The sequence below is a fragment of the Mycobacterium sp. 29Ha genome (assembly GCF_032883055.1).
Taxonomy (GTDB): Bacteria; Actinomycetota; Actinomycetes; order Mycobacteriales; family Mycobacteriaceae; genus Mycobacterium; species Mycobacterium gallinarum.
In genome coordinates this window covers 1-50,090 of the sequence record NZ_JAMQTI010000037.1, presented here as the reverse complement: position 1 = coordinate 50,090, position 50,090 = coordinate 1, and the positions used below count along the sequence as shown (strand labels likewise).

General features: G+C 63.2%; 39 protein-coding genes and 2 pseudogenes. 17 read left to right on the top strand and 24 right to left on the bottom strand.

The features are described from left to right. Window positions 1-695: pseudogene (locus M1248_RS30940) on the bottom strand (NAD(P)/FAD-dependent oxidoreductase); the annotation flags it as partial. Between the two features lie 639 nt (window positions 696-1,334). Then, window positions 1,335-2,858, bottom strand: coding sequence for a helix-turn-helix domain-containing protein (locus M1248_RS30935; protein WP_317150677.1), 1,524 nt, complete (start codon window positions 2,856-2,858; stop codon window positions 1,335-1,337). 729 nt (window positions 2,859-3,587) lie between these two features. Between M1248_RS30935 and M1248_RS30930 the strand changes: the two genes are divergently transcribed. From M1248_RS30930 to M1248_RS30900, 7 genes are all read left to right on the top strand, one after another. Then, window positions 3,588-3,803 carry a hypothetical protein gene (locus tag M1248_RS30930; protein ID WP_317150676.1) on the top strand — a complete coding sequence of 72 codons (216 nt, stop codon included), beginning with the start codon at window positions 3,588-3,590 and terminating at the stop codon, window positions 3,801-3,803. Between the two features lie 62 nt (window positions 3,804-3,865). After that, window positions 3,866-4,414 (top strand): DUF5994 family protein, encoded by a 549-nt coding sequence (locus M1248_RS30925; protein WP_317150675.1) that lies wholly within the window; start codon window positions 3,866-3,868, stop codon window positions 4,412-4,414. Window positions 4,415-4,887: 473 nt separating this feature from the next. Further along, entirely contained in the window at window positions 4,888-6,153 is a 1,266-nt protein-coding gene (locus tag M1248_RS30920; RefSeq protein WP_317150674.1) for an FAD-dependent oxidoreductase, read from the top strand. 131 nt (window positions 6,154-6,284) lie between these two features. Further along, a complete protein-coding gene (locus M1248_RS30915; protein ID WP_317150673.1) occupies window positions 6,285-6,836 on the top strand; it encodes a GreA/GreB family elongation factor in 552 nt (183 codons plus the stop codon). 29 nt (window positions 6,837-6,865) lie between these two features. Further along, window positions 6,866-7,387, top strand: coding sequence for a GreA/GreB family elongation factor (locus M1248_RS30910; protein WP_317150672.1), 522 nt, complete (start codon window positions 6,866-6,868; stop codon window positions 7,385-7,387). A 59-nt stretch (window positions 7,388-7,446) separates the two neighbouring features. Next, window positions 7,447-7,932, top strand: coding sequence for a DUF5994 family protein (locus tag M1248_RS30905; protein ID WP_317150671.1), 486 nt, complete (start codon window positions 7,447-7,449; stop codon window positions 7,930-7,932). Between the two features lie 668 nt (window positions 7,933-8,600). Beyond that, entirely contained in the window at window positions 8,601-9,134 is a 534-nt protein-coding gene (locus tag M1248_RS30900) for an acyl-CoA dehydrogenase family protein (protein WP_317150670.1), read from the top strand. Between the two features lie 156 nt (window positions 9,135-9,290). Here M1248_RS30900 and M1248_RS30895 read toward each other — a convergent pair whose 3' ends face one another. From M1248_RS30895 to M1248_RS30875, 5 genes are all read right to left on the bottom strand, one after another. Beyond that, window positions 9,291-10,166 (bottom strand): hypothetical protein, encoded by an 876-nt coding sequence (locus M1248_RS30895; protein WP_317150669.1) that lies wholly within the window; start codon window positions 10,164-10,166, stop codon window positions 9,291-9,293. A 37-nt stretch (window positions 10,167-10,203) separates the two neighbouring features. Next, window positions 10,204-10,800 carry a hypothetical protein gene (locus M1248_RS30890; RefSeq protein WP_317150668.1) on the bottom strand — a complete coding sequence of 199 codons (597 nt, stop codon included), beginning with the start codon at window positions 10,798-10,800 and terminating at the stop codon, window positions 10,204-10,206. A gap of 48 nt (window positions 10,801-10,848) precedes the next feature. Then, window positions 10,849-11,085 (bottom strand): hypothetical protein, encoded by a 237-nt coding sequence (locus tag M1248_RS30885; protein WP_317150667.1) that lies wholly within the window; start codon window positions 11,083-11,085, stop codon window positions 10,849-10,851. 93 nt (window positions 11,086-11,178) lie between these two features. After that, window positions 11,179-11,505 (bottom strand): hypothetical protein, encoded by a 327-nt coding sequence (locus tag M1248_RS33480; protein ID WP_410506767.1) that lies wholly within the window; start codon window positions 11,503-11,505, stop codon window positions 11,179-11,181. 852 nt (window positions 11,506-12,357) lie between these two features. Continuing rightward, window positions 12,358-12,618: a helix-turn-helix domain-containing protein gene (locus M1248_RS30875; protein WP_317150666.1), complete on the bottom strand. Its 261-nt coding sequence runs from the start codon at window positions 12,616-12,618 to the stop codon at window positions 12,358-12,360. 385 nt (window positions 12,619-13,003) lie between these two features. On the opposite strand from M1248_RS30875, the pseudogene M1248_RS33475 reads away from it, so the two are divergent. Both M1248_RS33475 and M1248_RS30870 read left to right on the top strand, forming a co-directional pair. Further along, window positions 13,004-13,414: pseudogene (locus tag M1248_RS33475) on the top strand (TniQ family protein); the annotation flags it as partial. A 144-nt stretch (window positions 13,415-13,558) separates the two neighbouring features. Then, window positions 13,559-14,899 carry a hypothetical protein gene (locus M1248_RS30870; protein WP_317150665.1) on the top strand — a complete coding sequence of 447 codons (1,341 nt, stop codon included), beginning with the start codon at window positions 13,559-13,561 and terminating at the stop codon, window positions 14,897-14,899. 58 nt (window positions 14,900-14,957) lie between these two features. Here M1248_RS30870 and M1248_RS30865 read toward each other — a convergent pair whose 3' ends face one another. The 6 genes from M1248_RS30865 to M1248_RS30840 all read right to left on the bottom strand — a co-directional run bounded on the left by M1248_RS30865 (window position 14,958) and on the right by M1248_RS30840 (window position 24,162). Then, on the bottom strand, window positions 14,958-17,381 hold the full coding sequence (locus tag M1248_RS30865; RefSeq protein ID WP_317150664.1) for a TniQ family protein: 2,424 nt from the start codon (window positions 17,379-17,381) through the stop codon (window positions 14,958-14,960). A 139-nt stretch (window positions 17,382-17,520) separates the two neighbouring features. Then, a complete protein-coding gene (locus M1248_RS30860) occupies window positions 17,521-18,657 on the bottom strand; it encodes a TniB family NTP-binding protein (RefSeq protein ID WP_317150663.1) in 1,137 nt (378 codons plus the stop codon). Beyond that, complete coding sequence (locus tag M1248_RS30855; protein WP_317150662.1) at window positions 18,654-20,780, bottom strand: helix-turn-helix domain-containing protein; 2,127 nt, start codon at window positions 20,778-20,780, stop codon at window positions 18,654-18,656. Before M1248_RS30855 ends, M1248_RS30860 begins: the two co-directional genes overlap by 4 nt. A gap of 51 nt (window positions 20,781-20,831) precedes the next feature. Beyond that, window positions 20,832-21,488: a TnsA-like heteromeric transposase endonuclease subunit gene (locus M1248_RS30850; protein ID WP_410506768.1), complete on the bottom strand. Its 657-nt coding sequence runs from the start codon at window positions 21,486-21,488 to the stop codon at window positions 20,832-20,834. 1,008 nt (window positions 21,489-22,496) lie between these two features. Continuing rightward, a complete protein-coding gene (locus M1248_RS30845; RefSeq protein ID WP_317150660.1) occupies window positions 22,497-23,042 on the bottom strand; it encodes a hypothetical protein in 546 nt (181 codons plus the stop codon). A 157-nt stretch (window positions 23,043-23,199) separates the two neighbouring features. Further along, on the bottom strand, window positions 23,200-24,162 hold the full coding sequence (locus M1248_RS30840; protein WP_317150659.1) for a hypothetical protein: 963 nt from the start codon (window positions 24,160-24,162) through the stop codon (window positions 23,200-23,202). Window positions 24,163-24,529: 367 nt separating this feature from the next. On the opposite strand from M1248_RS30840, the gene M1248_RS30835 reads away from it, so the two are divergent. The 3 genes from M1248_RS30835 (at window position 24,530) to M1248_RS30825 (ending at window position 27,616) form a co-directional block, all read left to right on the top strand. Next, window positions 24,530-25,549: a hypothetical protein gene (locus tag M1248_RS30835; protein ID WP_317150658.1), complete on the top strand. Its 1,020-nt coding sequence runs from the start codon at window positions 24,530-24,532 to the stop codon at window positions 25,547-25,549. Between the two features lie 61 nt (window positions 25,550-25,610). After that, window positions 25,611-26,579 carry a hypothetical protein gene (locus M1248_RS30830; RefSeq protein WP_317150657.1) on the top strand — a complete coding sequence of 323 codons (969 nt, stop codon included), beginning with the start codon at window positions 25,611-25,613 and terminating at the stop codon, window positions 26,577-26,579. Between the two features lie 2 nt (window positions 26,580-26,581). Further along, on the top strand, window positions 26,582-27,616 hold the full coding sequence (locus tag M1248_RS30825; protein ID WP_317150656.1) for an ImmA/IrrE family metallo-endopeptidase: 1,035 nt from the start codon (window positions 26,582-26,584) through the stop codon (window positions 27,614-27,616). Between the two features lie 179 nt (window positions 27,617-27,795). Here the strand turns inward: M1248_RS30825 and M1248_RS30820 are convergent, their stop codons facing one another. The 8 genes from M1248_RS30820 to M1248_RS30785 all read right to left on the bottom strand — a co-directional run bounded on the left by M1248_RS30820 (window position 27,796) and on the right by M1248_RS30785 (window position 39,951). Continuing rightward, window positions 27,796-29,583: a ThiF family adenylyltransferase gene (locus tag M1248_RS30820; RefSeq protein WP_317150655.1), complete on the bottom strand. Its 1,788-nt coding sequence runs from the start codon at window positions 29,581-29,583 to the stop codon at window positions 27,796-27,798. Further along, on the bottom strand, window positions 29,580-30,587 hold the full coding sequence (locus M1248_RS30815; RefSeq protein ID WP_317150654.1) for an SMODS domain-containing nucleotidyltransferase: 1,008 nt from the start codon (window positions 30,585-30,587) through the stop codon (window positions 29,580-29,582). Before M1248_RS30815 ends, M1248_RS30820 begins: the two co-directional genes overlap by 4 nt. Window positions 30,588-30,590: 3 nt before the next feature. After that, window positions 30,591-31,667, bottom strand: coding sequence for a CBASS cGAMP-activated phospholipase (locus tag M1248_RS30810; RefSeq protein WP_317150653.1), 1,077 nt, complete (start codon window positions 31,665-31,667; stop codon window positions 30,591-30,593). Window positions 31,668-31,826: 159 nt separating this feature from the next. After that, window positions 31,827-32,210: a hypothetical protein gene (locus tag M1248_RS30805; protein ID WP_317150652.1), complete on the bottom strand. Its 384-nt coding sequence runs from the start codon at window positions 32,208-32,210 to the stop codon at window positions 31,827-31,829. A gap of 143 nt (window positions 32,211-32,353) precedes the next feature. Further along, a complete protein-coding gene (locus M1248_RS30800; protein WP_317150651.1) occupies window positions 32,354-33,391 on the bottom strand; it encodes a Wadjet anti-phage system protein JetD domain-containing protein in 1,038 nt (345 codons plus the stop codon). Then, window positions 33,381-37,733, bottom strand: coding sequence for a hypothetical protein (locus M1248_RS30795; RefSeq protein ID WP_317150650.1), 4,353 nt, complete (start codon window positions 37,731-37,733; stop codon window positions 33,381-33,383). The genes M1248_RS30800 and M1248_RS30795 overlap by 11 nt, the downstream gene beginning before the upstream one ends. After that, entirely contained in the window at window positions 37,733-38,470 is a 738-nt protein-coding gene (locus tag M1248_RS30790; RefSeq protein ID WP_317150649.1) for a hypothetical protein, read from the bottom strand. Before M1248_RS30790 ends, M1248_RS30795 begins: the two co-directional genes overlap by 1 nt. Further along, window positions 38,467-39,951 (bottom strand): hypothetical protein, encoded by a 1,485-nt coding sequence (locus tag M1248_RS30785; RefSeq protein WP_317150648.1) that lies wholly within the window; start codon window positions 39,949-39,951, stop codon window positions 38,467-38,469. Before M1248_RS30785 ends, M1248_RS30790 begins: the two co-directional genes overlap by 4 nt. A gap of 130 nt (window positions 39,952-40,081) precedes the next feature. On the opposite strand from M1248_RS30785, the gene M1248_RS30780 reads away from it, so the two are divergent. From M1248_RS30780 to M1248_RS30770, 3 genes are all read left to right on the top strand, one after another. Further along, window positions 40,082-41,131 carry a hypothetical protein gene (locus M1248_RS30780; RefSeq protein WP_317150647.1) on the top strand — a complete coding sequence of 350 codons (1,050 nt, stop codon included), beginning with the start codon at window positions 40,082-40,084 and terminating at the stop codon, window positions 41,129-41,131. Between the two features lie 758 nt (window positions 41,132-41,889). Beyond that, window positions 41,890-42,753 carry a L,D-transpeptidase gene (locus tag M1248_RS30775; protein ID WP_317150646.1) on the top strand — a complete coding sequence of 288 codons (864 nt, stop codon included), beginning with the start codon at window positions 41,890-41,892 and terminating at the stop codon, window positions 42,751-42,753. A gap of 157 nt (window positions 42,754-42,910) precedes the next feature. Beyond that, complete coding sequence (locus M1248_RS30770; protein ID WP_410506766.1) at window positions 42,911-44,284, top strand: hypothetical protein; 1,374 nt, start codon at window positions 42,911-42,913, stop codon at window positions 44,282-44,284. 519 nt (window positions 44,285-44,803) lie between these two features. Here the strand turns inward: M1248_RS30770 and M1248_RS30765 are convergent. Both M1248_RS30765 and M1248_RS30760 read right to left on the bottom strand, forming a co-directional pair. Next, complete coding sequence (locus M1248_RS30765) at window positions 44,804-46,534, bottom strand: amidohydrolase (protein WP_317150645.1); 1,731 nt, start codon at window positions 46,532-46,534, stop codon at window positions 44,804-44,806. After that, window positions 46,531-47,439: a sterol desaturase family protein gene (locus tag M1248_RS30760; protein WP_317150644.1), complete on the bottom strand. Its 909-nt coding sequence runs from the start codon at window positions 47,437-47,439 to the stop codon at window positions 46,531-46,533. The genes M1248_RS30765 and M1248_RS30760 overlap by 4 nt, the downstream gene beginning before the upstream one ends. A gap of 119 nt (window positions 47,440-47,558) precedes the next feature. On the opposite strand from M1248_RS30760, the gene M1248_RS30755 reads away from it, so the two are divergent. Next, on the top strand, window positions 47,559-48,311 hold the full coding sequence (locus tag M1248_RS30755) for an AraC family transcriptional regulator (RefSeq protein ID WP_317150643.1): 753 nt from the start codon (window positions 47,559-47,561) through the stop codon (window positions 48,309-48,311). 90 nt (window positions 48,312-48,401) lie between these two features. On the opposite strand, the gene M1248_RS30750 is transcribed toward M1248_RS30755, so the two are convergent. Continuing rightward, a complete protein-coding gene (locus M1248_RS30750) occupies window positions 48,402-48,965 on the bottom strand; it encodes an MPT63 family protein (RefSeq protein ID WP_410506765.1) in 564 nt (187 codons plus the stop codon). A 474-nt stretch (window positions 48,966-49,439) separates the two neighbouring features. On the opposite strand from M1248_RS30750, the gene ripB reads away from it, so the two are divergent. Beyond that, on the top strand, window positions 49,440-50,075 hold the full coding sequence (ripB, locus tag M1248_RS30745) for an NlpC/P60 family peptidoglycan endopeptidase RipB (protein WP_317150641.1): 636 nt from the start codon (window positions 49,440-49,442) through the stop codon (window positions 50,073-50,075). Window positions 50,076-50,090 lie beyond the last annotated feature (15 nt).

Sequence of the window (50,090 nt, the reverse complement as noted above, 5' to 3'; positions counted from 1 at the left end):
CGGGAAGGTCCCGCCTATAACGCGGTTGACCAACCTGCCTGGGCAGTACACCTAGGGCGTGAACAAATCGGCCCGGATCGATGAATCGCTGACCGTTGATGTTGAGTCCGGCGGTGATGTCCGGTGACGCTAACGGCACCTGTTCACGCAGCGCCGCCCCCGATAGTGCCGTGACATACATTGACTGCCCGGCATTTGGAGCTGCCGCAGCTCCGCCATCATCTGTTCGGCGTCATCAATGGTGCGAAACACTGCGGTGATCGGGGCATCGGTGATGGGCGCATCGACACCGTTGGCGGTAAGCACGTCATAGGCTTCGATGGCCTCCTCGTTGAGTGGCACGTTGGCCTGCACCGTCTTATTCCACGACGATCTCCGACAGTTGACGGCGAACTGGATCAAGAAGACCGCGAGCTCTGAATCGGCGGTCAATGGGATGTGTAGCGGCGCGCTCCGGTTGCCGAGGGACCGCAGCGCATAGCGCAGCACTGCCGACGAGTTCAGCGGGATAGTCAAACTCGGCGCGATCCATCCAGCGTTCCCCCACGAGGCGCCGGCCGCCACGCCAGCGCGGTCCACCACGGTGACTTCGACACCACGTTCCTGCAAGACCACGCCGTGGATAGCCCGACGATGCCTGCACCGACGACGATCGCCGACCGTGGCCCCCCATCAATGCGTTCGACGCGCAGCATCACAAATCCTCCGTAGTTTCACCTGTTCTTGTCTAATTCGATGGTCGTGTGGATGACCGCCGCGACGCTTGCCCGAATTCGACAACCCCCCGAGGGGGCGTTGTCGCTAACCGACAATTCGAGCCGGGGGCTAAAGCCGTGCATACGACCGGGATTGGATGCCGAAAGGACCTGTTGCTGAGACCAGAAGCTCATCTGGCGCGAGAAACTTTCTGGCAGAGAGTGCAAATAACGAGGCGAGTGGCGTTTTATTTTTTCTCACGTATGGTGGATGGCAGTGGTTGCCACTTCGTATAAAGGAGCGACAATGGCTAATAAATCTGCGGGAAAAGACCTTCGAAAACCCGCACTATCCCTCAAGGAACGTCGGGCTATCAAGCGCGCCAGGGCGATAGAGGCGAGCCCGCCGCGTTCGCGTAAGCGCAAGGGTTGACGCTGACCCTGGAGTTTTTCGTGCGCCTTCGAGTGGCACGAAATCCCAGAAAATACATGACCACGTGGGTGATCGACCGCCGCTCGTATCGAGTCGATTTAATCCGACTCGTGGCGATGGGCGGATTCGCGATCGGCAGTCAACAACACGCCCGCTGATCGTAATTTGCATTTCGAAACCGCGGCTTTCACGAGCCGGGCCCAGCGCTATTCGGTGTCGGTAGCCGCCAGTTCGATCATCATGGCCAGCCGCTTTCTCGCATCGTCTAAGGGCAGACTAGTGATCTCCGCCATCTTGCGCAGACGGTAACGCACGGTGTTTTCGTGTACCCCCAATTGTTTACCGGCCTCGGCTGGGTCGCCTTGAGCCTCCAGCCAGGCCTGCAGAGTAAGCACGTAGTCGGATGCGTTGGCGCGGTCATGGCGGCGTAGATCGGCCACCGGTCCCCGGTCCGGAGACCGACCTGAGCGCGCCGCCGTGCGCAACCGCTGCAGAAGGATTTCATCCCAGGATTCGTCGTAGGCGGGCGGCGTGACTCGAGAAGACACCTCGTGAAGCGCCAAACATTCATCGGCCTCCAGACGGGCGGCGGCGAGGTCGCCCACCTCGGCCGTACCGCTGATACCGGCCAACACCGTCGCCCCTTCGGGCAATGCCGCCCGCAAACCGGTGATCCATTGGCGCGCCAGCGACGATTGCTCACCGGGCAGCAACGTGTAGACGGTGTTGCCGGCCAAGGCGCTGCGGCCCGGCCGTGACCAACCAAATCCGGTGGTGGCACGCTCGAAAGCCAACAGCAAGGCGGCATCACGGTCTGATCCGATGAACGCCTGCAGGGCAATCACCCGTAATCGGCCATGCGCCAAACCCAGCCTGCTGGCTAGCGTGTCGCCATCAGCGGCGCCCTCCAGCAACCGGATCACCAGCTCGGATTCGACCTGTCGTTCAAGGTCGGCACTGGCGCGAGACCGCAACATGTGCAGGGCCACCGTGTGCGCGCCATCAGTCAAGGCGGTGCGCGCGGCGACATCCAGTGGTGCCGGGCACGCTACCCAGACCGAGCCGATGAGTTCTCGGCCCGAGCGCACCGCCACCACCATGCGCCCGGTCGACCCGAGTCCGGCGTCCTCGCCGACAAACAACGGCTCATCAGAAACCGCCAGGTGCGCAAAGACGCCACGGTCCTCGAAGAATTCACGCAACGACTCTGGTGTCTGTCGTTCCAAGATCGTCGCCACCCGTGCCGAGTCAGCGTGCTGCTGCTGCCTCGAATACGCCAACACCCGCAACAGTCGATCATGGATAACGACCGCACCGCCGATGGCGTGCGCCAGGCTGTCAGCAAGTGCAAATAAATCGGTGGGGCCACGACCAGATTCTGTTTCGCGGCCCTCCAACACCAGCCCATAGACCACGGCGGCCAAATCACTCCACGACACAGCCTCGTCGACCACCATCACCGCGCCGGCTTCGACGTCATCGTCGAACTTGGTCGGCTTCTCAGCACCGCGCATCAGCACCACGACCGCGCGCGCCGACGCCGCCCACCGCACCGCTTCCCTGACCGATCCAGCACCAATGGCCAGCAATACATCGCCCACCACAGCGCGGTGCTCGGCCGGTTCGTGGATCACCACGCTACTCAGCTCAGTGGACCTGGGCACCGACGACCAACGCAGACGCACGCCATAACCACCGAGCACGTTCACCAAGCGGTCCAGAGTGATCACGACCCGCTCCCATCCCGAACTGATAATCGTAACCACGGATCGGCCCCGCCGAACGACGAACGCTTCGCGATCGATCCTGGTTGAAATGTATGCGGTGCCCGAGGTCACGACGCGCTCGACGGCTCCTGACAGGTGATAGCCGGATACCCAAATCCCCGGCTGATGGCTCAAGCAGTAGCCGATCGTTGTTTGAAATGCCCAGGACCGATCATGCGCATCGGTCGAATGACTCAGTGCCAAACGCGTCGATGAGCCAGCGAGCGTCGCCGTGGCCGTACACACATCGCCTCCGTCGCCGACCTTGTGGGCTGTTTGAAGCACCAGGGCGGACTGGGCCTCGGCCCGGATCAGCGTTGAGCGTGCCAAGACACCGTGCGGTACCGGTCCGGCACGATCACGAACGATCCGTCTCGGGTGACCATGGCCGCTGTCGAGATTCGACAAAGCACGGCGGCGTCGTTGTCTGGGCCGGGCAAGACCTGAGCCGCCAATCGCGACCACCATGAAAATGGACAAGCAATAGATGCGATTGGTGCAGGAGAGCTCATGGACAGCCATGATCGGCTACCGCGGTCAGCGGCCGCACCGGTACGCGCCGCGTTGGGGCCGTCGCCTATCGCCGAGAGCCGCGAACCCGCGTCTGCCACTGCGCCATCCCCACCTGTGTCCACGCGCCAACGGCTCACGCCCCATTCAAGCTCGAACTCGACTCGCCAACAGAATATTTCGATGCTCGTCCCCCGCCCGCACGATCAACCAATCAGCATCCGGGCGACACCCGAAGAGGTCCTGGAGACATCCGGGGTTCGTCTACCACACTGGTCCATCTTCGGGCTGGTGAGCCGTAATCCTTTGGTATGGCGCAGCGATCGGATTGAGGCACTGGTATTGGCGCTCGCCATCACGGTGTCGCTGCTGGCCATGCCGCTTGCCAGTGCGGTGTAAACCACCGTCGCTCCCTCATCGAGCGAATCGATTCACGACCAAAAACAAAGGGGAACTCACTTATGTCCGCACCCACCGTGTACTTCGCTCAACCACGCCGGTTGACGATCGCATATCCCCGCTTGCGATTGAAGCCCGCACACAGCTCTGCGGGTTTCGTACAGGGCGGGTGGTGGCCTCGAAGCGACCAACTGTACATCGAACTTCCGCTGCTGCTCGCAGCCTTACCGTCTCGGTCCGGTGTCATCGAGCGGGTGATCTACGACGAGAACAATTGGGCTCCCGCAGCATTGAGGCAGGAGTTTCAGGGACACAGCGTGATCCTTGAGCCCAGCACCACCTCGCCCAACTCACTGACCTTGAGCGGCAAGCGGTTCGGAACGCTCGTACTGCTGGTGGTGCCCCACGACGCCGACCAGGCCACGGCCACCACTGCCGTGACGATGGCGGCCGACCCCGACAACGTCTCGAGCGCCGAGGATTTACTGCAGATCGCGAAACCGACGAGACGGCGGCGCCGCCGCGCACTAGTGACACAGCCGCGCTGCGGGTCCGACGACGCAGCAGTACCCCGTCGAGGACATAACCGCAGCGAATCTGCCATCGCATGAGAAATTCGGTAGGTGCGACACGCTCAGTGACACTCATCGTCGGCGACCGCAGGCCGCGGATGCGTGCCAACAGTCCCTGCGTCACTCCGGTCAGACCAGCTATTCGGCCGCAGACATCGCCGGAACCGTCGTCACCGCACCCATGTCGCGTCGACGAGCTCGCTCACACACAGCACACCGCCGGCTGTCAGCGCGCCGACGGTTGCATCGTCGCAGTCAACGACGGGCAACGCCGCAAAACCTCCTCCGATTAGCCCGATTCGACGTCAAGAAATTTTCCACCTGGCTGGCCATTCGCGTGCACGCACTTGACGTCAACTCGCTGTCTGGGCGGTGCGGACGGCGCCAATAAGTGCGCTTGTTCGATCCCGACAACGGCGCACGATCGCGTTGTCAGGTTCCAGCAAACCGATCGCCCGCCGTCCGCTCCACCATGGAGACAACAACGAAAGTTCAGATGTGGAGGTTTGGTAATGAGCGGCGGCGAGCGCATGGACGGCGGCCCCCGGTCGGCGATCGTGATCGGCGCGGGCATCGTCGGGCTGTCGACGGCATGGTTCCTACAAGAGCGCGGCGTCGACGTCACCGTCGTGGACCGCACCGGCGTGGCAGCTGGCGCGTCTTGGGGCAACGCCGGCTGGATCTCACCGTCACTAGCCCTTCCGCTCAACGCGCCGGCGGGCTTGCGCGCTGGGCTGCGCTCGTTGGTCGATCCGTCCTCCCCGCTGCACATCCCGATGACCGCCGACACGGCGCTCGGGGCCTTCCTGATGCAGTTCGCCGCCAGTTGTCGCCATTCGTCGTGGAAACGCGCGGTGCGCGCCAACGTGCCGCTCAACGAGGAAGCCATTGAGGCCTTCGACGTGCTGGTCGCCAACGGCGTCGACGCACCGATGACCGACGCCCCCATCACCGCGCTGTTTCGCAACACCGAACATGCCGAACGCATGCTGCGCGACCTTCGCCAACTCGAAAATGCCGGGCAGACACTGTCTGTCACCGGACTGGCCGGCGAGGCGCTACGCGAGCAAGCGCCGCTGGCGTCCCCAAAAATCACCGCCGCGCTCAACATCAACGGTCAGCGCTTCATCGATCCCGGCCGGTTCGTGCAGGCGCTGGGGCGAGCGGTCGTCGACAGGGGCGCAACGATGCGCACGCTGGAAGTCAGCGACGTGCTGTCCGCAAGCACCGGCGTCCAGGTATACCCGCGCAGCGGTAAGTGGCTGACCGCCGACGCCGCGGTGATCGCTACCGGCGCATGGCTGCCCCAGCTGGCAGACAACCGGATACGCGTGCCCGTGCAGGCCGGTCGCGGCTACTCGTTCACCGTGCCCGTGGACCGTCCCATTCCCGGGCCGATCTACCTACCCGACGTGCGGGTGGCGTGTACGCCCTACCACGGGGCACTGCGTGTCTCGGGAGCGATGGAATTCCGCGACCCGCACGAACCGGCGGTACCCGAGAGGGTGGGCGCACTCGTCGCCTCCGCCAGCCCACTGCTGGAAGGAGTACGGTGGGCCGAACGCAGCGACATCTGGGTCGGCCCCCGACCAGTCACCCCCGACGGGCGGGCCTTGATCGGCGAGATCTCGCGAGACGTCTTTGTGGCCGGTGGCCACGGCATGTGGGGATTGGCACACGGGCCGATCACCGGTCGCCTGCTGGCCGAACAGATCACCACCGGCAAGCAACCCGAAGCCTTGCGCGCCTTCGACCCGCTGCGCAGAACCGGGCGCTAGACCTCCGCCACCCTCGTTGGTCCACACGCCCGTAAAACCCATCACGGGCGCCCGAGTCGTCAGGGGCGGAGCCCACGCCACCGCCCGCCCCTGACGACACCCCGACTTCAAAGAGAAGGACACCGTCGAAAATGACTACAACCGAACGTCTTTGGATGACACCCGAGGCTCACAGTGAGCTGCAGGCAGAACTTGCCGCCCTGCGTTCACGTCCCAACATCGAAGTTCCTGAAGACTTTATGGACTACGACGACAACCTCGTCGCGAAGTACGCTGCACGACAAGCCCGCATCCGTCGAATTCAAGACTTGCTGGCCAATGCCGTGGTCGGTGAAGACCCGCCCGATGACGGTATCGCCGAACCGGGAATGGTTTTGACCGTCCGCTACGACGACACCGGCGAGATCGAAACCTTTTTGCTCGGCGTGCGCGGCGTCGACGCCGGCGACATCGACGTGTACTCAGTCCAATCGCCACTGGGCAGCGCGATCGCTGGCGCACTAGTTGGTGAACAGCGCACCTACTCCATCCCTAGCGGGGTTAACCTGCCCGTCACGCTGCTCAAGGCGGTGCCCTATGGAATGCGTACGCCCAAATCGTCAGGGGCACAATCTGCCTCACCGCAACGCATCAGCGGCCCTGCCCGACCCACCCGGGTAACAGCACAGGTCAACACGAAGTAACTGCAACTACGAACTTTAAAGGAACCGACATGACCAGTACGACACGCGTGTGGATCTCAGCGCAAGCGCACGAGCGCCTCCACCGCGAACTGGACACCCTGCGTTTTCTGTTCTCCGCCGGAATCGCCGACGACGGCACCGACGAGAATGCCACCGTAGTGCGACGTGCGTGGGAGCGGCGAATTCAACAGATACATGACCTCCTGATAAACGCCGCCGTCGGGGACGACCCACCCGACGACGGTTTGGCCGAACCGGGCATGGTGGTTACGATTCGCCGTCACGCTACCGGCGACACCGAAACGTTCCTACTCGGCGTTCACGACGCCGAATACCTAGACATGCCCGTCTATTCCATCGAATCCCCGTTGGGCGCCGCCATCGCGGGAGCACGCGCCGGTGAACGCCGCACCTTCGAACTGCCCAGTGGCAGCCCCCTGGCCGTCACCCTTCTCAAAGCGGTGCCCTACGGCCTCCACATTGCCGACGTGGACCAGCCCGCACAAAACGTCGAAGTTAAGCGCACAACAACGAAAGGCAGCACATGTTGACGATTACCGAGAACATAAGCGACACATCGACGCGTCGGCCAGCAATAGCGAGCTTGCGAATGCAGCTGAAACCCGCACACCGGTCGTGCGGCTTCGTTCAGGGCGCCTGGTGGCCTCGATCGAGCGAACTCGGGAGCGAACTGCCTGCCCTGCTGGGGGCACTCTCGCTACGGTTCGGCGCGATCGACAGCGTGCTTTACCACGAAAATGACTGGTCACCAGCACCTTTGAGCACTACGCATCAAGGCGATCAAGTTATCCTCAGCGCCCACCAAGGCTGGCCGAACGTCATCTCGGTACTCGGACCCCGGTTCGGAAGGCTCGACCTGCTGGTCGTACCCCCGTACACCGAACCCACGCACGCCTACGACGTGGTGACCAAAGCGGTCAGCGTCAACGACACCTCGACACCCGACCAACTACTCGGTATCACACGCGGCAGTGATCATCGGCTGCTCTCTCCCACCGCGCTTGAAAGATGGGAAGCCGACGGAGGAGCAGTGCCACTTGCATCGCCAATACAACCTCAGATGCAGGACGCATGAGCACTTGACTACGCCCGAGGAACCTGTGGCGCGACGCCCCATCCGCAGGGCTCCTGGTCATGGACCATGACAAATTCTCGGAAGCGATGAGCGTGAACCCTCGACAGAGTTTGTCCGCCAACAACACTCGCTGTGGACCTGTGTTCCGACAATCACCGGAGGCATGACATGTCAGCAACCCGTCAGAGAATTTCCAGTACACGCCCCGTCGGCATGGCACGGCCAGCCGGCGGCGTCATTGATACGTCGGCTTTACGCCCCCTGCCCGCAACCAACAAGTACATCGCCAGCACTCACAGCCTCGCTCCTATCGCTATCCAGCGGTGGGAAGCCGAGGGAGGTGCGCTCGACCCTCCAGGCCACGCTTAGCACCACCAACACAACCGCCGAGCCACTCAGCTGTGACCTGGTCGCCCACAGCCGGCCCCGTCAGCCATATTTCAAACCACGCCGAAGGAACCACCCATGCCTAGTGCTGCTGCTTGCGCTACCCGGACCCGAGCGGTCGCAATACAATTAGCTTCTACCCTCGAAGGGGATTGCGACCAGGAGCTAACCCGGCTCGACCAGCGTGATGGCGGATTGATGACCGCGGGAGCTCCCGCCAAGTCCCACCAGATTTACCCGGAATGCGGATCGAGCGCCAGCAGACGCTTGACGTTACGCGAGTGTACTCCGACGTGACGCTCGACGACGTCATCGTCTCCGACGACGCACTGTTTGCATCAGGCGATGCGGCCCAGACTGAGATCGCACGGTCGTCTCACGTCAACGCAGTGTTGGCCTGCGCGGAACTTACCGGCGTCGGCAAGAAACTTCTAGAGATGACACTGGAGTATGCCGCCCAACGAGTGCAGTTCGGGCGACCCGTGGGCAGCTACCAGGCCGTTAAACACAAGTGCGCGGACATCCGCATGTGGGTGCAATCAGCCACCGCCGCAACGTATTACGCAGCGATGGCCATCGATGCACAGACATCCGATCATGCTCGGGCCGTCAGTGTTGCCAAGGTCTGTGCGTCCGACGCGATCACCCGTGTCGCTGGCGAGGCCCTGCAGCTACACGGCGGTGTCGGATTCACCTGGGAGCACGATCTACACCTCAATCTGCGCCGCGCACGTACCAACGCACTCCTCTATGGCGACGCCACACATCATCAGGAGTTGCTGTGCAAATCGTCGGAGACAGGCGTTCCGACCTAACCCCTCAGCGACGGCCGCCGCGCTGGCGACACCCCATCCCATGGATAACATTCGTTATCCATCAAAACCGGGCTGTGTTATTCGTCTGTCCGCAGCCCGCCGATAATGACCAACTACGTCAATACGTAACTTCTGACGCGCGACAAGATTCCCCGGCTAGTAAGTGGATAGGCGGGTACCGCAGGCTGGGCACCAGCGGACCTCGCAGCCGAGCAGCACTGCGATCGATGACAGATCCTGCACGTGGAGGTTGCATGCCCTGCGGGCGAGGTGCACCCGAATGGTGTCCACGATGAAATTCACCCGTCCGACCGGGTTAGTTCCGTATCCGTTGACATCGATGGTGCCCTGGGCGATCACCTCACCCTCGGACAGTTCACGGGTTTCGTAGCGGGGTTGGCCGTCGGCGCAGGTACCAACAAGGGCGCGGGCGAAGCGGCCGTTGGGCCGCAGATCGAGTTCGATGCGCCACTCGTCGTGGCGTTCGCGAAAGTAGAAGGTGTGGTCGTCGACTATCCCGCGCCACTGTTCCGGCGCGAGTCCGCCGTGGCTGTACACGGCGACTCTCGGCTGCGTCGCTAGCCAAGTTTCCAGTTCGGCTTCCGCAGCGCGCTCGGCGGCCCTGATCCGCTTGCCTTCAGGTGACTGCCAGAACGCGGTGGCTTCGTTGCGCCAGTTGTCCCAAGCGAGTCGACGTTCCTGTGCGGTCCGCGTGCAGCTGCAGCCGAATCCGTAGTCGTGGAAGTCGCTTTCGGGCAGCCGGGGGTGGCACGAACACGAACACGGCTCGCCGCTGTCGACATGGAGCCAAAGCGAAACTGCGTCGAGCGCAGCGTCGGCGAGCGCTCCGGGGTCATCGGAGCTGTGCAGGCCGAACATCGCCGCCAGGTAGTCGTGGTAGCGCCCGCGCGCAATGCTACGGGAGCGCTCCCGTCGTCGCCGATACTCTTCCGCGCCAGCGGCGTCGGAGAAATTGACCACGTACAACTCGGGGTCTTCACCCACGTCACCGGTTGGATCTTTATCAGTCACGGTGCTCTCTCAAACTGGGTCTCACCTACAGCACCCGTTACGTCGTGTCTTGCTGCACAGGCGTGTAGCCGAGGCTGTCGGCGCACGAAGCGCAAAGTGTTTTCACCAAATAGCGGGTCTCATGCAACACGCCGGGTTCGCTGCAGCGTTCGCAAGTGCTCGCCGAAGCACGTTCGGCTTCGCCGGTGATCGCCCTGAATGCATCGGACACCGCGGGGCTGTGTTCGTCTCCGCTGGGTGCGCAGTAGTAGCGCAGGGTGCCGAATTTCTCCTTGACCTGGTGCACCACGTATTCGGGGTCGATCGCAGACAGGCGCTCATCGACGCCGACCACTATCGGGTACCAGCCGGCGTCGTGGCTGATCCAGCGTCCCCAGCCATCGGGGATCCGGCGCAGGATTGTCTCCAGCGCCCGAGCGAACGGGCCAGCGTCGGCAGGGATGTGCAGCGCGTTGAGCATGGTGTCTCGGTCGACCTCGACAGACCTAATCCGAGCGACCCCGCCCGCTACGTCCTCTGGCGTGGCGGTTCCGGCGCGCAGCCCGGCAGACATTTCTGTCATGTCGGACACCATGGCCCGCACCCGAATCTTCTCCGCGTCGGTGAGCTCGGGAATGTGTTGGTCTTCGCTCATCTACAGGTACATCCCTTCCAGCGCGGAGGCGCGATAGCTGCGCTGACGTCAGGTTGAAGAGACCTCGACCAAACGGTCGCCGTCGACCACCCTCAGCAGAGGCTTGTCGAACGCCATCTGGATCATTTCCACGGAGCCCCTGAGGTCGCCGTAGTCATCCCAGCGCAGGAAGTCGAGCCCGCTGTCCACCCACCCCAGAGGGCCGTCGCCGTCGTAGTAGACCTCAGCGATGAAGTATTCGGTCTGGTCGAACGACTGCAGGACACGGTAGTTCCAGTAATTCACTGTCGGATTCCCCTTCGCCGTCGCCTGGGCTGGCTGCCTCCACGGTTGACTCGATGGCCCTCGTCTCGATCTGTTGTCGGGTCGTCGAGCATCTCACTCGCGTTCGGCTTTGGTGATCGGTGAACGATCCTCGAGTAGCGGCCATATTTCAGTCTTGAGAAAGGCGAGCAGATCGTCTGCCGCGTCGCCGGTGCCGGACTGGATCATTCCGCTTTGTACTTGCGTCCGATCGGTTTCGCCACGCGTTACAAGAGCGTCAGCGGTTCTCGTCCCGCTTTCGGCGATGTACCGCTCGACGGCAGGTGATCGGACAAAATCAGCCGGCACCTCACGGCCTTCGAGCCGTGCCGATGCCTTGGTGTTCTTTCTGGCCGCGGCTCGGATGGCAGCCGGCGTGACCGTGACCGTCTTACGTTTCACAGGACAACACCTCCTCAAGGAGCGAGCGGGCCGCCACCGCGTTGCTTCGTGCGGGCAAGGCAGACACCGCGCACACCGAGTGGCCTCGATCGTGTCTAGGTCGGCTACCAATGCCGAGTCGACTTCGTACATCAAGCGATCACCGTTTACGACAGACACACGTTAGGGAGGCCCGGCGCCAGCTTCGTCACGCAAATCGATTATCAGATAAGTGATTTCGTGATCTCCTTCGGGAGCCGACAGCGGCCAGTCATACATCGTCCGCCCGTCGGATCGGCAAGACCTAATCCATCCTGGCTCTGTTAGCAGGTTGTGGAGTTCAGCGTTCGCCACAGTAGCTCCAACATCACCGTTGACCTTGCCAGGAGTACGCCAAATCGTTTGGCCCGGCTGGACGAAACGGCGTCGGGCGCTCCTCTGATTACGACGGGCAATCTTCAATCTGACGATCCTCGCTCTAGCGATCATGCGCTCCGCTAGTTGCGAACACTTTCCAGATGCGGCCCGATGGCATCGAGGATCCAGGATTGAACACTGCGGTGCCCGGACTGCTTCGCTAGCGCGCGCAGTGCTCGCTGCTCTGACGGCAACAGCCGTAGGTTCAGTTTCTCGGTGCGTTGTCGCGTCTCGGTCCCGCTTCTCCGCTTTTCCACCTTGACTCTCCTACGGCATAGCCTGCTCTAGCTATCCGATAGTACTACTAGTAGGGCACGCGGCCATCCCCAAGCGCGTACATCACTTGAGTCGTGTTGAGCCCAACGTTGGCGACAAGCTCGCGTATTGACTGACATGCGCGCGACCAACGTCTCGGCTGTCGATCGCCGATTCAATCGTCTGGGACGCTGACCCTTCTCAACGAATGCCCTCCAGGAGTTCGGCAGCCGAGACACCGAGCGCCTTCGCGATGTCGAAGAGTCGCTCATGCAGGATTCCTCGGCGGCCATGTTCGACGTCCATCAACACGTTGCGAGACAGCCCGGACAGCAGGGCGAGCTGCTCCTGAGTGAGTCCGCGTTCAATGCGCAAACGCTGAATCCGAGTGCCCAATGACCGCCGCCGACGCTCCCACGCGGCGACGCGCTTGGGGTCGTTCTGACTGGGGCGTGTCGGCACGCATTCCAGTACTCCCGCCAGAAGGCGCAAAGTCTGCCCTACTAGTAGGGCATTCTTGAGATGTGCCGTTCAGATCGCACACTTCGTGGCGCTCGGAGTCGCAGGATCCGCCTGTTCGCACGCTGCCGATCCGGCTCGACCCTCTTCCCGAGGGAAGCCTGGACTCCTGGTTGGAAGCACTCGCTCGCCGGAGGGCTACCGCTTGGGGCGACACGTTGTCCGCGGTAGGGCTCACCGATCCGATCGGTGAGGCCACCAATGATCCCGCGCCGCCGTCCATGCTGGCTCGGGTTGACGTCGCGACATATCAACAGGCTCGGTCAGGCGACCGGCATCGCACCGGGTGTGTGGCGAACATTTTGGGTCTGATGGGGCTGCGAAGGTGATGCCCAGAATCCGCACGCTCCCGATACGAGTTGCACCGCTTCCGGAGGAGAGTTTGGAGTCCTGGCTGGAGGCCCTTGCGCGGCGAATGTCGGCGGCATGGGGCGACCTCACGGACGCCGTCGGACTAACCGATGCAAGCAACCGAGAGCTTCACGATCCGGATCGACATGCACACCATCTGACCCCCACCGAGCGTCAATGGTCGGCGCTCACCATTGCGACCGGAATCGAGCACTTGGCAGCCCGGCGGATGACCGTTGCGGCAATGATGTCCGTTCCCACCGGAGTCTCGCTTCCGCACTCGGTGTGCCTGCCCGGCTCGCGATTTTGTCCGCAGTGCCTGGCGGAGCGCGACGGGCGATGGCGGACCTGGTGGTGGCTGCGGTGGGCGTTTGCATGCCCCGACCATGAATGTCTTCTGCTGTCGGCATGCCCGGCGTGTGGACGAAGCCAACGGGTGCGTCCACGCGCTCGCGAACTGGTGCCGGACCCTGGCATGTGCACGCGGAGCGCGCCAGCCGGGGGGCGTACTCCCAAGCGTTGTGACCAGTCGTTGGCCGACGCGCCCGTGGTTGCGCTGGGCGCGGGCCACCCGGCCATCGCGGTTCAGCGCGACATCCTGTCAATCCTTGCTGCGGGCGCCATCTCGACTGGCGTGTACGCCGATTCCCCGTCATCGGTGCAAGAGTTCTTCCGGGACTTGGCGGCGCTCGGTCAGCGCGTGCTCCGCTACGCAGAACCGGCGGACTTGCGCGGCCGATTGCCCGGTGATCTGTGGGCCGACATCGAGCCGCTTACGGGACGGGATGCCCGCCGAGACACCTCGCCGGCATGGGCGGTCACGAACCACTCATCGGCGTCGGTCGCGGCGGCCGCAGCCTGCCTCGCGGTGCCGATTCTGCTCACCGATTCGCACGCCGCTGCTGGCGAGAAATTGCGGTGGCTTGTGGCGTCGATGCGTCGCCGCGGTCTTACGGTGTCGGCGTCGAATGTGGGATGGGGCCGTAATGTCAGCGACGCGCTCATTGGTGTTCAACTGGCGTCCCTGAAGCCCTTCCTCGGCCCCGTCGATCAGCTCCGACATCGGGGCTGCGTAGTGCGGCCAACTGGACGCGATTCGGCTGCTTCGGTGTCACGATCACTGCCCGCCCTCATATGGCCACGATGCGCGTTCCGGTTTGAAACTCAGGGTGTCGGGTTCGACCAACTGCGCGCCGCGTTGAGCGTCGCGATCCTGCTCGTCGGGTCGCGAACGCCGGTGCCAGCAGGATGCACCCTGCTGGGTTCAATCACGCACGGGCGGGCGGTGTCGCGGGTCCTTCAGCGACTGCGTGCCCAAGCCGACTGGGACCAGTCAATGGTGAGGCTGATCGCGATCCGGGACCAGCTCGATGCGGACATCCCCATCGACTACGCACGCCGGCGCGCACTCGGCTACTCGGACCTGCTCCCGCCCGAGTCGTGGCGCGACATCTGTGTCGATCTCGCGATCCCAGCGGGTCGATCGACACGGGCGCGTCTGCACCGCTACTGGCTATACGAGCGTCTCACCGGATCGCCCGCCGTCGCCCTCGCACCTGGACGCGGCGACCCGGCGTTTCGTGCACTGCTCGCCGACCTGCCGCGGACGTTATCGCCGGACCTGGTCGCCGTCCTTGACGACCTGGGTCGCGAGTTCCTCGAGCGTCACGACGTCTGCGACGAGCCCGTCACATGGTGTCCGAATCTCCTCGAGGCCGGTATCGAGAGTGCTGAGTATCGCCGCACTGAATACCGCGCCGACGCGATTCACCGACATGTGGCAGAGGAGTTGTCACTCGGCCACATCGCCAGACGCCTGGATACGACGATCAACGTCATTCGAGAAGTGCTCACAGAACATCCAACACCTTGAGGACCAGGCTTGCGGCTCCGTGCCGACCTCGGCCGGCATACGCGAGATACCCGCTTCCTCACTGCGATGTATCTGTTTTCGCGCGTCTAACATATCGTCGGTCCGTCGACGACGCGTCCTGTGGAACGCGCTCGACGGATCCTCGTCGCCGTGCCAAGGTGGCGCTGTGGCTTGGCGTGCCTCTACCCCGCAAGGGGATCTCGTATTTCTTGGCCCACCTAGCCATGTTCGCCGTACTCATGCCGGCTTCCTTCGCGAGATCAGGGAGCGCGCGGAGTTCGTTGACGTATTGGTCGTAGAGCCATTCTTGGTCGACGGTCGAACGCGCCTGAGCCCGAGCACGGCGCAGCGGAATGTCGTAGTCACGGGCAAGGTTGCCGATCACCTGGCGACTGACCCCTATCAGGACGGCGATGTCGCGCAACGACATCCGCTGACTGCAGTACAGATCGACGAACCGGTAGCGCGGGAGTGCGTCCGTCGCCTTCCCATACGCGTGGCTGTGCCTCGCGCACGTCGTTCCCGCAGGTGGATCTTCGCGGGGCGCTGGGTGTTGATCGAGGAGGTACCGGATGGTGTCGACATCGGTGCCCAGGTGGGCCGCTGCGGAGCCGAGTTTGATCCTTTCGGCCGCCATGATGCGGTGCAGCTCGGCGAGGTCGACGGTGGCCGGGTCTGAACCGGGCAGGCATAGTCCATCCAGCAAGTCGGCAGGCGGAGCCCACGTCGGAGGTTCACCGCCGATGCCACGCTCCGCCAGAAAACCGCGGGCATGTTCGTCCAGTTCACTGGCGAGGCGCGGGGTGAGATACCGCGGGAAGTCGACGACCTTACCTCGAAACAGGGCGTCATCAACAGCGAACGGAGCGATCCCAGCAGGCAGGCCACTGAGCCGTTCGAACAGGAAACACCGGACGATTCGGCCTCGCAGCGTATGCGATCCCGAAGTTCCTGTGCGACGGCAGATTCCCGCCCAGACATCGTCCGGCAACAGCATGGAGTAGTCGAGCCGCGCTCGACGCCGGTAGTCGATGGGCGAATCGTGGTCACCGATGTATTCGGCGATGCGAACGAGGGCGGCCCGAATATCCTGCCAGCTTGAATTTCGCTCGAGAAGCTGTAGCACGCGGGAGACCGCATGGCCTTCGATCGGGGCGTCGACCAGACGTGCGGCCTCGTCGAAGTTGAGACGACTGCGGACGAGGAGCAATGCGGACGGCAGTGCTTGGCGCAAGAACCGCTGGCGGCAGTTCGGGACCGTCAAGCGCAGCGAGAGCACGGGCCACAACATCGACGGGATACGTCGGGCAAGGACTCGCGCCCGAGTTGCGCGGTCCGCGGGGCGGCACGGAAGCGGCGAGCCGATCCGATATCGCAATTGGTCGCTCGGGTGAAGCATCGGCCCCAGCGCGGCGAGTTGAATTCCGGTCAGCACCGGAGAGATTCCCTTCCCCCAGCCCGTGATCGTCGGATGGATGCGCAATCCGCGATTCCGCGCCGAGGCCACCAGCCACCGCAGTTCGTCGCCCGCTCCGGCGACGTCGGACACCTCTAGTGAACTTAAGGCAGCGAGGACACCGACAGCAGCGCTGACAGCCCGCGCCGGCGCAGCCAGCCCTGGTTTCGACTCCGCGCGCGCGATCCCAGATCCGTCGATGCGATAGCGCGTCGCCTCCAGGTACGCCGCGTGCAGATCATCGGGAACCAGGCCTCGCAACTCCTCGGGTGTGGCATAGGCAAGAACGCGGCCGGCAACGGCCCGGATGTCGGAGAGGACGCTGATGCGCGGCTGCGGGCTGATGCGATAGGCGCCGAAGCACGCGGTATCGCCGTCTATTACGGCATCGACGACGCGCTGGGCATGGACAGCCGGGTGGTCGATATCGAACGTCGTGGCCGGGGCTTCGGTGAGGTCGGCACCACATCGAGCCGGTCTGCGGCCGACTGCATTCGTGAAGTGGTGCGCGAATGCGCCTGACTTCGGGATGATGCCGCCGGGGTGACTGCGGCGCCGTTGCACAGCTCCGCACTCCGGGCAGGCATCAGCGAGCAAGCAGCCGTGTTCGGTGCAGGCGAACGTCCAACCAAGTCGCCACGACAACTGCCAACCGCCCGCGCTGCCTTTCAAACACAAAGGACAGAAGCGTGATCCGCAGGCACGTCCCCACGGAAAAGTCCGGCTAAGCACCGAACCACCGCTGTCCTTTATCCTCAATGCTCTTTCGGAGAAGTGAGCCAGCGTCATCGTTTCGAGGATGTCGACGGCGACTCCGGTTGCGGTGCTGATGCTTTGCGCATCCTCTTCCCTTAGCTGCACGATCCACGTGCTGGTGGTGTTCGCCCGGTGTGAGTTCAAACCGACTGCTAGTAGCACGTCACCGAACGCGGCGTGGGTCCGATGGGCGATGCGTTCGAGCCAGGAGTCCAACGCCTCGCCCGTCATCGGCGCGACACGAACTGGCAGCGTCCGGACGGCGCTCACTTCATCCCCGCGATTCTCGTCGCGAAAAGCGGTATCGCGGGGCCCCGGGGATGTCGCGTCCGTGGGTCGCTACGCCGGTGACGCGTCGACCGTGCATACTTCGTCGTGCCATGTTCACAGCTCCTCGCGAAATAGCCTGTCAAATAGTCTTTCTGGTGGCGTCGCCGGCTTGCTTCTTCCTAGCCGTCCGCAGCCTGGCGTGTGCGACCTCGCGGCCAGACTCAGCGGCAACGTCGATCGTGACTTGCTCCAACAGGTCGATGGTCAACGCTTCCTGACCATCAAGAACCGCCAGCGCGCACGCCCGCGTAATCAACGTCGCCAAGGACTGGAAGTAGCCCTGGGTACGCACGTACAGGTAATCACTCAGCTGCCCCGATGCGAGAGAACGCTGGCCGTGATCAGCCAGTACCAACTGTTTCTCCATCGCTCGTACGAGCGTGCGCCATTGCCGTCTACCCGCGAGCGTCTCGGCCTCGAACGGCCGCATGACGTGTGCGGTCACTCGCCTGGCCGTCTGCTGTCTTACGTTGTGCTGCTTCGACGAGTCTCCCCGCCCCTCGGAGAAGAATCCGGCCTCACTTAGCCCGACGCCGACGAACAACGTCGTGATGGGGAAGTCGTTGGCGATCGACTTGAACGTATTGCTCAGCCTCGATCCGTCGGTGGTGTTGAACGCGGAGAAATGCACTTCGTCGATGATCAGCAAGCGCACGTTGCAGTCGAGGAACGCGTCGAGTGCACGTAGCTTGAACTGATCGGCGTTACCCGTACGGATACCGGGATGAGCGACGAAGTACAGCATCGCGAAATACAGCGCGCGTGGCGTGGGTGTTCCGTTCAGCGAGATCCAGCACACCGGCCACCTTTCGTGTCCGTCCCTAGTCATCGGACCGTGCTCGGCGATCACGTCGAGGTGGTAGCGCTGAGCGAAGTTCTGCACCGCCGTGGTCTTTCCGATACCTGCAGGCCCCTCAATGGCTAATCCACCTTTGACGCGGTTGGCATCGCACGCGTTGCTGGCCATCAACACCGAGAGATGCCTGCGCAGATCCAACATCGGTGGCGTCTCTACCACGCCGAGATTGGCGTGCCAATCGAGTCGTTGACTGTTGTACCGACGCCTCTCGGGCGCACTCAAAGCCTTGATCTCCAGCCGAGTAAGCAGTTCCGGCTTGGTGCGCTGAGGGGCATTGACGAACTTCGCCCAGCCTTCCTTCGTGATGAGGGTGATGTTCTTCAGTTCCTCATTGATCTCCGGATCGAAGTCGTTCATGCCAAGTCGAAACTCTCGTCGTTGTAGTCGTCTTCGACGTCGGCGATATCGTCGTCATCACCCATCTCCGCGCCCGCATGACCGAAGTCGAATGGGTTCTCACCCGACTCGGCGAGGCCACGCAGACTCGACAGCGAGTTGACTGCCTGGGCATCGTCGGTCTCGACTTGATTGCTCAGCATCTGCTCCTTGCGAGCCATTCTGAGGGCGATGCGCCGTTCCTTCGGGCTCAGTTCGATGCTGAGATTGAACCGTTTGAACAGTTCGCGCAATGCAAACTGCTCGTCAACGAAACCGTGCGCCTGGACAGCTAACTTGCGCGCGTATTGGTAGGCGTCGTCACTGAAGGCAATCGGGAACTTCGATGCGTGTTCCCACTTGAGGGGGTGCCATTCGCGGTCGTAGGGATGCTGGATGTAGACCGTTGAGATGTCGTCTGGATCGGAGTGAATGGGCCAGGCGTTCTTGAACTTTCCCTCGTAAGGGCTCTTCATCTTGCCCAGCTCACTGAGCACATCGCCTTTGTAGACGAGCCCGTACATCTTGACGCCTTTGCGTTGAATCGTGCGTGCGTCGGCGCGCAGAAACTCCAGGGCCAGATTCGGGTGACGGGGCACCTCGATGTGTCCTGCGCGCGCAATCCCGTGGCTGAACATCTGTGCGGGAGTCATCTTCGGGGCCCGCTTCGCCTGTCTGGCTGGCAACTCCGGATCGAACAGCGAATCATGCGGGACGCGATGGTAGATCCGTCCTACCCATTCGCGCAGGATCTCTTCGAGCTCGTGGATGTAGTAAAACGCTTGGCCCTCCACGTCGAGTCCACGCGAGTTGATATCGGGCCCCTTGTAGCCGGGCAGATATTGCAAAAGCCGCGTGCGCACGGAGCCGAAGAAACGCTCCAACGGCGCTTTGTCCCTACCCTCTCGCAATCGCGCAGGCTGGATCGAGATGCCGAAGCGCTGACACACGCTGTTGAGATGCTCCGAGAGATAGATCCTGCCGTGATCGACGACGATGGTGTCGGGCCTAAGCGCCGGCCCAAACGTCTGTCCCGTGTGGTCGATCTTGTCCGGATCGATCAGCACCTCCCGTGGTATCCCGTGATAGGGCCACACCGCGTCGGAAGGCCAAGCTGCCGGAACAGGAAGCGGCCGAAACACTTGGTACATAAGGGCCGCCGCATCGACGGCCTTCGTTGAGCGCGGTGTCAGACGCAACGCCACGATGCAACGGGTGTACCAGTCCATCGCGACCGTCAGTTCGACCTGCATCCAGCGCGCAGCTGGGTCGAAGCCGAAGACGTCCAACCGAGTGGTGTCGAGAATCAGGTACTCACCCGGCCTTGTGGGGCGCAACTTGCCGTGCTGCCCTTCCGGGCTGTCCGCGAGGTCCCGGTTGCGCTTCGTCGTCCCTCGAAACAAGGGCCGCTGTGCGTCGAGGGCCAGCAGGTGACGGTTCGCCGTCGACCGTGACGGCTCCTTGACCACGCCCTCGCCGTAGAGAAGCTCCAGGCGCGCGGACGCCTGCAGGATCACGGCCGACTTCGTCGGCATCGATTCCTCGGTGTGCTCCCGCATGACGCCGTCGGCGGCGGCAACCCATCGGGGGTCGATCTTCGGCTCCTGCATCTTGCGTCTGGCGACGAGGCCAGCTTCTCCACGCTCGTTGTACGCACGAACCCAGCGACGCAACGTCGAATCACTGACTCCGAGCTCTTTGCACTTGGCGTTGTATCGCTCCATCAGCTTTCGCGCCGGGTCATATTCGGGGCGGGGCTCTCCCTCGAGTGCCAGCTCCGGTGAGCCGGATCGATAGCCGGTCGTCACCTCACGGATGTGTTCGGCCTTCTCCCGCACCGCCTTCATGTCAGCCGGGCTCCGCCCGAGCAGTGCGATGGCGGCGGGATCGTATGGGTCGTCCGGCTCGGGACCGTCCTCGTCTGCTATCAGGCGTGCGCTCGGGTCTGCCAACAGATCGACGACCGACTTACGGCGAAAGGAGTTGGGGCCCTGCAGAACCACCTCATATGTCCCCGCGGCCGAAATGAACTCCGTGACCTCGAACAGCTCGCCGTCGAATTCGAATCTGGATCCGCGGCGGATCTGTACACTCGCCCCACTCACGGCGCGTCCCCCGCCGACTGGCTACGAATCTCGCTCGGCAGAGTATTGGCGTCAGTGATGCTGTGATTCATCATCTTTCACCACTTGTCGCCGGAGTACGGTCTTCGCGTCCAGGACCTCAGTCAGATTTGCCGTGAACTCCTGTGTCCACAGCATGTGCAGCATCGCCGCATGAACGAGTGGCTTGGGATGGGGTATCGATCGTCTGATATCCCTGAACTCCATGCCGTCGACGTTCAACGCACGTAGTGCCCTCAGGCACGGCTGCGAGATGGATTCGGCACGGCGGTATCCCGAGAGGAAGCGCACGTTCTCAACTAACGCCTCGGGTGGCTCCGTCGCGATCTCGAATCGCCAACCGATCGATTCCACGAGGTCTCGGGACCACGCGAATGTAGCTTGCACGATTGGATCGCTCAGTCTCTTCGCCGGCTTGACGTCGACGACGGTGGGCGCTTCTGGAGTGAGCAACCAGTAGTCCGGTACATGGCGCCGCATCTTCCCTTCGATCATCACCCGCAAAAGAAACGGCTGCGCAACGATCTTCGTGACGGACGTGTCGAAGTCAGCGATCAGGAGTCGGGCGAGTTCGAGCCTGGACTCGTAGATCACGTGCGCAGACTCGGTCGAGGACCAGTAGCTGCCCGAGTAGTGCCTCTGTCCGCGGTACCAGCGAAAGGTACGGTACGGTTGCGCCCGACAAAGCACGTCGGGCGTCAAGTCGTTGAGCGGCCTATCGATCAGTTCACCCGTCTCGTCACGAACCGTGACGGACGGCTGCACCTCTGTGTTTGTGCATGGCATCAGTTCTCCATCCATCGGCGGTAGTCATGCCTTCGAGAATGAGTCGCACAGTGCTATCCGCGCCAACCCCCAGATCGAATCGGGATGCAGCCGAGATCAAACCTCCACACGAAAGTCGAACGGTATAAACCTCTTTGGGTTGACCGCGTCAATAGTTTCTATTGACAGCGTCAACAGTTCTTTTGTTGCAAGATGCAACGGTTAAAAGGCCGCGGATGCAGCGGATTTCCATGTCACTCATCTGTAACTGCCTACACGACAGTATCTTTCACCTGCCGTGTTGGTTGCCAGTCGGCATCGTCTTGTCAGTCCTGATTTCGCGTTGCGCGGGTGTCCGCGCACCTGACCGACGTCTATCGGCGCGCCAGCCAGCACCGATTTCCGGCGCGACAACACGTGAGACGAGCCTGCGAAGCCTCGTCGCCATCTGCGCGCGTCGAGCGAACCGCGATTAGACATCACTGACAACGGAGCCCCAAAGCCAACCACCCGACGACCGAAACACAACTTACCTGCGGGAACCTCGAACACAGCGCTCAGTGGATTGGCAACCGCGTGTCTTCACACAGACACGGCGGATGCGCCATCGCTCCGCCGCCACCCGTGAGAATTTCGCACGTTCGGTGCGATGAACCTCCAACGACACGGCTTGTCTCACACTTCGCGACCAATTGGTCATTCGGTGGTCACTTTAGATGGGATTTGGTCATGAAGTATGAGAAATCACACCGGCAGTTTTCCTGCCAGCACGAGTGCTGTCGAGATGCAAGAAAGATTGACAAGACACGCCTGCCTACTTTGACAAAACTCGGGCGTGTCGCGAGATCTTGTTAATCTTCGTTGCAAAATTGCAGCTCAAGGGCGCTTCGCGGCGAGACACAACAAAGGGTCAGCGCACCATCATCGAGGTTTTCACCACCGAGGTGGGGGACCGGCGAGCATCGTGCGCAATGAGAACCTCACCGCATTCGATGGGGTATAGCCGGCCGCGACCAAGTCCTCAACGACGTTGCCCAGGTGGACCAGCGAAAGCTGCGCCACCAGCATCACCAGCTGTCGAATCCGAGGGTCGTTATCAATGCCACCCTGTGTCCCGTCCCAGTCAAAACCCTTTTCCGGGTAATCCGCGACGATTGGCAATACGGCACCAAACTGCTCGGCGTCATCCTCCTCGCCCCCGGCACAGTCTCCTGGCTTACGCCGGGAATGGCGCCGAGCGCCAGCAGCGATCGCAGCTGCCCCCGCCTCGTCGTTCTCCGCGGTCCTCCACAAATCGGCAAGCACTGAAAGGGACACGGCCCGGATGGCGTGTTCGACCTGTCGTTCATCGACACCGAGCACATCGGCGAGCGCCGCCACCGGTACACCGTCGATGAGCGCGTCGAGTTCGGCGTGTACGGCGTGCGCGAGGCCGTGTTGGGCGGTGGGTTGCGTCTGCTCATCGGCGAGGGGGCGCACCCTTCGGACTCGTGATTCGCTGATGCGGCGGCGTAGGGCGCGAGCACCGCGTGTCCCCAACGATGACTGTTCAATCAGCTCCTGAAAGGTGCGCTGGTCACTCATCGCCCGCCGCGCGTCATCTGCAGAATCGCGTTGGCGTTGTCCTCTTTTCGGCTTATCGTTCATCGTCGCCGTCCTCCACCCGGTCTCGGATCCCGCGGTGCCTCATCCGGTACAGTCGCCCCTCGATGGCCCTCTCCGAGAGGTCCAATATCTCACCGATCTCATCCTGGGCGTACCCGTGCGCAGTCAGCTTGAGGATCTCCTGGTCGACGTTCTTCAGTTCGCCGAGCACCCGGGACACGTAGTCGCGGTCAGCCGCCGAGCGTGCCGGATCCGCGAAAAGCGCTGCCACGCGTTCGATTTCGGCCGCAGTCCAACTGTCGCGGTAATCGGTAAGGTCGTTCGGCGGTGTTGACCGGTGCATACTCCAGCGCCGCTCGTGGCGGCGCCAACGCTGAAACTCGTTGTTGAACGCCAGTACGCACCCGCCGACGAAGTAGGTCGACAAACTGGCGCCGCCGCCGTATGTCCATCCAGTTCCTTCGCGGGCTTGTTGCTGGAATCGGATCATGGCTACTGCCACGACCACATCGGCTAGGCCCTCCCTGAGGTCTCTGTCGACTTTCAGCTCAGAGAGCTCGTGAGCTGTGGGGAACACCGGTCGGCCTGCCTGCGCGGTCTTGGCGAAGATGTAGCCCGTGCGCAGCCAGCCATCGACTACGGCCAGGCCGTACTTGAGGAGGTCATCACCGAGCTGTCGCCACTTGCGGCCGGAGAAATTGTCGGCCAGCACCTGCGTAAACAGATCGTGGTCGGCCGCGTGCCGAGCCAACCGCTCAGCCAGGGACTCCACCTGGCCGCGACTGTCTGCAGGTGCGTTCTGAAGGATCTCCGCGTCAGAGACCTCGCAGTCATCGAGGCCCGCGATACCTGCGACATCGGCGGAGAGATCGTCGGACAATTCATGCTCGTCACCATCGACGCACTCCGGTTGTAGATCGTCGAACCGCACGCGTGACGAAGCGCCGAGCCCGGACTGAGAATCCTGCTCCACCGGGCGCACCTCCTCCGTCATCCATCGAGCGTGATCGATCGCATTCGAGGCCCCCACCAAGTAAAGGACTCTTCTGGGCCGTCAGGCCCTCCGTGCTCCGCAAGCTCCGCACGTCGTCCCCAACTACACACACACACGACTCCTTATATGTCGCCGTGTACCGGCCAACCCACGGAAAATCCGGAAAAAGTCTCAAGGAAAATTTTATAGGGCTGAACTGCTAAAACGGCGTGGGGTGAGCGGCTGTCGGTGACCTAGGACCTCTTCGAGGTATGTGCACTAACAATCAGAGGAAAGGCGGTCCGCGCCCATGCCGAGATACCCGCAAGATCGGAGCGAGTCTGACCGTAGCCCGCGCACACGCAGACCCGGACGGTCGGTATGGACAATGGATCCGGATGCACCGAGCCGGGGTCAGGATCAGTGGGAGGGGAACCCGATTTCTGCTTATGCGGAGCTGCAGCAGTTGGGCCGCATGGACAGGCGCGGCGTTGCGCTTATCTCGCGGATCGTGCGCGAAGAATCGAAGCGCTTCACCGCACTTGAACAAGTGGACGTCGAAGACTTCACCCACGACTTCTTCGTCGCGAAGATCACCGCGTTGACCGCCATGTTGCTCGCGCAAGCGACTAGCGACGAATCCTTTGGCAAACTCGTCCGACGCACCGTCAGGAACTGGATGATCGACCGGGCGCGGACGACCGGAACCGGCCCCCTGCGTCGGTCGATTGAAAAGATCCTTGCCGAAACACCCCAGTTCGAATGCGTGCCGGCCGGCCAGGAGGGTGCTGGACGATGGCGGCTCGCAGACACCCATGGCCCACCGTGGGGAGGCGACCCGGACAGCCTCGTCGCCGTAGCGTGGGCGGTCCCAGACGTGCACGTGCCCATCTGGTCGCAGGGCACACGACGAGCGCCGATTGCGGACCGCGCTTCAATCGTGTCGATTCTCGAAGCCATCCTGCAGGCAGCCGCGGGCAGCCTGGAGACCGCCCAGCTCGTACACGTCTTCGCCCGACGATTCGCCGCGGCGATGGACCCCATCGAGGTCCCCCTTCCCGAGCACCAGGACGACGATGACGATGACGGCGCCGGAACCGATGTGCCCTCCGAGGCTCCTGGCCCCGAAGACCTCGTCATCGCCGAATCGATGGCCGCAGAGGCCGCTACAGCAGCGAATGAGATCGTCGAACGGTTGTCCGATGACGAGCGAGCTATCGTCAGCATCATCGACGACCCTGCCGCGGTCATGCAGCGGCTCGGACGGGCTCGAAGCCAATCCGCGGAGTTCACCCGACGGTTGAAGGCCAAGATTCGCGAACTCGCGGGAACGGGGGAGGACCGAGACGAGATCGTCAGGGCGGTTATCGCGATTTGCGGTGAATCACAGAACGGACAAATCGGGTGATGCGGCGTCAGACTGAAGTAGGCAGCGTCAGTACTGCAGGCCGACGAGATTGGAGCGCGAGTTGAAGAAGGGCTCAACGCCGCGTGACCTGCTAGCGCTGGCTCGCGAGGCCAAGGCGCCCGACGCACTATCAGCTGCCGGACGTCAGCAGAGGTTCGGCGATCTCTCCGATCGAGTTATCGCTCCCGGCCAAATCTGGCGCGCTGCGTGGGACGACGACAGCGTGCTTGTCTTTGTCGTTGGCGTCGAGAACGCCGAAATCGTTGCTATTCCGATGACGGTCGATCCAGGAGCAGAAGACGAAGGAGCCTTGGTCTTAGAGCCAGAGGCGACTGTGTTCGCGATTGAGTCAACCCTATGGGCTGACCTGGAGACGACACTCCCATTGCGGGTGTTCGACGAAATTGTCGATCAGCTGCCTACCGCAGTCACGGACTGGATCACCTGCCCAACACGTGACCCCAAAGATGCTGCGGCGCTAGGGATGCGGACTGGGAAATCCCCGTCGACAGCGTTCGATCGCTCCCGAGCAGTTCGGGCCGAAATCGAAGACGACCTAGAGGCTCTGCGTGCGGCGCCAAGCCTGCCTATCGCAAAGGGTGCCGACGTGCCGACGCGGACTTTAGCGAGCGTATTAGGCAAGGCCGTCGATCTGCGAGTCCTCGTCGACGGTTTGCGTCATCTTGGTCTCGATCAACCCGACGTGATGAGTCTGTTGCGTGGCAAGAGACCGATCACTCCCGATGAGGTCGACGCTGTCGCCCGTCTCACACAGGTTGATCCGAAAGTCATCGCAGAAGCAGTAGAGCCGCTACCTGCGGAGTTTGTTGAGGAAGTAGATCATCCACGGTGGCGAGAGACGTGGCGCCAGCGCGCCCGACGCGACGGAGTCGACGAGAGCAGTGCACGGCTGAAAATGAGCTACGAGATGTATGCGCGCGCGGCACGTCAGACCGGTTCCTCAGCACCGGACTGGGCAGCGCGCCTCGCGCAGTTTCGACATCTGCAAGATGGTCCTGGGACGCACTGATAATGCGCGGCATCTACGCAGCAGAGGCGCAGGTTCAGGCCGAAGCCATGCTCGCCGTCGTCGAGCAAGTACGCCCGGGGTTGCTGGGGCGACTGCGGGTAGACCCGCTGTCAGAACTCGGTCATTGGCCGGGCTTGTCGGTCGCGGTCGTCGATGAAACTCCTGGCGCCGAGGAATGCTCGGTGGCTGGTAGTTACCAGAGTTCCCCTCCAACGCTGGTGGTTGCGGCGTCGAGATCGCCCGGACGACGTAACTTCACCGTGCTGCACGAATTCGGGCACCATCTGCAGCAAACCGATATAGACCTAGGCAACAGGCTGTTCCAATGCGGCGATCCCGACCAATTCGAGGAGCAGTCCTGCGACGCCTTCGCCGCTCAAATTCTTTTGCCGGACAATGCATTACGCGCTGCGCTCGATCCACGGGGCCCGACGCCGCAAGACGTCGTGGACCTATTCACCACCGGGTCAGCTGCCTCGCGGGAAGCCTGCTGTGTCTGGGCGGCCCGCCATTTGCGCGGTTCGGGTGTCGTCGTACTTCTCGATTCGCGCGGCATCGTGCGATTCGCTGCGCCCAAGGGCTTCATCCCGCCGGCGAAGCGCTCCGACCAATCCGGTACTCCCTTAATCCAAGCGGCACTGCACAGCTCGGGCAACGGCGCCACTCGCGACGAGACCTACATCGTCTACCGTGGCGGCCACGAGAGCGACAAGATGTTCGGCCAGGCCAGGTGGTTCGACGATGATTACCTTGTCGCCATACTCGTCACCGACAACGTGCCATGGGAATCGCTGGCAATACCGCAAGTCCCGACCCGTCGTGAAGACCGAAGTCGATGGTGGGTATGCGAAACATGCGAAGACTCGTTCCCGATCACCGAACGGTGCGAGCGCTGTCATACTCCGCGTTGCCCCAATCAACATTGCGGGTGTGACTCTGCGCGCTCAGCCAAAGAACGACGGTGCCCCGACTGCAACTACCTCCTCCATCCGTCACGCTTTCCCGCGGGCAGCGAGGTGTGCAACGACTGCCGGTGAGGAGTTGCCCTCGTGTGCTCACCGTTCGCGTGGGTCGTGAGCCAGCCGTCGAGCAATTCAGCCACCTCGACCCGTGGCTGCCACCCCTGCGACACCGTGGCTTTGCCGGATGCCATCTGTGCCAATCCCTTCGGTCAGGGTGCGCTCCAACGCGGCTGGCACACATGACCATTGGCCGGCTATTCCTGTGCAGTACATCCTTCCAGCGCAGCCGGAACGAACTCGCGTAGGGGCCCAGCTTCACCATGCGGCAGGGAGATCAGGTGGGTACCCGACAGCGCGGATCCGGGCCGGAGATGAGCGCTCAGTAGGCTGGTCACACTGGCCGCCACCGCGGCGAGGTCAGCCGCTGACCCGTGGAAGGTGGGCGTCGAGCAGCCGCGGGTGGGAATGACTTCGCTGCCGGGCGTCGAGGAGTCCCATAACTGCCGAAATGGTTCGAGCGCCGCATCGCGGGCGATCACTTCGCCGGCGGCGCGGTCGATGGTGAGCGGACCGGCGGGCAGCGGTGGCGCCGATACGGCCAGCATGCCAAGTGTTGCGGTGCGCGAGTCGGTGGCGACTTGAGCCAGAACCGGTCGTTCGCCGCCGAGGCGCGCGATCTGCTCCAGCAGCCGACTGACGGCGACGCTGACCGTCGCGTCGATCACGACGTGGGCCCCGAGAAGGTCGTCGAGCGAGGGCGACAACGAGTCGTACACCGCCACCTCGACTGCATCGCTGACCGCACGCAGCCGTCGCGCCAGCGCAGCCACCTTCGTGTCGCCGATGTCGGCTTCAACGAAGTTCTGCCTCACAAGAAGCCCACCGGTGATGGTGCCGGGATCACACAACAGCACCTTTTGCGCGCCGGCCCGGACCACGTACTCAGCGATCCAGGAACCCAGCCCCCCGCAACCCCACACTGCGACGGTTTTGCCGGCGTAACTGGCCACCGGGCGAGCCGCATCACGGCGGCTGGTCACCTCGGGCCGTTCATCGGACACGGGCCACCAGTGCAGTGAGGTCGCGGGATCGAGCTGCGTCAGGTCGATGTCGATGGTGGAACTCCTGTCTCGATTGGCTCGGACGAGGTCGCGGAGATGATCGCCTCCGGCAGCGGGGATGCAGGCGGCGAGCAGGTGCGGCGGCCCGCCTGTCGGGTGGGGAACGGCCAGGACGAACCGTTGGCTGCTGCCGTCTGGCTTTCGGATCGCGCTGGCCCCCAGCACGGTGAGCAGCCCCGCGGAACTGCGATCGGCCGGCAGCGCCGAGTAGGGGTTGTCGGGTTGAAGGGTTGCCCGGGACCGGTCGTCGATGTGGATCAGCAGGGCGGCAAGCGAATGTCCTGCGCCCAGCGGTAGGGCGGCGTCGAGCAGGATGACGGGAGCATGCTCGCTGACCGACGTGTCGGCGGGCTGTTCAAGGGTCAGGTCCCACCGGTGGGGTGTGCGGCAGACCAGCCACCCGTGCTGTGCCCGCGTGCGGGGACGCAGCGGCTGCCGCACCACGACGGTGGGTGCGCCGGCGGCGGCGTGAAGCACCCCGCCGACCGCGTGGTAGAGGGCGGTCTGGGCATCGAACCGGGCGCCGGCGGCGTCGGCGAACCACCCGAACAGGCGATCCAGGAAGCCGCCGAATCCGTTGATGGGATCCCACTCTCGCGACACGTCGAGGTACAGGCAGAGGCGGCGTCCCTGCAGCACGTGTGGGTACCCGACGAACCGGTCGTGGTCGACCTCGACGCGCGGCGGTGTGAGATCGGTTGGGCCCACGTACACGGTTACGCCTTCGTAGTCTTCCAGCGGTAGGCCTCCGGCGACACGCGTGATTTCTAGCGTGCGCAGCTTCAACCGCAACAGCATTGTGCCGTCGCCGGCAAGCTGGTGACCGCCCATCACCCTGACTTCGCCGGGGAATGCGTCAGCGGCGACGCGCAGGTCGCGCAGGACCTGGCGCTGCCATTCAGATGGGCAGGGTTTGCTCACCCGGCGCGGCCCGGGAGGGTCAGACTCGTCGCACCTGCTCCACCCGCACCGGTGCCTAGGGAGCTGTACTTCCCGGAGGTTTTGGAGCTCGGGGCGGTGAACCCGTCGCCGAACAGCGCCTGCCACTTCTTCACCGACTTGTCGAAGTCGGTCTCGTGGAAAGCGGCCTGGATTTCGGCCGCGTGCACGTGGATCCGGTCGCGGAAGTACGAGTAGGTCTCCTGGGACCAACGGTGGTCGAAACTGGTACCGGTGCCGGCCGGGTCCAAGATCATCGGCTTGCTCGGGTTGAGCTGAAGCCAGTCGTCGAGGTCGGACACAATGTGCAGCAGCGTGGTCGGCAGGTCCGCGTAGTAGCCGGGGTCACCGATCGTGCGCCATTCCTGGACTTGATTGCCCAACAGGGTGGTGAGCAGGATCGACTTGGTGCCTGTGAAGGAGTTCCGGTGATCGCGCAGGAACTTGATGATGCGGATGACCTCGCGCAGGTGCTTGTTGGCGATCGCGTCGTGGGACTTCATCCATGCGGTGAAGCCGTCGGTGTTGGTGCGCTCCCAGGTGTTGTTGTCGCGGTTGATGATCCACTGGGTGCCGTCGTCGCGCAGCACGAACGGGACGATGTCGAGGTGCATCGCGTTGTCGGCGTAGTACAGGTAGACGCAGCGGCACTTGCGACCGTGCGGCATGTCCTTGTACGGCCACTTGTTGTGCAGCGCCCGATACACGGCGTCGCCGTACTTCTTCTTGTCGGATTCCCAGTCGGGATTCTCGACCATCTGGACCATGAAGTCGCCGTCAAAGGCCTTGCCGTTCTGCGGCCGGATGATGGTCTTCTGTGGCCATGACCCCTGGGGGATCTTCTTCTTGATCAACGGTCCCAGCTCGTCGTCGGCCTTCAGCACCCCGTAGACCGTGTCGACCCGGCCACTGAGCAGGTCGAGGTTGGCCTTCGACATGTTGACGGTCTTGTCGAGGAAATTCTGGAAATAGTTGTCGTGCTTCACTGTTCAGCTCCTTTTCGGGGATCCGGCGCCGAGGCCCGGGCCGTGCATTGGGGTGTAGGTGTCTGCTTGGTGCCCATGGAACGATTCGCCGAAGATGGGGCTCAAGACGCGGCTCTGCCCTGCGGCCAGGCCGGCGAGAGCTGCAGCGTCAGCTCGGTCGAGTGTGAAGAGCGCCCCTGGGACGGTTACGTCGAAACGCGCGTAGTTGTGGGCGCCGACTAGATGCATCGCCGTACCCTGCGCCCCGCGGCCGGACGCCGCGAGCATCAACGGCGTGGCGGTGGTCGCCCAAGTTGCCCAGCCGCCGACGTCGAAGCGCTTCGGGTGGGGGTTGCGCTGGTCCACGGTGCCGATGTTGAGCACCCGGATGCGATTCAAGGGAACGTCGAGCATGCTGACGGCCTCGCCGATGGCCACGACCGACGGGTTGTTGGCCCACACACCGCCATCGACGAGTCGCTGACCGTCGACAACCGCTGCCGGAAAGTAGCTGGGCGCCGCGGTGGTGGCCATCGCGACTTCGACCATCGGAATCTGCCAGTCGCGACGAAGCCGTTCGTGATGTGGGGTCTTGAACAGGTGCACTTCGCCGCGCTGCACGTCCCACGAGGGAATGACGAGGCGCTTGTGGCTCTGCCCGAGCAGGCGTGAGCCGAGAACTTCGTCGAGTGCCTGGCGCAGCACTGCGCCGGAGTATGTGTGCGTCCAGGGACGCGCCAGATACCGCCACCTCGACCAGCGGCCGTATGGGAAGACGCGGGTGGTCAATGAGGCATAGTGTTCGACGATTTCGGCCGGGCGGATCCCCGCTCCGAGCGCCAGCGCAATGACACCACCGGCCGACGTGCCGGCGATGAGATCGAACGCGTCGGCGATACAGACGCCCAGATCGGCCTCCAACCGGGCCAAGACATGGGCAGTGAAAAGCGCCTTCGCGCCACCACCATCCAATGCCAGCACCTGGAAGCGACCGCGTGCATCTGGTCCCGGAGCATCGGCCCCACCCGCACCGTGCAAAGCCGACGACGGCGGTGGCGGGGTCTCCGCAACAGCAGCCTTGGCGTCGGATAGCGCGAACACGCCGTGGCCTTGCGGTGCACCGCTCTCAAGAGCCGCAGTCGGCGAGGGATTTCGTAGCGGGCGGCCGGTGCTCTCGTGGCCGCTCGGAGTTGTCGGGTACAGCGGGATCGTCTCCTTCGGTGGGCCGTGCCCGAGTGGAGGCCCTACTGATCTGTGACGTCACATCCCGGGATTCGTCCGGCACCAATGGCGCTGCCGACGCCCGCGCCCACCAAGACCGCGAGTGCGCAACCGGTCACCCCCTGGGTCCACGGCACCGACGATGAGCCTCGTTGTTAGAGCACGACTTCCCGCGGTGTCGGGCGTGGACATGTCCCCGTGCCAGGGGCCCATCCGGGGGTGGCCGCGCCGATCGCCGTTGTCGGGTGTCCACGGTGAGCTCCTTGGAGCGCAAGCCGCGGCGACGGCCAGCGCGGTGGCGGCCACGGTGAGCGCGGCGGCTTGGCCGATGTCGACTAGGCCGTCGGTGCTGCCGGTGACGTGCACGGTGTAGAAGCACTGCGCCAGATAGAGGCAGATGTAGACGGCCAGCATGATGATCATCGCGAACTTCGCTATCTCGGGCCTTGGTGGGAGGCGGCAAGACCGGCGCCTTGCCATGCAATGCATGCGCGCCGATAGCACCCGAACACGGAAGCCTCAACTAGCGAGTTGTCGCACCGTTCCCAGCCACGATGGTGATCGGCTCAAAACCATTGCGCGAGATCAGTATTGGCGAGCAACTCGCGTCCAACCGTCTCCTGCACGATACGCTTCCGCGTGCCGAGTACCTCGACAATGGCACCGGCCAGTTCAGCATCGAGCCACTGACGTATCCACGCGGGCAGCGTTGGATCTAGCTTGCGGGAGTTGTTGTCAATTCGGGGCTCACCCGTCTCGAGAGTGAGTTCATACAGACCGCTTGCCGCAAGCATCGGTGGTAGTCCCAGCGTGGCGGCCCGATTGGCTGCCGATCGGGCGATCCGGAAGCCGCCGGCATCGACATCGCCGAAGTAGTAGAGCCGTGGCGGCCGAGCGGGCTCGGCAGCCAGTGCGGCAAGCCTAGTGGCGACCCCGTTGCCTGAACCCCAGATGATCTGGCCATCGAATCTCAGCTCCCGTGCGCGGCGGCCCAAGGAGTGGTAGGTGGTGTAGTTCTCCACAATTAACCAGTCGCCAGGGCCGTAAGTGAAGCGTTCCACGGTGGGCCAACACAGGTAGGTTTGCAGTACTTCGAGGGTCAGCCGACCCGGTCCGAACAGTGGACCGGAGACCCTTGTTTCTAAGAGCTTCTCATCACCGAAGATCTCAAGTGAGCGTTCCCTCAACGGCACAGCGATGCCGCGCCGCCGCGATAGCCAGTTATTAATGGTCGTCAGGAATCGCTGATCCGATCCCGTCAGCTTCCCTTCATCGGACAGAGCTGCAGCCCAACGTAGTTCGGCATGCCACACCGGCGCAGTTCGAGCCGCACGCGCATTCCGAGGGCCGGCGGCCCGCGTCACGTACAGCGGCAGAGCCGGCAAGGCCGTGGTGTCCTGTTTCGTCTTGGGCAGTGTGACGCGACCACCGGTCTCGAGATGCTCAATCGCTGCCTTGATACGGGCTCTCCAGCCAACCGTGGCTGCGCCTGTGCGGTCTACCGCAGCTCCTGCTTTGAGCAGTTCCGAGACGGGCACGCGACGTGTTCTGTGTCTCTCAATGGCACTCCATAAGGCCTCAGCCAGCCTCGTCTCAGGGCTCACGACGCACCGAGGAGACCGCGTCGAGGGCTTGGCGTGATGTTTCTTTGTCCGCAGTCACGTAAGCGCGGCCGGCGCGGGTGGTCGAGGGTCGCTTGTGCATCGCTGCGATCCTCGGGAACGTTGTGACCGCCCCGAGGTCGCCGATGCCGGTCCAGTAAACGAGTTGCACACCATTGGCTTTCGCTACTTTGCGCTGCAGCTCTAGGAATGGAAGATAGTTGGCCTTGCCGACCGGATTGTCCAACGGCAGGACCCCACCTGCGGAGGCGATTCGGTCCTCGGTGCGTTTCTCTGCCCGCAGCCGCGCCATCACACAGAAAAGCACCAGCGACGCCGTGAGATTCTCGCCGCCGGACCACTTGCGCATGTCGGCCACTGGTGTGCGGGTGGTGGACTGTTCGGGTGAAGGCTTGAGCACGGTCGCCTTGAAGCCCTCGGGGACCGCAGCATCCGTTGCGCGCCAGAGAAGTTCGGCGGGGTCTTGCTCGACAGCGCGGCCGCTGACCATGGTGTCGATGAGGTCGCCTACGCGCAGCGCGATCTGCTCTCGGGTGGGGTTGCTGCGGGGTGAGACGTCGAGGAACCGTTGGTGGTCCCATGCCCCGATACCTTTGGGCATTTCCGAGAGTGATGATGCCCGCCGCAGCACCGTCAGGGCGTTTACCACCAGGTCGGTCATCTTGTTTCCAATATTGGCCTTGGTCTCCTCAACTTGTTTGAGCTGCTCGCCAATCTGGGTGGCCCGCAGTCTCAGGTCGTCGACGAGGCCTTCGGCGTTGTCGGCGACACGATTGATGCGGGCCTTGTCTCGCAGCATCTCCCGCAGCCGACGTACCGCCTGGCCGTGTTCATCCTCTGCGAGGTGAACAAATCTGTCATCGCTGGCCCACCGGCCCAGCTCGTCGGCGGCGGTATCGAAATCGTTATTGGCTTGGGTGTACAAAGTTCCGGCGTACTCGAAGTCGGCATGAACGGTGGTCACCATGGCTCGTACCGCGTCGTCGTCCGCCGGCAATGCCAGATCAACCGGTTCTGCGGCGGCCTCCACTTTGTCAAGCCGGGAAGCCTGATCGGCCAGGGTGTTCGATCGAGCCCTCTGTGCGCCCATGGTGGCTTCGTCGGCCTTGAGTTCCTGTTCTCGGCGCCACCGCTGCTCCTCGAGTCCTTCGGCGGCATCGGCGGCCTCGGCGGCGAGGCTCTCCGCGTGAACCCTGTCTGTCGGCTCCACGGATTCGAAGTCCTTGCGGCTGTGCCGGCCCCCGAGGTTGCGGACCGCGTGCTCCAAAGCCAACTCGGCGGCGTTGAAGTCGCCCTTGGCTGCGCCGTGCGCCATTTTGGCCTGCGTAGCTACCGTTGTGGCGCGTTGTCGGGCGGCGACTCGGGATCCGGCATCGGCAGCGTCTGTGGATGCGGCGAGTTCCACTGCCCGTTTCCGAACTGGCTCGGGATGGCCTTCCCATTGCCGCGCCGCAGTCTCGAGCTCGCGTTCTGCCGCCGTGACGGCGTAGCGCAGCACTTCCTCGGGGAATTGCTGATGCAACTGCTGTTCGGCCGCTTCGCGTGCGGCCCGCGCCTCGGGTTGTGACATGTTGGCAGGTTGGGGTGGCGGGAGGGTTTCCAGTTCCGCGCGCCAGTCAATTCGTCGTCGTTCCACCTGTCCACGGTGGACCATCCTGTCGGCTTTTGCGGCTTCGGCGGTTCTGCGTTGTTCTCGGGCGCGTGCGAGTTGTTCGTCTGCGGCGGCGAATTCGATCGGGATCTGTTGGAGTCGCTGTTGAGAGGGGACGACGACATCGAGCTCTGTCAGTGCGAGATCGGCGACGGCCGGCAGCGCCTCTTCTGCGCGCACCGCACGCATTCTCTCCTGGTGAAGCTCTGTGGCGATGGCCTTGACATCCTCTAAGAGATCGCGCCGTAGCTGCTTGGTGACGGCTGCACGCTCGCGCGCCTGTTGCAGGGCCTCGGCGCTGGCGTGTGTTCGGGCGCGGAGGCCGTCGATGCCGTCGGCCGGTACGTCCTGTGCGAACGCCGTGATCTTCGATAGCAGGGCGTCATCGGCTCGCCGCTGCGCGTCCACGGCGTCGCGGCGCTCGACCATTTGGCCGTAAGTTTCGGCGCGGGTGGTCAATTCGACCGCGGCCGCAGCGGTGTCGTGCATCGCCGCTGCCGGGCCGAGAGTGAACTGCGGGGTCGGGTGGCCCTCGAACACGCTGGCTGAGGACAACACCACGACGTCATCGATGGGCGTGCGGATCTGGGCGGCCACCGCGGCGAGGTCGTCCGTGTAGACAATCACGCCGTCCACGACGGCCGGTAGTTCGGCGATCACCGTCGCGTGTTCTCCGGGCTGGATGTGCTGGGCGAGGTAACGCCAGCCCGGCACTGCGGTGACGTTGGCCGCGGACAGTTCGTCGACGATCTGCTGCACCTGTAGGCGAGGCGGCAGGAGGCCATCGGTTTTCAACGAGTGCAGTGCCCGTTCGCTAGCCGCGATGCCTTGATTGAGTTCGAACGTCTCACGCTCGCCGCTAGCCCTGGCGTGTTGCAGAGCCGTGAGGACGTCACCGTATTCGCGTCCGAGGTCGACGTCACTGGTCTGCATCAGCACCCGTACCCGAGGATCGTCAGCCAAAGCCGCTGCTCGACCCACGACGTTCTGGAGCACAGCGTCGAGTTGCCGATGCTCAAGATCGGCAGTGTTCACCGCCTGCTGGTCCTCTTCATAGCGCACCGCCGCAGTCTCGGCTTCGGCGTCCTTGTCGCCGTGACGCTGCAGCAGGCGCTCCTCGGCGGCGTGCGCCTCCTTGGCAGCCGCGCCCAATCGAATTTCGGCGGTGGCCAGCGTTTCGTCTGCGGCTATGACGCCTCGCTCGACCAGGCGCTGACGACTCTTGTCGAACTTCGCGATGTCGGTGTGAATGTTCTGCTGTTCGGTGTCGAGGTGGGCTCGGCGTTGTTGCGCCATTTCGATGGCGGCCTCTGCATGGTGGAGTGTGTCGTCGTGCTCTCGGATGTTCTCGTCGAGGACGGCAATCTCCTCGCCGGCGAGGACAACGTCGGCGTCGATTGCTGCAGCCAGGTGAGCGCGAGCGATGTTCACTCGATCCTGCAGTGGCTTGGCGGCTTGGGTCTTCTCCTCCAGCGCGGACTGCTTCTCGGCGAGATCCGCTCGCCGAGTGACCAACTCGGTGTGCTGTTCGACGGCCTGCCACGCCGTCTCGGTGACCGCTGCGGCTTCGGCCGCCGTTTGCGCCTCATCAGCGGCCAGTCGCGCGGCAGTGACGCCGAACTCGGCCGCCTTCATCAGGTAGTGCAGGGCGCGGGTGCGGTTGAGATCCAGCTCGCTGCGGATAATGCGCAGGGCGTCCTCGATGATGCCCTTGCGGATTGCGGCCTGATCGGCGAGATCTGCGGCCACCGCGCTGGCATCGAGCAGGGCTCGTTTATGACGGCTGGCGCGAAGGCGTTCGTCATCGAGGGTGCGCGCCGCGTCGTCGCGATCGCTTCGCGCGTTACCCAGCCTCGATACCCGGCCCTGCGCATCGTCGCAGAACTCTTTCTCCGCCAAATACATTGGGCGCTTCGCGATTTCGGCCGCGGTGTCCTTGAGTAGGTCGCGCACCGGTTCGATTTGTTCGTGGTTGCCGACGAAGCGGAGGAGGTACCGTACGAACTTGCCAGGTGAATCGATCTCGGCGAACAATCCGTCGATGCCACCCTCGGCGGCGTTGACGAGGAGGAAGTACTCGAACAGTCCCGGATCGAAGCGGCGTTCCCGCAATGCGGCGTGCCACTCACCTATGGTCTGGTTCACCACTACCGCGTTCACGCCTTGGATTGCCAGGCCGCTGATGTGGCTGCAGAAGCGCTCGCGATCGAACCCACCGCCGGTCCGGAAGGTGAAGGGCAACGTGTCCAGGGTGGCCCCGTCAACGTCGGGATCGGGGGTAATGCACCACCAACTCCTACGCAGACGGTCCTTACCCCCGCGGCTGTTGTAGTCGACAGGCCTTGTGCGGCCGTCCCATTCGTACACCGCACCGGTGAGCAGCAGTTGACCGTCCGGGCCGACCCACTCAGCGACCACGTGGGCGGTATCGCCGCTGAGGATTAAGTCCTCCAACGAACGATTCTTCGTCTTATTCGCCAGGAAGTCGCGGCGCCCCGGCCGAATCAAGGCAAGTAATAGGGACAACATCGTGGTCTTTCCGGCCCCGTTGCGCAGCCACACGATGGAATCGGTTGGATCGCCGGCGACATCGGTCAACTCCACCGTCAGGTCGGCAAACCGGTTGTCGCTGACGCCAACCGAGTCCAGGTACATCCGCCGCAAACGAAACATTAGCTGTCCACCGCATCGCCGGCGGCACTGCTCATCTCGGCTATCAACGACTCCGCGACCTCCGCCAGGCCGATCCGGAAGCGATCGTTGAGCACGTAAGCCTCACCGGTGGCGTCGTCGAGCGCAGGTTCGCGCCGCGCACGGCCCTGCGCGATCAAGAAAGTCAGAGTCGCGTTGACGTACCAGCGGTGGCATTCTCGGCCCACCCGTCCGCCGTCGGTGAGCAGCACCTGCGGCAAGTCGTGCCACGTGCGGGCTGCCTCACCGAGCTGATGCTCCGCCTCGCCGGACTCTGCATCCAACCCGATCAGCCCCTTGATTCGCTGTTCGAGGAACCGCTCGATGTCCAATGCCCGCACCGGGCGGTTCGCCGAGTCGACCAACGTCTCCCCGTTGGGGTAGGCGTAGGTGATCAGACCGAGCAGGACCAGTCCGAAGCACCGCCGATCCTGGAGACGGTGCTCGCCGCTCTTGCGCACCGGAAGCCCGGAATTGTCCAGGGTCACCGCGAAGGGTGAGTCGACTTGGCCCGATACCAGCAGGCCCAGCTGGGGGCTTACCTGGTGGACCTCCAAACCAAGGCCTTCGGCTACCCGGTCGACCAGTTCGGCGAACGGGAGATCCACCTGGAACCGGTCGAGCAGGTCGCGGTACAGGCTTCCCGGCGTCGGACGATCCCTCGGAGACAGCGCATGCCGGATGAGCCGGGCGGCCGCCGATATGTCGGCATGGTTCACGATGTTCTCACCGCCCCGAGATCCACGGCATCCAATGCGGCGGACCGCGCCAATGTCAGATCCGGACCGCGGTACCGGTCGTCGGTGAGCACTTGGTCATCGGCGACCGCGACGAGCGTGGCGACTGCTTCCGCCAGATCGGCGCTGCCGGGCTGATCATCGCGAGCGCGGTTTTCACCTGCGACGAACACCCACAAGGCGGCGCCCCAGAGAACGTCCAGCAACCGATGCGGATCCTCCACCTCCCCAGCTCGGAGTCGAGCAGCACCGAGTAGCTCCGAGAGCCGCGTCGGGCGCTCAGCCGCGACCGAGAGGACGTCGGCTGCGCAGCGGGCGATGGCTGGGGCGATCGAATCTCCCGGCGGCTCTCCAAGTTCGCCGGGATCATCGACCTCGGGCGGACGACGGTCGTACGTCGTCGGCGCCCGAAACAGCAGGTCGGTGAGATCGCCCAACGCCCAGCACACCGGCGTGGGCGGTGCCATCACACCCTTGACCAACACACCGACCGCCGCGGCGAAGCGGACCTCGGATGCGGCAAGGCCCGGTTCGAAGACATCGCGGGCCATGTCGATGGTGGTGGCAAGACCTCGCGGACGGAACCGCTGAGTGTTCTGCGCCTCCAGGAACACCGGGATGGCCGACAGAACGAACCGCTCCAGCCGGGTCCACACGTCTCCTCCCACACGGACTTCATCGGCGATCTGTCGGCACGCCTCAGCCGCATCCGGATCATCACCTGCCTGGTTGGCAAGAACGGTCAGCTGCCGGTCCCGGTCGATCTGCAGCCGGATCTGACCGCGCACTTCGCCGAGCCAATGCGGCATCTCGCCGTGCCAGTCGACGGTGCCGACGTCCCGCTGGGTATCGGCCAACCGTTCGCGAAGACTCGCCGACAGCCCGCGCGCCGTCCGAGTGGCCTGGCGCGCTGAGTCCAGCGCCTTTTCGAACTCGCCGGCCTGCATCTGGATCTCAACCAGCAGCTTCAACGCCAACGCCCGGTCGGCGAGATCGGTGTTCAGGGCCTGCAAGTACAGCAGGATTGCCTCATCGGTAGCCGTGACCGCAGCACCGGACTCGCTGTCCACCATTCGAAGCAAACGGAACCTGAAGACGTCCGATTCTGTGGTGTCGGCCGGCCCGTCGACCTCCAACCACGTCGCCTCATGAGGGCGCCCGTCGTTGAACACGGCGCTGAAGACCAGACGCGCCACCTTGACGAATGGGCGACTCGGATCATCGGGGTGCATCCGCCGCGCAACCTGCGTCAGATGATCGGTTACCGAATCAAGGCTGACCGACCCTTCCAGGCTCGCCTGGTTGTGGACGACGTAGTCGATCAGGCGGAGCGCGAGCTGCGCCAAGTCATAGCTGCGATGGTCGATGTCAGCGCGCGGCGCAGCCCGATTTAACAACTCGAACACCGGACCCAACAACTGCAGCGTCTTCCACCGATCCTTCAGATCAGCGCTGTTCGCCATCGGATTCCCCCACCATGTATCCCCGGCTGATGACCGTAGAGCATATGTCCGACATCAACGGGGTGGCGCCGAAGTCGTCGATCGATTAGCTGGCGCCGCCCACATCGGTTGGTGCGAGAGGATGGTGTCTGTGGCGAAAAAGGCGCGTGATCAACGGACCAAGCGGCGCATCAAGGTCGACGACGCGGCTGCCGTGATCGCGGCGGTCCAGTGGTGGGCGAGCAGACCGCCCGCAGCCAACCCCGGCACGCAGTGGGCGCAGGACGTCGCCGAGATGATCTTCGAGAAATGGTCCGACAGCCCTGTCGTTCTTCGGGTGGACGACGAGTTCGCCGGTGCATTGATGAACGCCAACACCGACGTTGAACTGGTACCCGACTGGTTAACGCGATTTCCCTTCGACGCCGTTGCCTACAGCCTTGCCACCCCCTTGTCGCTCCACGACGGACAACGCATGTGTCGCTACCTCGGAATGGTCGTGGCCGGCACGGTCAGCAAGTACCAGAACCTTGAAGGGACGGGAATCGCGCCAACGGTGGGCAATTTGAGGCTTCGCGCCGCAGACGGTCGCGGTGTCCTTACGGGCTACACCAAGATCCCTACTGCGCAGGGCGTTCGATGCATGTGGGTGTACCAGGAGGAGGGTGATCCGAACCCGCAGCTGCAGAGCGTGACCTTGCCGCTCCGCGGTGACCTTGCCGCAACGACGCTCGCCGATCTTGTGAAAGCACAAATCCAAGGCGCACACGAGGCGGGGAACTCAAGCGGCGAAGAGTTGCCGGTGCTCATCCCGCTCTCGTTGTCGCTGCTCTTGTACTCCGCGGCCGGTGATCCCGAGATCGATTGGCCGCCGCCGGAGCAAATCTCCCGACCACAGCAGATCAGCCGCGCAGAGATCGGAAACCTTGGATGGAGGACCGGCGCATCGTTGCGGCAGTACCGCCGACAAGCGGGCGAACATACAGGCGACGTGGGGATCGCCGGCTGGAGGCTCCCCCCGCATATACGGATCGCACATTGGCACCGAGTTCGCGTCGCCGAACGAGACGAGAACGGCAACGTCATCGGAAATCGACTGGGCGCCGAGGGAATCGACTGGCACTACGAATTACGCTGGTATCCACCGACGCCCGTAAATGCCGACAAGGGTGTCGCCCCGACCGTCCGCGACTTAACCTAAATTCAATGCGCGCGGGTGTGGAACGGCGATGCAGCGCCACCGCCGCCGGCCGATAACACCCGACTGCGTCAGCTGTTGAAATCGAACGGATGTGTCACTCCTCGGCGTTCTCGCGGGTAGCGTCTGCGTGATGCCGAAACTCATGATCGTTGAGAGCGACGGTGAGGGACGCGTAGTCCTGCCCCACCACCCAGTCAGGCGTTTCCTGTTGCGGGAAAGCGAGGACGGCAGCCTCATACTTCAGCCGGCAACTTCTGCAACCGAGGCTCAGCACGAGTTCGACACGACGCCGGAGTTACGCAAACTCCTCGCCGCTGCGACCACGACACCCACAATTCGGAAGACTCGCCACTACCGAGTGTGAGTCACCACCGATAGCAACCAATTCGTCGAGTCGATCGAACTTCGCCGAGACGGTCGCACTCATCGACGCGCAGCATCGAATCGTCATACGCGATCGCGCCCCGGGTATGCGGTACGTCTCTACTACGTAGATACGTACAATTGCGGACTTTACCGTGGATAAGTCCGCAAGTCACGGTGCCGCGGGCAAGGGTGTGGACGGTCATTGCGAAGGCAATCCTTTTGGTTGGGCACTGCTCAATGACGGATCTGTTGAGACACCTGGCGACTAACCCGCCGTGGCCGAAGCGTGACTGATCCTTGACCGAATTGCGAAGGCGCACCTACACATCGAATCGATCAGCCCACTCTACGATCGAATTGACACCATTGTAATTTCGAAGGAAACGTACGCCATGCGTGGGGTTGTTCTGTGTGCCTTTGCAGCGATCGCAATGAATGCGATCGTGCCTTCTGGTCCGCCCGAAAACAGTGTCCTGGTGGCGAACCCGTCGTCCTCGTATTCCGCGGCGACAAATCCCTTGTACAATCCCGCTATTGCTTCGGTACTACCCGCGCAGGGCGATGTCGTCGGCATAGCGCAGCCCGTCGTCGTGACGTTCGGCGCGCCAGTCGTCGACAAGCGCGCGGCTGAGCGCGCCATCGACATTCAATCGTCGCCTGCGATGACGGGCAAGTTCGAATGGGTCGACAACAGCGCCGTGAAATGGGTCCCCGACCAATTCTGGCCAGCCCACAGCACGATCGCACTCTCGGTACGCAACATCCCGCTCACCAATTTTCAGACAGGCGCCGCGGTCATCGGCACTGCCAACATCGCAGACAAGACGTTCACCGTAACCATCGATGGCGTACCGCCGTCGGACCTGCCCTCGCCGCACCACCGGGCCAACTGGGGAAAGCCCGGCGTGTTCCCGGCATCGATGGGTCGGCCGACATATCCGACGCCTGTGGGCACCTACACCGTCATGGCCAGGGAGCGCGACGTGGTGATGGATTCGAGCAGCGTCGGCATCCCCATCGACTCGCCGGACGGTTACCTGCTTGACGTGGAGTACGCCATTCGTTTCACTGCCCGCGGTCTGTTCGTACATTCAGCGCCTTGGGCCATCAATTCACTCGGTTACGAGAATGTGAGTCATGGCTGTATCGGCCTGAGCACTGAGGACGCCGAATGGTACTTCAATACGGTCAAAGTTGGAGATCCGATAATTGTGCAGGAGAACAGCATTGAAGTACCCCGAGTCGTGACGAGCTAACGAGGCATCACGCTCAGATGGTGTGCCCACGTACGCGCCTGATGCGTAATTGTCGGGCAGCCGTTTGCCAGCCGAACATTTGTCATGATCTCCCCGGCGGTGGCGGCGTCGGAGTACACGACTTGAATCGCACAGTAACCGCCGTTCAAATCCGGCTGTGACCGGCGCAGAGGACACCGCGGTCCTGGCGCACGGCGCTGGCGGCCTCTCCGACCTTCCGGTGCCGATGTCATTTGTGTTGATCGGCGCGACAACGGCATTGACATTCACATTCGTACTACTGGCGTTTGGGTGGAGAAGGCCGCGTTTCGATCCCGCCAAGGCCGGCCGGCCGCTGCCGGCCTGCGTGACCCGCACCGTGGACTCACCGGTCGTTCGGTGGATCGCTGCTCTCGCCGCGCTGTTGTTCACATGGTGGGTCGCGGTCGCCACGATAGTTGGGCCGCAGGATGCGTTGAACCCTCTTCGGGGAGTCTTCTATGTCTTGCTCTGGGTGGGGTTGGTGGCACTTTCACTCGCCATCGGACCGGTGTGGCGGATCATCTCGCCGGTGCGCACCGTCTATCGCGTAATCGATGTCTATCGAAGCGAATTCGGGGGCAGGCCGGCTCGCACACTGCGCTATCCGACGAAGTGGGGGTACTGGCCCGCCGCCTTTGGGTTGTTCGCGTTCGTGTGGCTCGAGTTGGCGAGCCCGAACTACGGGACACTGACGGCCATCAAGGTCTGGCTCCTCGGCTACGTCGTGGTGATGATGGTCGGCGCGCGGGTGTTCGGCCAGCGGTGGTTCGCCCGCGCCGATCCCTTCGACGTGTACAGCGTGGTGGTCTCGCGGCTGTCACCCTTTCGGCGTAACGCCGATACCCACCTTATCGTTGTCGGAAATCCACTTGACCATCTGCCGTCGATGCCGGTGCGGCCTGGATTGCTTGCGGTACTGGCGGTACTGCTGGGCTCCACGGCGTTCGACAGCTTCAACACAATGCCAGCAGTCGAAAACTTCATTTACGACTACGAGGCGTCCATCCCGCTCGTCTCTGCACTCGTCGGCGGCACGTTGCTACGCACGACTGGCCTATTGTTGTTCATAGTTGTTGTGGCAGCGTCCTTTTGGACCGCATCCCAGGCTGCTGGCGGCATCGACCGGCAACAACGCCGCCGACTTCCGGGTCAAATGGCGCATTCCCTCATCCCCATCGTCGTGGGATACGTCTTTGCCCACTACCTGTCGTATTTGGTTGAGCGTGGACAGGAAACATTAATCCTTCTCGCTGATCCCCTTGACAGAGGTTGGCAGCTGTTTGGACTAGACGCGTGGGATGCGAACTATTGGTTATCGCTTCATCCTGCCTTTCTATCGACCATCAAAGTTTCCTGCGTCGTTGCGGGTCAAGTCCTCGCCGTCGTCGCCGCGCATGACAAGGCCCTCCGAGTGCTGCCCGGAGGGCATCAGCTGACCGGACAACTCACGTTGTTTCTGACGATGGTTGGCTATTCTTTCATCGGCCTTTACCTACTGTTCGGCGCTTAGCTCGCTCGGCGATAGCACTGAGCGGCATACATACCAGATCAATTGGGCGGGCCCGCCACGGGACGGCGCCGGAACGTCGAGGAGCTTGGGAAGCGTGGTCAACAGCCGCCCGCCGGTCTCATCGCCAGAACGTTGAATCGGGGACTGTCAGCTTTGGTAAGCCGTTGTCGTAGTAGATGATAAGCGCTAATCGGGGTCTACCCGCGAGGTAGGGGCGGGTCCATGTCGTTGCTCTTGGTCGACCCGTCCGAGCTCGTGCCGGACAAACTCATAGCCGACACTACGATGTTGCTTACTGGCCCCTTGACGGTGTCGAAGCTACCGGCTCTGCTAGACAACCTGACCCGCTTTTCTGAGCGGATTCGGCTTGCCGTCTGGACCCGCGTTGACACCGGCCGATGCTTTCGGCACTGCAGGACGCGATGGGGGCCGTCGTCGACACGACAGTAGCTAAAGCGTGCACCGTCACACTTTCTCCCAGGGATCGATATGGAGCAGCTCTTCTACCGATCTAAGGCGCTACTTTGGAAGCCTTGAGCGCACGTCCATACGGTCTGTCGCGGGTTCAGCGACCCAACCGCCGTTGAGCATTGTCGCCAGTACGCGGGTACCCGGCAGGTCAGAGATGCGGCAGGTGAGTGGGTTGCGGTCCACGACGATCATGTCTGCGTGGTTCCCGAGTTCGAGACTTCCGATGTCGCTCCAGCCCAGTACCTGCGCTGCGGTCCTCGTCCACGCGGCGAGGGCATCCGTGCGAGCGATCCCGGGGGTAGCGGCACGCCGTCCGGTCGCGCAATAACGCGGTTCGACTGCCAAGGCGAGGTGTTCGAAGACGTTCTTGGGGCCCCAGTCGGTGCCACAGCCCACGGTCAGCCCAGAAGCCAGGAAGCGCTGCAGCGGAACGAGATGTTCGAGGATGTGTTCGCCGACCCGGTCAGCGAATAGCTCGCCTTTTCCCCAGGAGAACGACATCGTGGTGGTGAGGTCCAGACCGAGTTCGGCGAGGCGGGTGATCTGGTGTGGTTCGGCGACCGCGGCGTGCTGGACGATCCACGGGCGGTCCCCGGCGCGCAGCGGTCCCTTGAGGTTCTCGAGCTGGTCGAGGTAGATGTCCAACTCGCCGTTGCCCGCGATCATCATGTTCAGGCGCAGGCCGCTCGCGAGGCAGAACCGCATGACATCCTCAACGATGTCTGCGGGCATGAACGATCGGCCCGTCGTCATGACTCCGAACGGTCCCCAGTACGGCTCACGCAGGAGCAGTTGGCCGGCGTGACAAGATCCGCCGCGGCCGATAGTGACGCCGTCGATGCGCAGCATGTCATCGTCGCGGTCGACTATGTCGGCGGCGCGCTGAAGGCGGGCCAGCAGGCGGTCGCCGTCGAGTGGCTGGTCATCGGGCATGCCATATATGTGCGCTTCTGGCGCACACTGCACGCGCACGCTGAGCTGATCCGTGCTGCGCAGCCACCGATAGAGCTCAATGTGGGAGAAGTCCATCGCATGGGCTTCGTAGACGGTGGTGACGCCGAGTGCGTTCGCTTCCCGCATAGCGCGCACAGCTCCGGCCTCGAAAGCGTTGGGCTGCAACAGGGGTAGGTGCCGCAGCAGGCTATTCATGTAGTCGTCGTTGTTGTAGTAGAGGGTGACCGCACCGTGCAGCCGCCCGGTAGGTTCACCGGCGGCGTCCTTTTCGACCCACACATCACCGACACGGTCGGCGGTGTGGCGGTCGATTCCCAGGCGCTGCAGTCCTGCACTATTGAGGACGCACGTGTTCGGGATGACCGGTGCCCACGCCTGAATGAACACCGGATGGCCCGGCGCGGCGCGGTCGAGGACGACTCGGTCCGGTAAGACGCCCTCGGCGAGGTCACGGTACGAGCGCCGCAGAAAATAGTGCGGTTCCCCCACCGGGGTCGTCATGATCCACTCCCCCAATGGCGTCGTCCGCGCGCGGGCGGTGATGCGTGCGGCGATGTCGTTGTGGTCGACAGCATCGGCCAGATCGACCAACGGCTGGGCGACCACTCCGAAGTGCAGTAGGTGAGGGTGAGTGTCGATAAAGCCCGGCATCACCGTGGCGCCCTCGAGGTCCACCACGGTAGCGTCTGGGCCGGCCGCGCCGCGGACGTGGGCATCGCTTCCTACGGCAGTGATCCGACCATCGGCCACAGCCACCGCTTCGGCGATCGAACCTGCACGGTCGCAAGTAATCACGGCGGCGTTGGTGTAGACGATGCTCGTCATGATCGCGATGCGACGGTCTGCAGGTTGTCACCGTCATTGCTGTTCTTGAGAGTGCAGGCCCCCGTCGCTCGGAACGGTTCGGCCAGCTGAGCCAGATACCCGACAGGGTAATTCGGCTTGGCCGCCATACCGAGGTCGTCGCTGCTGAACCGGCGTTGCGTGTCGAAGGAGAAAGTGCGCAGCGCGTGGTCCCAGACGAGGGTGAAGAGCCCGAAGTTGACATCACCGATGCCAGCCCACTTCAGATGGTGGAAGCGATGTCCCTCATTGAGCGCCAGCACCTTTCGGAGCGCGCCGATGCGGTAGTCGGCATTGGAGTGCTGCAGCAGCAGCTGTACCGCAATGCACACGGTCAACACCTCGGCCACGGCCTTCGGCATGCCCAGCAAAAGCAGCGGGACGGTGCCGGCGGCGAGTTCCAGAGCCCCGTGAAGGGGATGCTTCATCAGACCGTTGAAGCCATAAAATCGCTTCACGCTGTGATGCACAGCGTGAAAGCGCCACAGCCACCCCACCTTATGGCTGGCCAGGTGCGCGAGGGTAACCCCGAAGTCAGTAACGACGATCGCGATCAGGACTTGTACGACGAAGGGCAGCGATGACGGCCAGCGTTCACCGAAGGGTGACAGCGCGGCCATCAGCGGGATCACTAGCACGGTGAGTAGCAGCGACGTCTCGTTGATGAAGGCGTGCGCGACGTCGCGGCGCGTATCACCGACCGACGTATTCCACTCGTCGGTGTAGGGCAGAGCTCGTTCGGCCGCGAAGGACAGCCCGATCGCCGCGACGATGAGCGCGCCCATCCAAAGCTCAGCCCACGGTGCGCGCGCCAGGCCTATAGCGGCGCCATTTATACCGATCAGCATTACTGGCACGTAGCCGTACCGGACAAGTGATTTTGTCATGTCCTAAGTCTCTGAAGGTACAGCGCGTCAGCGCATGTACAGATCCGGCGATCTTCGCGCGCAAGCCCGTGGGATTCGAAAGCTCAAGGCGCTGGCGTCGGCGTTGGCATACTCAGGGGGTGACATGGTCGGGCACAGCGGTGATCGAGCCGGGCCGGCTGATTTTCGGCGGCCGGCTTGGTGCCGCACACGGTCACTCGCACGCGGCGGTTCAGATCGCCGTTGCCTCTGATAAGTCAGTGCATTTCACCGACGCATCCGGGCGCAGCGTCCACGGCCGCACAGGCATCATTCCGTCTGGTGTAGTGCACGCGGTCGATGCTGGGGTCGCGACCGGGATCATGATCTACCTGGATCCCACCAGCGCACACGGGCGTCGTGTTGCGGCTCTCGTTGACCGTATCGGCCAGGATGAAGCCCTCGCCTGGCGCGCCGCGGCTCAGCGCCTCTCAGAAGGGGCTACTTACCCAGACGACCTCTCGACCGCCGCCGACACCGTGATCGCCCAGCTCCTAGGCCCCGAAGGTGTCGTAACCCAACAGATCGAAACGCATCCCAGTGTGTCGGCTGCCATTGCGTTGATGCCCAACCTGCTCAGCGGCCCGGTTCGACTGACCGATGTCGCTTCTGCCGTGCATCTGTCGGCTGACCGGCTCGGCCGGCTGTTCGCCCGCGACGTCGGCCTGTCCTTCCCCGCCTATGTCCGGTGGGCGCGGCTCATCCGAGCGATGGAAGTCGCGCGCACGGGAGGGACAATCACCGACGCCGCTCACGCCGCCGGCTTCGCCGACAGCTCCCACGCCAACCGCGCCTTCCACGAAATGTTCGGTGTCGCACCGATCGACGTCCACCGCAGCGTGCGGCTTTCCTGACCAAACCAATATTCGATGAGGCGCTAACCCCCAGAGCGTGGTGCACTGGCGGTCAATTGGGCGAGGGAGGGGCGTTGCGAACGCGTGCGCCTACATCATGTTGCGGTGCGGGCAAGGGCACTCCATGGCGGCACACATCGGGCATTTTTCCATCGGCATGGGCATGGGCATGCCGCTCTCGCAGCACCACATCAGTAGTTCGCCCGCGCCGTCGTCATAAACGATTCCCATCGGATCTCCACCGACAACGTCGAAGTAGATCTTTCCTGTCGAGGATTGTCCCTGCGCCAATGTTGTCGGCGGAATGCCCTGTGGGGTTGCCGCTTGCCAAAGAACCCCGACGCGCTGAGCGCCTGGCGCTGCGGCGTAGAAGCTGGGGACGAGCGGCGTCACTGTGCCTTTGACAGCTCGTAGTGTGGCGGTGGCTTCCCAGAGTTGCCCGCGAGGGGTATAGCCGGGCAATACATCCTCGGATTTCCGCAGCCCTGCGATGGTCCATTCCTGGACGACAGCTCCGTCGGCGTCCACACGTTGTTGTGGTGAGCCGAACTGGTGCGGACAGGTCTGGGCCGCCGATGTAGGTGCGCTGAGCGCTGTCGCGGCGGCGATAAGCAGTGCAGTCATCAACACGGTAATGAGGTTTCGTTGTCGCATGTCGTTCCTCCTGCTGCGGGGAGCGCCCAATCAGCGCGCATCTACGTAGCGCAATAGTAGTTTGCGTACCGTTGGGGCGCTAGAAGGGGGTGAATCGACGTGGTCTTCCACTATCAGGCGCGCAACTAGGAATGAGTCTGCTCAATTATTTTTCCACCAATTCCGTCGCTTACCAGCGGCATGTAGATCAGCCGCATGAATTCCACCCTTGTAATTATGTGACTGCTGTTACCAATGTGGCGATTGTGAGTTAGCCTTTTCTACGTAATAGCTACGTACATCGTCACTGGGACAGTCCAGATTGTGTGAGCCGTGACTTGGCTCGACGCGAACGACTCCAGCGGCGCACGAAGGAGAGTCGGCGTGAATTCTATTGCCCGACAAGAACGCTCGACGCAATTTTGCGCGCCGCGCCCCAAGACTGCTGCGCGCCATGTGACTATCCGGCGGGTCGGTTGGGTCCTAGGGATCAGCATGTTGCTCCTTTCTACCTTCGTGCCTGCGAGCTCGGCGGAACCTACTGCTGGACAATGGGACCCGCTACTTCCGATGCTGCGGAGTGCAGGTGCACCGGGTGATCCGGTGGCCATCGCGAATGCCTCGCTGCAAGCAAGTGCCCTTGCCACGCAGACAACGATGGACATGGGCCGCAAGTTTCTGACCAGCTTGGGGATTCTCAGTCCTCCTGCTGCTGCCGCCCCTGAAGCGAGCGTCCGCGGCAACCGCGTGTACGGCGCGCAGGCCATCGAGGTCGTTATTCGGAGAGCCGGAACGCAAATCGGCGTTCCGTATTCCTGGGGTGGGGGCAGCCTTAAGGGGCCTAGTCGCGGTATCGACTCCGGCGCGGACACCGTCGGATTCGATTGCTCCGGACTGACACGATACGCATTCGCCGGTGTGGGGGTCCTGCTTCCGCGCTACTCCGGAGACCAATACGACGCCGGCCGAAAGGTGCCGCCGTCGCAAGCCAAGCGAGGAGATCTATTGTTCTGGGGGCCGGGCGGTAGCCAGCATGAAGCCATCTACCTCGGTGGGGGTCAGATGCTTGAAGCGCAGCAGACTGGCGTTCCCATGGGACTGCCCCCAGTTTGGTTGACTCCTGACCTGTGAGGATTCGTCCTTGCT

What these genes read in the sequence shown, in the direction of transcription:
- M1248_RS30930 (WP_317150676.1), top strand. Translation starts at nt 3,588, where the DNA reads ATGCTCGTCCCCCGCCCGCACGATCAACCAATCAGCATCCGGGCGACA.
- M1248_RS30925 (WP_317150675.1), top strand. Translation starts at nt 3,866, where the DNA reads ATGTCCGCACCCACCGTGTACTTCGCTCAACCACGCCGGTTGACGATC.
- M1248_RS30920 (WP_317150674.1), top strand. Translation starts at nt 4,888, where the DNA reads ATGAGCGGCGGCGAGCGCATGGACGGCGGCCCCCGGTCGGCGATCGTG.
- M1248_RS30915 (WP_317150673.1), top strand. Translation starts at nt 6,285, where the DNA reads ATGACTACAACCGAACGTCTTTGGATGACACCCGAGGCTCACAGTGAG.
- M1248_RS30910 (WP_317150672.1), top strand. Translation starts at nt 6,866, where the DNA reads ATGACCAGTACGACACGCGTGTGGATCTCAGCGCAAGCGCACGAGCGC.
- M1248_RS30905 (WP_317150671.1), top strand. Translation starts at nt 7,447, where the DNA reads ATGCAGCTGAAACCCGCACACCGGTCGTGCGGCTTCGTTCAGGGCGCC.
- M1248_RS30890 (WP_317150668.1), bottom strand. Translation starts at nt 10,800, where the DNA reads ATGAGCGAAGACCAACACATTCCCGAGCTCACCGACGCGGAGAAGATT.
- M1248_RS30860 (WP_317150663.1), bottom strand. Translation starts at nt 18,657, where the DNA reads ATGAACGACTTCGATCCGGAGATCAATGAGGAACTGAAGAACATCACC.
- M1248_RS30840 (WP_317150659.1), bottom strand. Translation starts at nt 24,162, where the DNA reads ATGACGGAGGAGGTGCGCCCGGTGGAGCAGGATTCTCAGTCCGGGCTC.
- M1248_RS30835 (WP_317150658.1), top strand. Translation starts at nt 24,530, where the DNA reads ATGGATCCGGATGCACCGAGCCGGGGTCAGGATCAGTGGGAGGGGAAC.
- M1248_RS30825 (WP_317150656.1), top strand. Translation starts at nt 26,582, where the DNA reads ATGCGCGGCATCTACGCAGCAGAGGCGCAGGTTCAGGCCGAAGCCATG.
- M1248_RS30805 (WP_317150652.1), bottom strand. Translation starts at nt 32,210, where the DNA reads ATGATCATCATGCTGGCCGTCTACATCTGCCTCTATCTGGCGCAGTGC.
- M1248_RS30795 (WP_317150650.1), bottom strand. Translation starts at nt 37,733, where the DNA reads ATGTTTCGTTTGCGGCGGATGTACCTGGACTCGGTTGGCGTCAGCGAC.
- M1248_RS30785 (WP_317150648.1), bottom strand. Translation starts at nt 39,951, where the DNA reads ATGGCGAACAGCGCTGATCTGAAGGATCGGTGGAAGACGCTGCAGTTG.
- M1248_RS30775 (WP_317150646.1), top strand. Translation starts at nt 41,890, where the DNA reads ATGCGTGGGGTTGTTCTGTGTGCCTTTGCAGCGATCGCAATGAATGCG.
- M1248_RS30765 (WP_317150645.1), bottom strand. Translation starts at nt 46,534, where the DNA reads ATGACGAGCATCGTCTACACCAACGCCGCCGTGATTACTTGCGACCGT.
- M1248_RS30760 (WP_317150644.1), bottom strand. Translation starts at nt 47,439, where the DNA reads ATGACAAAATCACTTGTCCGGTACGGCTACGTGCCAGTAATGCTGATC.
- M1248_RS30750 (WP_410506765.1), bottom strand. Translation starts at nt 48,965, where the DNA reads ATGCGACAACGAAACCTCATTACCGTGTTGATGACTGCACTGCTTATC.
- ripB (WP_317150641.1), top strand. Translation starts at nt 49,440, where the DNA reads ATGTTGCTCCTTTCTACCTTCGTGCCTGCGAGCTCGGCGGAACCTACT.